Annotated in this window: 58 protein-coding genes and 1 tRNA gene (2 of these 59 running past the window's edge); 40 read left to right on the forward strand and 19 right to left on the reverse strand. The window is 62.0% G+C overall.

Annotation, left to right across the window (positions count from 1 at the left end; all coding sequences use genetic code 11):
- From CF161_RS29440 to araH, 8 genes are all read left to right on the forward strand, one after another.
- Positions 1–298, forward strand: the 3' end of a protein-coding gene (locus tag CF161_RS29440; RefSeq protein WP_020300280.1) for a DUF4823 domain-containing protein. It extends 305 nt beyond the left edge of the window; the window shows 298 of its 603 coding nt (coding positions 306–603); the start codon falls outside the window, past its left edge; its stop codon occupies positions 296–298.
- Positions 299–320: 22 nt separating this feature from the next.
- Complete coding sequence (locus CF161_RS29445; protein WP_020300281.1) at positions 321–884, forward strand: DUF1285 domain-containing protein; 564 nt, start codon at positions 321–323, stop codon at positions 882–884.
- Between the two features lie 148 nt (positions 885–1032).
- The gene (locus tag CF161_RS29450; RefSeq protein WP_020300282.1) at positions 1033–1761 is read left to right on the forward strand and encodes a FadR/GntR family transcriptional regulator; all 729 of its coding nucleotides are present in this window, start codon (positions 1033–1035) and stop codon (positions 1759–1761) included.
- 37 nt (positions 1762–1798) lie between these two features.
- Positions 1799–2674, forward strand: coding sequence for an SMP-30/gluconolactonase/LRE family protein (locus tag CF161_RS29455; protein ID WP_020300283.1), 876 nt, complete (start codon positions 1799–1801; stop codon positions 2672–2674).
- A 272-nt stretch (positions 2675–2946) separates the two neighbouring features.
- Complete coding sequence (locus CF161_RS29460) at positions 2947–3765, forward strand: SDR family oxidoreductase (RefSeq protein WP_043230913.1); 819 nt, start codon at positions 2947–2949, stop codon at positions 3763–3765.
- Between the two features lie 169 nt (positions 3766–3934).
- Positions 3935–4939, forward strand: coding sequence for a substrate-binding domain-containing protein (locus CF161_RS29465; RefSeq protein WP_020300285.1), 1005 nt, complete (start codon positions 3935–3937; stop codon positions 4937–4939).
- Between the two features lie 96 nt (positions 4940–5035).
- Positions 5036–6595, forward strand: a complete 1560-nt coding sequence (gene araG, locus CF161_RS29470; protein WP_043230866.1) for an L-arabinose ABC transporter ATP-binding protein AraG — start codon at positions 5036–5038, stop codon at positions 6593–6595.
- Positions 6592–7560, forward strand: coding sequence for an L-arabinose ABC transporter permease AraH (araH, locus tag CF161_RS29475; RefSeq protein WP_020300287.1), 969 nt, complete (start codon positions 6592–6594; stop codon positions 7558–7560). The genes araG and araH overlap by 4 nt, the downstream gene beginning before the upstream one ends.
- Positions 7561–7633: 73 nt before the next feature.
- On the opposite strand, the gene CF161_RS29480 is transcribed toward araH, so the two are convergent.
- From CF161_RS29480 to CF161_RS29495, 4 genes are all read right to left on the reverse strand, one after another.
- On the reverse strand, positions 7634–7900 hold the full coding sequence (locus CF161_RS29480; protein ID WP_020300288.1) for a hypothetical protein: 267 nt from the start codon (positions 7898–7900) through the stop codon (positions 7634–7636).
- A gap of 47 nt (positions 7901–7947) precedes the next feature.
- Positions 7948–8274 carry a hypothetical protein gene (locus CF161_RS29485; RefSeq protein ID WP_020300289.1) on the reverse strand — a complete coding sequence of 109 codons (327 nt, stop codon included), beginning with the start codon at positions 8272–8274 and terminating at the stop codon, positions 7948–7950.
- A gap of 86 nt (positions 8275–8360) precedes the next feature.
- Positions 8361–9578, reverse strand: a complete 1218-nt coding sequence (locus CF161_RS29490; protein WP_043230870.1) for an MFS transporter — start codon at positions 9576–9578, stop codon at positions 8361–8363.
- A 115-nt stretch (positions 9579–9693) separates the two neighbouring features.
- Positions 9694–10344, reverse strand: coding sequence for an HD domain-containing protein (locus tag CF161_RS29495; protein WP_020300291.1), 651 nt, complete (start codon positions 10342–10344; stop codon positions 9694–9696).
- Positions 10345–10493: 149 nt separating this feature from the next.
- Between CF161_RS29495 and CF161_RS29500 the strand changes: the two genes are divergently transcribed.
- On the forward strand, positions 10494–10973 hold the full coding sequence (locus CF161_RS29500) for a GNAT family N-acetyltransferase (RefSeq protein WP_020300292.1): 480 nt from the start codon (positions 10494–10496) through the stop codon (positions 10971–10973).
- A gap of 222 nt (positions 10974–11195) precedes the next feature.
- On the opposite strand, the gene CF161_RS29505 is transcribed toward CF161_RS29500, so the two are convergent.
- The gene (locus CF161_RS29505; RefSeq protein ID WP_020300293.1) at positions 11196–11639 is read right to left on the reverse strand and encodes a hypothetical protein; all 444 of its coding nucleotides are present in this window, start codon (positions 11637–11639) and stop codon (positions 11196–11198) included.
- 190 nt (positions 11640–11829) lie between these two features.
- Between CF161_RS29505 and CF161_RS29510 the strand changes: the two genes are divergently transcribed.
- The 4 genes from CF161_RS29510 (at position 11830) to CF161_RS29525 (ending at position 15565) form a co-directional block, all read left to right on the forward strand.
- Complete coding sequence (locus tag CF161_RS29510) at positions 11830–12819, forward strand: 2-dehydro-3-deoxygalactonokinase (protein ID WP_020300294.1); 990 nt, start codon at positions 11830–11832, stop codon at positions 12817–12819.
- A gap of 12 nt (positions 12820–12831) precedes the next feature.
- Positions 12832–13452 (forward strand): 2-dehydro-3-deoxy-6-phosphogalactonate aldolase, encoded by a 621-nt coding sequence (locus CF161_RS29515; RefSeq protein WP_020300295.1) that lies wholly within the window; start codon positions 12832–12834, stop codon positions 13450–13452.
- A gap of 48 nt (positions 13453–13500) precedes the next feature.
- On the forward strand, positions 13501–14649 hold the full coding sequence (gene dgoD / locus CF161_RS29520; RefSeq protein ID WP_020300296.1) for a galactonate dehydratase: 1149 nt from the start codon (positions 13501–13503) through the stop codon (positions 14647–14649).
- A gap of 112 nt (positions 14650–14761) precedes the next feature.
- On the forward strand, positions 14762–15565 hold the full coding sequence (locus CF161_RS29525) for an IclR family transcriptional regulator (protein WP_020300297.1): 804 nt from the start codon (positions 14762–14764) through the stop codon (positions 15563–15565).
- Between the two features lies 1 nt (position 15566).
- On the opposite strand, the gene CF161_RS29530 is transcribed toward CF161_RS29525, so the two are convergent.
- Positions 15567–16619 carry an NAD(P)-dependent alcohol dehydrogenase gene (locus CF161_RS29530; protein WP_020300298.1) on the reverse strand — a complete coding sequence of 351 codons (1053 nt, stop codon included), beginning with the start codon at positions 16617–16619 and terminating at the stop codon, positions 15567–15569.
- 221 nt (positions 16620–16840) lie between these two features.
- Between CF161_RS29530 and CF161_RS29535 the strand changes: the two genes are divergently transcribed.
- Positions 16841–17731 (forward strand): AraC family transcriptional regulator, encoded by an 891-nt coding sequence (locus tag CF161_RS29535; protein WP_020300299.1) that lies wholly within the window; start codon positions 16841–16843, stop codon positions 17729–17731.
- Between the two features lie 81 nt (positions 17732–17812).
- Here CF161_RS29535 and CF161_RS29540 read toward each other — a convergent pair whose 3' ends face one another.
- The gene (locus tag CF161_RS29540; protein ID WP_020300300.1) at positions 17813–19477 is read right to left on the reverse strand and encodes an electron transfer flavoprotein-ubiquinone oxidoreductase; all 1665 of its coding nucleotides are present in this window, start codon (positions 19475–19477) and stop codon (positions 17813–17815) included.
- Between the two features lie 546 nt (positions 19478–20023).
- Between CF161_RS29540 and CF161_RS29545 the strand changes: the two genes are divergently transcribed.
- Entirely contained in the window at positions 20024–20773 is a 750-nt protein-coding gene (locus CF161_RS29545; RefSeq protein WP_020300301.1) for an electron transfer flavoprotein subunit beta/FixA family protein, read from the forward strand.
- 2 nt (positions 20774–20775) lie between these two features.
- A complete protein-coding gene (locus tag CF161_RS29550) occupies positions 20776–21705 on the forward strand; it encodes an electron transfer flavoprotein subunit alpha/FixB family protein (RefSeq protein WP_020300302.1) in 930 nt (309 codons plus the stop codon).
- A gap of 85 nt (positions 21706–21790) precedes the next feature.
- Here the strand turns inward: CF161_RS29550 and CF161_RS29555 are convergent, their stop codons facing one another.
- On the reverse strand, positions 21791–23320 hold the full coding sequence (locus CF161_RS29555) for a fused MFS/spermidine synthase (protein ID WP_020300303.1): 1530 nt from the start codon (positions 23318–23320) through the stop codon (positions 21791–21793).
- A 520-nt stretch (positions 23321–23840) separates the two neighbouring features.
- Here CF161_RS29555 and CF161_RS29560 point away from each other — a divergent pair.
- From CF161_RS29560 to CF161_RS29615, 12 genes are all read left to right on the forward strand, one after another.
- The gene (locus CF161_RS29560) at positions 23841–24665 is read left to right on the forward strand and encodes an ABC transporter substrate-binding protein (protein WP_020300304.1); all 825 of its coding nucleotides are present in this window, start codon (positions 23841–23843) and stop codon (positions 24663–24665) included.
- A 9-nt stretch (positions 24666–24674) separates the two neighbouring features.
- Positions 24675–25031: a DUF4398 domain-containing protein gene (locus CF161_RS29565; RefSeq protein WP_020300305.1), complete on the forward strand. Its 357-nt coding sequence runs from the start codon at positions 24675–24677 to the stop codon at positions 25029–25031.
- Entirely contained in the window at positions 25028–25840 is an 813-nt protein-coding gene (locus tag CF161_RS29570; protein ID WP_020300306.1) for an OmpA family protein, read from the forward strand. Before CF161_RS29565 ends, CF161_RS29570 begins: the two co-directional genes overlap by 4 nt.
- Positions 25841–26042: 202 nt before the next feature.
- Positions 26043–27482: a PLP-dependent aminotransferase family protein gene (locus CF161_RS29575; protein WP_020300307.1), complete on the forward strand. Its 1440-nt coding sequence runs from the start codon at positions 26043–26045 to the stop codon at positions 27480–27482.
- A gap of 80 nt (positions 27483–27562) precedes the next feature.
- The gene (locus CF161_RS29580; RefSeq protein ID WP_020300308.1) at positions 27563–28075 is read left to right on the forward strand and encodes a hypothetical protein; all 513 of its coding nucleotides are present in this window, start codon (positions 27563–27565) and stop codon (positions 28073–28075) included.
- A gap of 170 nt (positions 28076–28245) precedes the next feature.
- The gene (locus CF161_RS29585; protein ID WP_020300309.1) at positions 28246–28500 is read left to right on the forward strand and encodes a YkgJ family cysteine cluster protein; all 255 of its coding nucleotides are present in this window, start codon (positions 28246–28248) and stop codon (positions 28498–28500) included.
- A 42-nt stretch (positions 28501–28542) separates the two neighbouring features.
- Complete coding sequence (locus CF161_RS29590; protein WP_020300310.1) at positions 28543–29151, forward strand: START domain-containing protein; 609 nt, start codon at positions 28543–28545, stop codon at positions 29149–29151.
- Between the two features lie 132 nt (positions 29152–29283).
- Complete coding sequence (locus CF161_RS29595; protein ID WP_020300311.1) at positions 29284–29517, forward strand: hypothetical protein; 234 nt, start codon at positions 29284–29286, stop codon at positions 29515–29517.
- 210 nt (positions 29518–29727) lie between these two features.
- A complete protein-coding gene (locus CF161_RS29600; RefSeq protein ID WP_020300312.1) occupies positions 29728–30069 on the forward strand; it encodes a ribonuclease E inhibitor RraB in 342 nt (113 codons plus the stop codon).
- Between the two features lie 440 nt (positions 30070–30509).
- Positions 30510–31919, forward strand: a complete 1410-nt coding sequence (locus CF161_RS29605; protein WP_020300313.1) for a circularly permuted type 2 ATP-grasp protein — start codon at positions 30510–30512, stop codon at positions 31917–31919.
- Between the two features lie 11 nt (positions 31920–31930).
- Positions 31931–32881: an alpha-E domain-containing protein gene (locus CF161_RS29610; protein WP_020300314.1), complete on the forward strand. Its 951-nt coding sequence runs from the start codon at positions 31931–31933 to the stop codon at positions 32879–32881.
- The gene (locus tag CF161_RS29615) at positions 32878–33684 is read left to right on the forward strand and encodes a transglutaminase family protein (RefSeq protein ID WP_020300315.1); all 807 of its coding nucleotides are present in this window, start codon (positions 32878–32880) and stop codon (positions 33682–33684) included. Before CF161_RS29610 ends, CF161_RS29615 begins: the two co-directional genes overlap by 4 nt.
- Before the next feature lie 52 nt (positions 33685–33736).
- Here the strand turns inward: CF161_RS29615 and CF161_RS29620 are convergent, their stop codons facing one another.
- A complete protein-coding gene (locus tag CF161_RS29620; protein ID WP_020300316.1) occupies positions 33737–34543 on the reverse strand; it encodes a cytochrome c in 807 nt (268 codons plus the stop codon).
- Positions 34544–35237: 694 nt separating this feature from the next.
- Here CF161_RS29620 and CF161_RS29625 point away from each other — a divergent pair.
- The 3 genes from CF161_RS29625 to CF161_RS29635 all read left to right on the forward strand — a co-directional run bounded on the left by CF161_RS29625 (position 35238) and on the right by CF161_RS29635 (position 39447).
- Positions 35238–36443 (forward strand): acetyl-CoA C-acetyltransferase, encoded by a 1206-nt coding sequence (locus CF161_RS29625; RefSeq protein ID WP_020300318.1) that lies wholly within the window; start codon positions 35238–35240, stop codon positions 36441–36443.
- Between the two features lie 25 nt (positions 36444–36468).
- Positions 36469–38613, forward strand: coding sequence for a 3-hydroxyacyl-CoA dehydrogenase NAD-binding domain-containing protein (locus CF161_RS29630; protein WP_020300319.1), 2145 nt, complete (start codon positions 36469–36471; stop codon positions 38611–38613).
- A gap of 105 nt (positions 38614–38718) precedes the next feature.
- Positions 38719–39447: an amidotransferase gene (locus tag CF161_RS29635; RefSeq protein WP_020300320.1), complete on the forward strand. Its 729-nt coding sequence runs from the start codon at positions 38719–38721 to the stop codon at positions 39445–39447.
- Between the two features lie 36 nt (positions 39448–39483).
- Here CF161_RS29635 and CF161_RS29640 read toward each other — a convergent pair whose 3' ends face one another.
- The 3 genes from CF161_RS29640 to CF161_RS29650 all read right to left on the reverse strand — a co-directional run bounded on the left by CF161_RS29640 (position 39484) and on the right by CF161_RS29650 (position 42239).
- Positions 39484–40455, reverse strand: a complete 972-nt coding sequence (locus tag CF161_RS29640; RefSeq protein WP_020300321.1) for a magnesium and cobalt transport protein CorA — start codon at positions 40453–40455, stop codon at positions 39484–39486.
- A 157-nt stretch (positions 40456–40612) separates the two neighbouring features.
- Positions 40613–41335, reverse strand: coding sequence for a 1-acylglycerol-3-phosphate O-acyltransferase (locus CF161_RS29645; RefSeq protein ID WP_020300322.1), 723 nt, complete (start codon positions 41333–41335; stop codon positions 40613–40615).
- 214 nt (positions 41336–41549) lie between these two features.
- The gene (locus tag CF161_RS29650; protein WP_020300323.1) at positions 41550–42239 is read right to left on the reverse strand and encodes a crotonase/enoyl-CoA hydratase family protein; all 690 of its coding nucleotides are present in this window, start codon (positions 42237–42239) and stop codon (positions 41550–41552) included.
- A 319-nt stretch (positions 42240–42558) separates the two neighbouring features.
- On the opposite strand from CF161_RS29650, the gene CF161_RS29655 reads away from it, so the two are divergent.
- From CF161_RS29655 to CF161_RS29675, 6 genes are all read left to right on the forward strand, one after another.
- Positions 42559–42648: transfer RNA gene (locus CF161_RS29655), tRNA-Ser, on the forward strand.
- 140 nt (positions 42649–42788) lie between these two features.
- Entirely contained in the window at positions 42789–43328 is a 540-nt protein-coding gene (locus CF161_RS29660) for a hypothetical protein (RefSeq protein ID WP_020300324.1), read from the forward strand.
- A gap of 161 nt (positions 43329–43489) precedes the next feature.
- Complete coding sequence (locus tag CF161_RS29665) at positions 43490–43684, forward strand: hypothetical protein (protein ID WP_020300325.1); 195 nt, start codon at positions 43490–43492, stop codon at positions 43682–43684.
- A 326-nt stretch (positions 43685–44010) separates the two neighbouring features.
- Entirely contained in the window at positions 44011–44388 is a 378-nt protein-coding gene (locus tag CF161_RS29670; protein WP_043230875.1) for a hypothetical protein, read from the forward strand.
- A 110-nt stretch (positions 44389–44498) separates the two neighbouring features.
- A complete protein-coding gene (locus CF161_RS33245) occupies positions 44499–44672 on the forward strand; it encodes a hypothetical protein (RefSeq protein WP_020300327.1) in 174 nt (57 codons plus the stop codon).
- A gap of 192 nt (positions 44673–44864) precedes the next feature.
- Positions 44865–45560, forward strand: coding sequence for an HAD-IA family hydrolase (locus CF161_RS29675; protein WP_020300328.1), 696 nt, complete (start codon positions 44865–44867; stop codon positions 45558–45560).
- An 88-nt stretch (positions 45561–45648) separates the two neighbouring features.
- On the opposite strand, the gene CF161_RS29680 is transcribed toward CF161_RS29675, so the two are convergent.
- Positions 45649–46395: a 3-oxoacyl-ACP reductase family protein gene (locus CF161_RS29680; protein WP_020300329.1), complete on the reverse strand. Its 747-nt coding sequence runs from the start codon at positions 46393–46395 to the stop codon at positions 45649–45651.
- Positions 46396–46520: 125 nt separating this feature from the next.
- On the opposite strand from CF161_RS29680, the gene CF161_RS29685 reads away from it, so the two are divergent.
- The gene (locus tag CF161_RS29685; RefSeq protein ID WP_020300330.1) at positions 46521–47444 is read left to right on the forward strand and encodes a LysR family transcriptional regulator; all 924 of its coding nucleotides are present in this window, start codon (positions 46521–46523) and stop codon (positions 47442–47444) included.
- A 42-nt stretch (positions 47445–47486) separates the two neighbouring features.
- Here CF161_RS29685 and CF161_RS33835 read toward each other — a convergent pair whose 3' ends face one another.
- On the reverse strand, positions 47487–48047 hold the full coding sequence (locus CF161_RS33835; RefSeq protein ID WP_371106560.1) for an aspartate/glutamate racemase family protein: 561 nt from the start codon (positions 48045–48047) through the stop codon (positions 47487–47489).
- Between the two features lie 567 nt (positions 48048–48614).
- Positions 48615–49349, reverse strand: coding sequence for a phosphoadenylyl-sulfate reductase (locus CF161_RS29695; RefSeq protein ID WP_020300332.1), 735 nt, complete (start codon positions 49347–49349; stop codon positions 48615–48617).
- 174 nt (positions 49350–49523) lie between these two features.
- On the opposite strand from CF161_RS29695, the gene thrH reads away from it, so the two are divergent.
- Entirely contained in the window at positions 49524–50141 is a 618-nt protein-coding gene (gene thrH, locus CF161_RS29700; protein WP_020300333.1) for a bifunctional phosphoserine phosphatase/homoserine phosphotransferase ThrH, read from the forward strand.
- A 94-nt stretch (positions 50142–50235) separates the two neighbouring features.
- Here the strand turns inward: thrH and pabB are convergent, their stop codons facing one another.
- From pabB to CF161_RS29720, 4 genes are all read right to left on the reverse strand, one after another.
- On the reverse strand, positions 50236–51579 hold the full coding sequence (gene pabB, locus CF161_RS29705; RefSeq protein WP_020300334.1) for an aminodeoxychorismate synthase component I: 1344 nt from the start codon (positions 51577–51579) through the stop codon (positions 50236–50238).
- Between the two features lie 217 nt (positions 51580–51796).
- Positions 51797–52783, reverse strand: a complete 987-nt coding sequence (locus CF161_RS29710) for an alpha-L-glutamate ligase-like protein (protein WP_020300335.1) — start codon at positions 52781–52783, stop codon at positions 51797–51799.
- A complete protein-coding gene (locus CF161_RS29715) occupies positions 52783–54315 on the reverse strand; it encodes an inactive transglutaminase family protein (RefSeq protein WP_020300336.1) in 1533 nt (510 codons plus the stop codon). The genes CF161_RS29710 and CF161_RS29715 overlap by 1 nt, the downstream gene beginning before the upstream one ends.
- A 5-nt stretch (positions 54316–54320) precedes the next feature.
- The gene (locus CF161_RS29720; RefSeq protein WP_020300337.1) at positions 54321–54857 is read right to left on the reverse strand and encodes an ATP-dependent zinc protease; all 537 of its coding nucleotides are present in this window, start codon (positions 54855–54857) and stop codon (positions 54321–54323) included.
- A gap of 270 nt (positions 54858–55127) precedes the next feature.
- Here CF161_RS29720 and CF161_RS29725 point away from each other — a divergent pair, with 270 nt between their 5' ends.
- Positions 55128–55440 carry the 5' portion of a GntR family transcriptional regulator gene (locus CF161_RS29725; protein WP_020300338.1) on the forward strand. Its footprint extends 383 nt past the window's final position, so 313 of the gene's 696 nt are visible here — the first part of the coding sequence; the start codon lies at positions 55128–55130; the stop codon falls past the right edge of the window.

Here is a 55440-nt window from a genome sequence, read left to right on the forward strand (position 1 = left end):
CATGGCAGAAGCCCGGGAAGTCGGTGCGCACTACCTGCTCTATGCTCGCTTTGCCAAGGCCGATGACCGTATCGGCAACTCCGATGAGTGGTTCGATCAAGAAGCTGTGGACCGCCTGGGTGTCGACACCGGCGTCATCCAGATCATGCTGATCGAGACCAGCACCCAGTATTTGATCGATACTGCACGGATTCGCAGTCGTGGCGGTTTACTGACGTTCCACGACAACAAACCGCAAGACCTGCTCGGTCCGCCGCTTCAGCAATACGCCCGTGGCTTGCTGGGGTTGAGCGACTGAGCAACGCACAAGGAGTACATCGATGAGTGGTCCAGGCAAAGCCAACGACCTGTTGGCGCAAATTCCCAAGTCTGAAAAAGGCTTGCCGCCGGTCCACCTGTGGAACCCCGATTTCTGTGGCGATATCGACATGCGGATCGCCCGCGACGGCACCTGGTACTACCTGGGTACCCCGATCGGGCGCAAACCGATGGTCAAGCTGTTCTCCACTATCATGCTGCGCGAGGGGGATGATTATTTCCTGATCACCCCGGTGGAGAAGGTCGGGATCAAGGTCGACGACGCGCCCTTTGTCGCGGTAACCCTGGAGGTGCAGGGCCAGGGCGAGCACCAGCTGCTGCGCTTTACCACCAACGTCGAGGAGCAGGCCGAAGCCGGTGCCGAGCATCCATTGCGCGTGGTCATTGACCCCGAGACCCAGGAACCGGCGCCGTACGTCCATATCCGCAGCAACCTCGAAGCCCTGATCCATCGCAACGTCTTCTACCAGCTGGTGGAACTGGCGGTGACCCGTGAGCTCGACGGTCAGCGCTGGCTCGGGGTCTGGAGCGGCGGTGTGTTCTTTCCTATCGGCCTCGAGCCCTGACTCCAGGCCCTACCTTCAGTTGATGCCTCGGCAGAACGCTGCCTGAGGTTGACGCCTGCCCGTCGAAAAACCTTTGACAGCCAATCATATGATCAATAGCGTGAGCCGATGCTGCACGGCTCCGTTCTTCTTCGTCACGAGGGTGTCCATGTCCAACAGTTTTCACGCGTCGACGGTCGATTGGCTGGGCTCCTGGATTGCCGCCGGGCATGTTCAGCCCGGGCAGACGATCAAGGTCGAGGCGGACCTGGGCGAGCAGCTCGGGGTCAGTCGCACGGTGATCCGCGAAGCGATCAAGACCCTGGTTGCCAAAGGCTTGCTGGAAGTCGGGCCCAAGGTCGGCACCCGGGTGTTGCCGGTGCGGCGCTGGAACCTGTTCGATCCGCAGGTGGTGGGCTGGCTGTCGCGCAACGGCTTGCCGGAAAACTTCGTCGACGACTTGCTGGATCTGCGTCGCACCATCGAACCCATGGCCGTGCGCTGGGCTTGCGAGCGGGCGTCGGTGCCACAGATCGAGGCCATAACCCTGGCCTACAACGCCCTTGAGCGCGCGGTCGACAGTGGGCTGGATTACAACCTCGCCGATCAGTATTTCCACGAGTGCATCCTGGCCGCCAGCCATAACCAGTTCATCGAGCAAATGTTGCCGGCCCTGGGGGCACTGCTCGCGGTGTGCTTTGAAGTCTCGGCCGCCGACCCCGACGAACTGCGGCGCACCTTGCCCATTCATAAGGACCTGGCCGACGCCATTGCCGCTCGGGATACCGGGCGCAGCGTCTGGGCCTGCATGACCCTGATCGACAATGCGGCCTTGGCGATCAAGCGCTACTACCCGGAGCTGATGGCCGGCAAGGCCGCCAGCGCTGCCGGACGCTGATATCACCTGACCCACCACGATAAGCGCGGGAGGTTGTATGGACTGGAAGGCGGTTACTCCGCATCGGGCCTTGCTGGGCGAAGGGCCATTCTGGGACGGTGCCGAACAGGCCCTGTACTGGGTGGACATTGCCGCCAAGCAGGCGCTGCGCCTCAAGGATGGCGATTTGCGGGTCTGGCACCTGCCGGAACATGTGTCGGCCTTCATTCCTACAGGGCGTGGCGATGCCCTGGTGACCCTGAGCAGCGGTGTCTATCGGCTCGACCTGGATTCCCCGGCCGATGTGCCCGGGCTGCAATTGTTGTGCGTCGCCGACCCCCACCCCGGCAACCGGGCCAACGAAGCGCGTTGCGATGAGCAGGGGCGACTCTGGCTCGGCACCATGCAGAACAACATCGGGCCCGACGGCGAGGACCTGCCCGTGGTGCAGCGCAGCGGCGGCCTGTTCCGGGTCGACGCCAATGCTCAGGTGACGCCGCTGCTCCAGGGGCTGGGGATTCCCAATACCCTGATCTGGAGCGATCAGGGCACCACCCTGCATTTTGCCGACAGCCTGGACGGCTCCCTCAATCGCCATGCCGTCGCGGCTGATGGCGGCCTCGGGCCGGCGCAAGCCTGGCTGGGGCCGCATCCCCGTGGAGGGCCGGATGGCTCGGCACTGGATGCCGAAGGTTGCCTGTGGAACGCCCGTTGGGACGGCAGTTGCCTGCTGCGCCTGACCCCGGATGGCGAGGTGGATCGGGTGATCGAACTGCCGGTCAGTCGGCCCACCAGCTGTGTGTTTGGCGGGAAGGACTTGCAAACCCTGTACGTCACCAGTGCCGCCAGCCCCCAGGCCCATTGGCTGGACGGTGCCGTGCTGGCAGTTCGGGTATCGGTGGCGGGCACGGCATGCACGCGTTTTGCAGGTTAAATCCCTATATATGGGATGTTAAATTATATATTGAGATTTCGTAAGGGCCGGGTTTATAGTCGGCCACAGCTCCACGCACTCACACTAAAAAAATAATACCGGTGACGCGATGCAGAGATCTTCCTACGCACTCCTTTGCGGAGTCGATGTTTCAGGCCATCAAGGCCCGCCGGCGCCTGCCGGTGCGCGGTTCATGCCTTCCCCTGTCGATGCTGGCCGGTCATCCCTGGATGCCCGGCGTTCGTCGTGCCCTGCCACAGGAGTTCCGATTCATGGCTGATGCTCTTTCCTTGCCTCCGGTGCCTGAGCCGCCCCGGGGCGAGCGCTTGAAAAACAAGGTGGTGCTGCTGACTGGCGCAGCCCAGGGAATCGGCGAGGCGATTGTTGCCTGCTTCGCCGCACAGCAGGCAAAGCTGGTGATCAGCGATATCCAGGCGGAAAAGGTCGAGGGCGTGGCGGCCCATTGGCGGGAGCAGGGCGCTGATGTCCAGGCCCTGCGCGCCGATGTGTCGCGGCAAGCGGACCTCGACGCCCTGGCCCGGCGGGCCATCGAACTGCATGGCCGGATCGACGTGCTGGTCAACTGTGCCGGGGTCAACGTGTTCCGCGACCCGCTGCAGATGACCGAGGACGACTGGCGGCGCTGCTTCGCCATCGACCTGGACGGCGCCTGGTACGGCTGCAAGGCGGTGCTGCCGCAGATGATCGAGCAGGGCATCGGCAGCATCATCAACATCGCCTCGACCCACTCCACCCACATCATTCCCGGCTGCTTCCCGTATCCGGTGGCCAAGCACGGCCTGCTGGGGCTGACCCGGGCCCTGGGCATCGAGTACGCGCCCAAGGGCATCCGGGTCAACGCCATCGCCCCGGGTTACATCGAGACCCAACTGAACGTCGATTACTGGAACGGTTTTGCCGATCCCCATGCCGAGCGCCAGCGGGCCCTGGACCTGCACCCGCCGCGGCGCATCGGCCAGCCGATCGAGGTGGCGATGACCGCGGTATTCCTGGCCAGCGATGAAGCGCCGTTCATCAATGCGTCGTGCATCACCATCGATGGCGGGCGATCGGTGCTCTACCACGACTGACGCTGAAGGGTTTCGGGCTGAGAACTTCGCCTGAAGCTCAATGATCATATGATATGACTATTTGCTTGAAGCTGTGACTGCAACGAGATACGCCGCCAGGCTGCGCAAAGCCCCAATCGGGGGTGGCGCCTGGAGGCGGTTGGCTTTCAATAAAAATAAGGAGTGAGCTATGAATCGTCGTCGTGGGATCCGTTCCCTGTGTCGCGCCGCCCTGGCGGTGACCGCAGTCAGCCTGAGCAGCAGCTTGCTGGCGGCCGAAGCGGTAAAAATCGGCTTTCTGGTCAAGCAGGCGGAAGAGCCCTGGTTCCAGACCGAATGGGCCTTTGCGGAAAAGGCCGCCAAGGACAAGGGCTTTACCCTGATCAAAATCGCCGTGCCCGATGGCGAGAAAACCCTCTCGGCCATCGACAGTCTGGCGGCCAATGGCGCCAAGGGTTTTGTCATCTGCCCGCCCGATGTGTCCCTGGGCCCGGCCATCATGGCCAAGGCCAAACTCAACGACCTCAAGGTGATGGCGGTGGACGACCGCTTCGTCGATGCCAACGGCAAGTTCATGGAGGACGTTCCCTACCTGGGGATGGCGGCCTTCGAAGTCGGGCAGAAACAGGGCAACGCCATGGCTGCCGAGGCCAAGAAGCGCGGCTGGGACTGGAAAGACACCTACGCGGTGATCAACACCTTCAACGAGCTGGACACCGGCAAGAAGCGCACTGACGGCTCGGTCAAATCCCTGAAGGACGCCGGCCTGCCGGAGGATCACATCATCTTCTCGGCACTCAAGACCCTCGACGTGCCAGGCAGCATGGACGCCACCAATTCGGCCCTGGTCAAGCTGCCGGGCGCGGCCAAGAACCTGATCATCGGCGGCATGAACGACAACACCGTGCTCGGTGGTGTGCGCGCCACGGAAAGCGCCGGTTTTGCCGCCGCCAACGTGATCGGCATCGGCATCAACGGCACCGACGCCATTGGCGAACTGAAAAAGGCCAACAGCGGCTTCTTCGGTTCGATGCTGCCCAGCCCGCACATCGAGGGCTACAACACCGCGAGCATGATGTTCGAGTGGATCACCACCGGCAAAGAGCCACCCAAGTACACCGCCATGGACGACGTGACCCTGATCACCCGGGACAACTTCAAGCAGGAGCTGGAAAAGATCGGCCTGTGGAACTGAGCGCCGGGCGAGTCGCTGGCGGCCCGGGTCCGGGGCGCTTGAACGGGTGGTAGGCGAGGGCGGCAAGTGCCGCATTCGTCGGATCGAGGAGGGGCTATGCAGGCGCAAACAACTACAGCGCCCGTGACCGTGGGCGGCAGCCTTCGTTTCACGGGCATCGGCAAGCGTTTCCCTGGGGTGCAGGCACTGGCGGATATCAGCTTCGTGGCGCACCCGGGAGCGGTTCACGCCCTGATGGGGGAGAACGGCGCGGGCAAGTCGACGCTGCTGAAAATCCTGGGCGGGGCCTACGCGCCGAGCAGCGGCCACGTGCAGATCGGCGAGCAGGTGCTGAGTTTCAAGTCCACGGCGCAGAGCATTGCCAGTGGGGTCGCGGTGATTCACCAGGAGCTGCACCTGGTGTCGGAAATGACCGTGGCGGAGAACCTGTTTCTCGGTCATCTGCCGTCGCGTTTCGGCTTGGTCAAAGGCGCCGAGTTGCGGCGCAAGGCCCTGGCACTGCTCAAGGGCCTGGCCGATGAGATCGACCCCCAGGACAAGGTCGGGCGGCTGTCCCTGGGCCAGCGGCAATTGGTTGAAATCGCCAAGGCGCTGTCCCGTGGCGCCCATGTGATTGCCTTCGACGAGCCCACCAGCAGCCTGTCTTCCCGGGAAATCGAGCGCCTGATGACAATCATTGCGCGCCTGCGGGACGAGGGCAAAGTGGTGCTCTACGTGTCCCATCGCATGGAAGAGGTGTTCCGCATCTGCAACGCGGTGACGGTGTTCAAGGACGGGCGTTATGTGCGCACTTTCGAGCAGATGAGCGAGCTGAGCCACGACCAGTTGGTGACCTGCATGGTGGGGCGGGACATTCAGGATATTTACGACTACCGCCCGCGGGAGCAGGGCGCGGTGGCACTCAAGGTCGAGGGTCTGCTCGGCCCGGGCTTGCGTGAGCCGGTGAGTTTTGACGTGCGCGAGGGCGAGATCCTCGGCCTGTTCGGCTTGGTGGGTGCCGGCCGTACCGAGTTGCTGCGGTTGCTCAGCGGCCTGGCGCGCAAGAGTGCCGGCAGCCTGGAACTGGCGGGCCGGCCACTGACCCTGGGTTCGCCCCGGGATGCGATTGCGGCGGGGGTGCTGCTGTGCCCCGAGGATCGCAAGAAGGAGGGCATCCTGCCGCTGGCCAGCGTCGCGGAAAACATCAACATCAGCGCCCGTGGCGCGCACTCGACCCTGGGCTGCCTGCTGCGCGGCGACTGGGAGCGGGGCAATGCCGACAGGCAGATCAAGGCGCTGAAGGTGAAGACCCCATCGCCCGGGCAAAAAATCATGTACCTGTCCGGCGGCAATCAACAGAAGGCCATTCTCGGCCGCTGGCTGTCGATGCCGATGAAAGTCCTGCTGCTGGACGAACCGACCCGGGGCATCGATATCGGCGCCAAGGCCGAGATCTACCAGATCATCCACAACCTGGCTGCCAGCGGCATCGCGGTGATCGTGGTGTCCAGCGACCTGATGGAGGTCATGGGCATTTCCGACCGCATCCTGGTGCTCTGCGAAGGCGCGCTACGCGGCGAGTTGCCCCGTGCCCGGGCCAATGAATCCAATCTGTTGCAACTGGCATTGCCAGGCCAGCGCAGCCAAGGCCCTGGCCCCTCCGAGAGGTCTCTATGAGTACGCAAAACACCACCTTGAGTGCACCGCGCAAAGCCCCTGACCTGCGCCGCTTCCTGGATGACTGGGTGATGCTGCTGGCGGCAGTCGCGATCTTCGCCCTGTGCACCTTGCTGATCGACAACTTTCTTTCGCCCTTGAACATGCGTGGCCTGGGGCTGGCGATTTCCACCACCGGGATCGCGGCCTGCACCATGCTCTATTGCCTGGCGTCGGGGCATTTCGACCTTTCGGTCGGCTCGGTCATCGCCTGCGCCGGTGTCGTCGCGGCGGTGGTGATGCGCTCCACCAACAGCGTGTTTCTCGGCGTCAGCGCGGCGCTGCTGATGGGCCTGGTGGTGGGGCTGATCAACGGCATCGTCATCGCCAAGCTGCGGGTCAATGCCCTGATCACCACCTTGGCCACCATGCAGATTGTCCGTGGCCTGGCTTACATTTTTGCCGACGGCAAGGCCGTGGGGGTGTCCCAGGAAAGCTTCTTCGTGTTTGGCAACGGGCAACTGTTCGGGGTGCCGGTGCCCATCCTGATTACCTTGGTGTGCTTCCTGTTCTTCGGCTGGCTGCTCAACTACACCACCTATGGGCGCAACACCATGGCCATCGGCGGCAACCAAGAAGCGGCGTTGCTGGCCGGGGTCAACGTCGACCGCACCAAGATCATCATCTTCGCCGTGCACGGCCTGATCGGTGCCCTGGCCGGGGTGATCCTGGCGTCGCGCATGACCTCGGGCCAGCCGATGATCGGCCAGGGGTTCGAGCTGACGGTGATCTCGGCCTGTGTGCTGGGCGGGGTGTCCCTGAGCGGGGGGATCGGCATGATCCGCCACGTGATCGCCGGGGTGTTGATCCTGGCGATCATCGAGAACGCCATGAACCTGAAGAACATCGACACCTTTTATCAGTACGTGATTCGCGGTTCGATCCTGCTGCTGGCGGTGGTCATCGACCGTTTGAAGCAGCGTTAAGGCCCTGCAGCCCCGCCACTGTCTGCCAGGGTTGCAGGCGATGGCGGGGCAGGGTTCCAGACAGGTTGGTTACTCAGTGCGACGTCGTGCCTTCGAGCTTCTGCGCGGCCTCGACGCCCGACGCGGTGAGCTTGATCGGCAGGTTGAGGGCATGTTCCCCGGCAGTGTTGCAGGTGACGTGGCCTTCCTTGATCAGCCCACGGTCCTGCAGGGCGGCCAGGGCCTGGGCCACGACTTTTTCCCCTCGGTAGTTATCCAGCACCTCCTTGCCCAGGCCACTGGGGTGGGCATGCAGCAGGCGGGTGAGGACTTCTTTCTCAAGGTTTTTATCGACGTTCATGCTGACCTCTTCGTTGGTTGAATACAGGTGTGCGTCGTCTTGCAGGGTTACTGGCTGTTGCCTTCGGAGCCGGAGCCCCCGGTGGTGCTTTTCGAGCCGATGCCGGTCTTGCCGTTGTCGGGCGTGCTGGAGTCCAGGGTGCCTACGCCGCCCTGGCGCCCGGTATCGCTGCCCTGGACCCGCGGGTCGGTGCCGGTGGCGGGCGGCAGCGAGCCTTCGTCCATGGGCGGTGGGTTGATGTTGATCCTGGGCGTGTTTTGGCTGGCTGGGGACTTGGGACCTTCCACCGGGTTGGTGGGGCCGGTGGCGCCGGCAAAGGCTGCTGAAGACAGCAGCCCGGCCAGGGCGAAAGCGGTGAGTTGAGCCTTGATCATGATGTCGCCTCCATTCGTTTCAGAGTCGCTACCTGATATTGGTCAGCCGCTGATTTGCATTGGTGCCTGATGATCGACGAACGGTCTCAGGCGTCTTGCAGGATTTTCTCGCCTTGCCCCCAGCGCCAGAGCAGGCGCCCGGCGCTGATCAGCCAGTTCAGCAGGGCCACTGCCAGAACTGTTAACAGAAGTGTCGGCATGCCCTGTTCGACGATGATCTTGCCCGCCAGCAGGGGGAACCCGAAGACCCCGATAAAGTAAGCGAGGCTGAACAGCAGCAACGCCTGGGAGGTGCTGCCGGCCGGGGCTTCGTTGGCGGCCAGGCCATTGATCACCGAGTAGGTCAGGCCATAGCCGACGCCCAAGACCATGGCCGCCAACAGGTAGCTGACGCTGCTGTCGACCACGAACTGCAACAGCAGCACCGCCAGGACCATCAGCCCGGACAGCAGGCAGGCCGAGCGATAGGCGTCGCGCTTAACCACGATGCCGGCAATCAGCAGGCGGCTGCTGATGGCGGCGCCCATGAAGCCGAGAAAGAACAGCGAGTAATCCAGGGCGCGTGACGCCGCATAACTGGTTTGAAAGCTCGACAAGCCACCGAATACACAGCCGCCCAGGCCCACCATCAGAATCGGAAACAGCGCCCTGGACGACAGCACCCGGGCACTGCTGGCCCAGCTGATTTTTGCCGCGCCGCTGCCCAGGTGGTTGGTCTGCTGCTGCAGGCGGCGACCCAGGAACCAGAAGATGATCACCCCGGCCAGGCTGGCCGCGGCCGCGATCAGGAAGGCCGCTGTCAATGGCCAGCCCAGGGCGCTGGCCGCCCGCCCCAGCAGCGGCCCGGAGCCGATGCCGGTCATCATGCTGCCCGACAGCAGAGCGAAGTATTTGGCGCGCTGGGCGGGTTCCACCAGCATCGCCACGATGATCGGCCCCAGGGTGTAAAACACCCCCCAGCCCAAGCCCAGGATCAGGCCGAACAGGAGCAAGGCATGGCCGAAGCCCGGGGTCAGGGCGAAGCCCAGGCTGGCCACCACCAGCAGGCCGCCGAACAGGGCGATCGAGCGTGCGGCGCCCAACCAGTCCGAGAGGTGCCCGGAGAAGATCACCGCGACAAAGGTGCTGAGCATGGCTGCGGAAATCACGCTGCCGGCGTCGTGCTCGTTACCGCCACGGGCACTGATCAGCAGCGAGAGCAGGAAGGTCGAGCCATAAGACAGCGACAGCAGGTAACTGCCAAGACAGAACAGCCCGAACAATGGGCCTGAAACCATGGGTTGCCGAGTACCGCGAGCAGGCATGAGTGAGCCTCGTCCTTGTTGAAGTGATGCGCGGTTTTCTAACACGGGCCCGGCGGTTGTTTGTTGTGTACCTGCTGGTTTCAGGATTAGCCCACAGCGGAGTAAGCAGGGCGGCTCAGGCGCCGATCTCCTCCAGCAGCTCCTCCATGAAGCGTTGCAGGCGCTGATGCCGAACCTGGGCCAGGTGCGTGCCGGCCGCGGTCTGGAAGCCGCTGGCCAGGTGCAGCAACTTGGTCTGGAAATGGTCCAGGCAAAAGCGTTTGTCATCGTATTCACGATGGGCTGCGTGTGGGTCGAGCGGGTCGTACAGGGCGCTGCCCATGCGCCCGGCAATGTAGAAGGTGCGGGCCACGCCGAGGGCGCCGAGGGAGTCGAGGCGATCGGCGTCCTGCAGGATCTTGGCCTCAAGCGAAAGCGGCTCGATCGCCGCAGAAAAACTGTGGGCCTCGATGGCGTGGACCACTGCGTCGATCGGCGCCTGGGCCCAGTTCAGGCTGGCCAGGATTTTGCCCGCCTGCGCCGCCGCCAGACGCGAGGCCTGGGAGCGCAGGGGCGAGTTCTTTTCCACGGCGACGCAGTCGTGCAACAAGGTCGCGGCCAGCAGTACGCGCAGGTCGCCGCCTTCCTGCTCGGCGATACGCCGGGCATTGCTCCACACCCGCTGCAAATGCGAAAGGTCGTGGGCGCCGTCTTCGGCAGGTTCCAGGGCATGGGGCAGCAATTGGGCGGCGAGGGTGGGCAGGGGGGCAAAAGCCTGGGCGTTCATCTGTGCAACCTGAAGGTGATCGGGCAAGGCCGCCACTGTAGCCGCTGGCGCAGGGTTGTGGGCAAACCCTGTTGCGCCAATAAATGCCCGTGCATGTGTTTCCCCTGTCGATCTACTATGGCCGCCTGATTCCGCCATGAGAGCCACCGATGTCCGTCGATATCCGCCCCGCCGTGCCCAGCGATGCTCCGCAAATCCTCGCGTTCATCACGGAACTCGCCGACTACGAGCGTGCCCGTCATGAAGTGATCGCCAGCGTCACCGACATCCAGCGCAGCCTGTTCAGCGAAGGCGCGACAGCCCACGGCCTGATCTGCCTGCGCGATGGCGTACCGATCGGGTTTGCGGTGTTCTTCTTCAGTTACTCGACCTGGCTTGGCAGCAACAGCCTGTACCTGGAAGACCTCTACATCACCCCCGAGCAGCGTGGTGGCGGGGCGGGCAAGCAGCTGTTGCGGCATCTGGCAAAGATCGCCTGTGACAATGACTGCGGGCGTTTCGAATGGAGCGTGCTGGAGTGGAATGAACCAGCGATCCAGTTCTACAAGTCTCTGGGCGCGCAGCCCCAGGAGGAATGGGTCAAGTACCGCATGGACGGCGACGTGCTGCGGGCCTTTGCCCGGGGCTGAGAGTGCGCTGGCGGGTGGTGGTTTTCACGAATTCGACCAAGGCTGTTCGGCAATGAAAATCGCCAGGCTGCTAAGGCTGGGGTGTGCCTCGTGCGTACCTCGGCAGGTTCTCGACCCTGGCAACGTGATCCTGCGCCAGCAACACCGCGTTGCCGACACCCTGGGCAACACCCGCCGTGTGGGTTCGACCGGCCCGCAACACGGGTGTTCGACCTGGAGTGATCACCGGCTTTCTTCCCAGTCGCCTCCCAGCAAGTCATTCAGGGTCTGGGCCACCGAGGTCTTGAATGCCCCGGCCTGGTGCGCGTCATAGGCGCTCTTCCACACGCTGTAACCCTCGCTGAAATCCGCCAGTTGCTCGGCGTGGCCCACGCGCTGGGTCACGCTCTGCTGCAACGCGCCGGCGCGAAACGGCAGGTGCGGAATGTCGCTGATCTGATTGCCCTTGAGCGGGTTGATCAGGTGAATGCCATCGACCCGGATATGCACCACCTGGCCCAGGTCCGGGTACTGCTCGACTTTGAGGATGGTCAGGGTCGACGCGCTTTCGCCGGGCCGTGTCTGGTACGCCCAGATATCGCCAACCTTGAATGGCTCTGCCGCGCCGAGGGCGCTTCCGGTTAATAGCAGGCCGCCGATGAGCAGCAGTTTTCTGAAGCGTTGCATGGGTCTTCCTTGAAAGGGGCGGGGCTTGTGGGCGGCATTTTAAGGGATTGGGCGGCGGGTGCGAGCAGTCTATCTGTTCCCTATATATGGGATGCAAATTTATATATTGAGATTTTTATCCTGCGGGGTTTATAGTCGCCGCCAGCAGCTCTTACGCACTCACTGCCAATAACAACTCACAGGTGAAGCGATGCAGGCGCAACTGATCGGGCTCGATTGGGGAACCACTTCCCTGCGTGCCTACAAACTCGCGGCAGGCGGCGAAGTGCTGGAGCAGCGCGCGCTGACCTCGGGAATCATGCAACTGCCCAAGGCCGTGCGAATCATCGACGGCCAGGCCTGCAGCAACGGTTTTGAACTGGCCTTCGACGAAGCCTGCGGCGACTGGCTCGACACCGCGCCGCACTTGCCGGTGATCGCCTGTGGCATGGTCGGCAGCGCTCAAGGCTGGCGCGAGGCGAGCTACTGCGAAACCCCGGCGGACGTTGCCCAACTTGGCCGCGCCCTGGTCTCGGTGCGCAGCGTGCGTGGGGTTGAGGTGCACATCGTGCCCGGTGTGATCCAGCGTTCGCGCCTGCCAAACGTCATGCGTGGCGAAGAAACCCAAGTGCTGGGGGCGCTGCACAACCTGCCGCGGCAGGCCACGGATAACCTGCTGATCGGCCTGCCTGGCAGCCATTCGAAATGGGTCGAGGTGGCTGACGGCCGCATCGTGCATTTCGAGACCTTCATGACCGGCGAACTGTTCGCCGTCCTCTGCGAACACAGCATTCTCGGTCGCACCCAACAGCGCGGTGCGGCGTTCGACGGTGCGGCCTTCGACCGCGGGGTCCAGGTGGCGCAGTCCCTGGAGGGGCAGATCGGCCCGCTGTCGACCCTGTTCAGCGCCCGCAGCCTGGGCCTGACGGCTGAACTCGGCGCCAGCGCCCAGCCTGATTATCTGTCGGGGCTGCTGATCGGCCATGAGTTGACGGCCCTGGCCCAGGTGCAGCACCGCCGCCGCAACAGCGCCCACTTGCCCTCGATCCTGTTGATCGGCAATTCCCAACTCTGCGCCCGCTACAGCCGGGCCCTTCCTGCCTGCGGGTTCGCCCGGGTGACCCTGGCCGAGCAGGCCACCGAACGCGGCTTGTGGCTGTTGGCCAAGGCGGCCGGGCTGCTCCCCGGCGTTCAACCATAGAAGAGGTTTGCAATGCTCAAGCAAGCACTGGCACAAAACGGCCTGGTGGCGATCCTTCGGGGCGTGCGCCCAGACGAGGTCCTGGCCATCGGCGAGGTCCTGTACGAGGCGGGTTTTCGGGTGATCGAGGTGCCGCTCAATTCGCCGCAGCCGTTTGACAGTATCCGCAGCCTGCGCAGCCAGTTGCCTCCCGATTGCCTGATTGGCGCCGGCACTGTGCTGGAGCCTGCGCAGGTGGCTCAGGTGCAGGCGGCGGGCGGACAGGTGATCGTCATGCCCCACAGCGACCCCAAGGTCCTGCGCGCAGCCAAGGCCGCCGGGCTGTACCTGGCGCCGGGTGTCGCCACGCCGACCGAGGCCTTTGCCGCACTGGCCGAAGGCGCGGATGTATTGAAGATGTTCCCCGCCGAGCAAATGGGCCCGGCGGTGGTGAAAGCCTGGCTCGCGGTGTTACCGGCCGGCACTGTGCTGTTGCCCGTGGGCGGCATTACCCCGGACAACATGCGGGTGTTTGTCGAGGCCGGGGTCAAGGGCTTCGGCCTCGGCTCGGGGCTGTTCAAGCCCGGGCTGAGCAGCACTGACGTGGCCCATCGGGCCAAGGCCTATGTCGCCGCGTGGCATGCCTTGGCTTAAGCCTTTTCCGGCGCCGTGCGCGCTGCCTCAAACCAGAGAGACAAGCAGATGAAAATCACCAAACTGACCACCTTCATCGTTCCGCCGCGCTGGTGCTTTCTCAAGGTCGAGACCGATCAGGGCGTGACCGGCTGGGGCGAGCCGGTGGTGGAGGGGCGGGCCCACACCGTGGCGGCGGCGGTCGAGGAACTCTCGGACTACCTGATCGGCAAGGACCCACGCAATATCGAAGACATCTGGACCGTGCTCTATCGCGGCGGTTTCTACCGTGGCGGAGCGCTGCACATGAGCGCCCTGGCCGGCATCGATCAGGCGCTGTGGGACATCAAGGGCAAAGACCTCGGGGTTTCGGTCAGTGACCTGCTGGGCGGCCAGGTGCGGGACAAGATCCGCGTCTATTCGTGGATCGGCGGCGACCGCCCGGCCGACACGGCGCAGGCGGCCAGGGAAGCGGTGGCACGGGGCTTTACCGCGGTGAAAATGAACGGCACCCAGGAACTGCAATTTCTCGACAGCCACGACAAGGTCGACCTGGCCCTGGCCAACGTTGCCGCCGTGCGCGATGCGGTGGGGCCCAATGTCGGGATCGGCGTCGACTTCCATGGCCGGGTGCACAAGCCCATGGCCAAGGTGCTGATGAAGGAACTCGACCCCTACAAGCTGATGTTTATCGAAGAGCCGGTGCTCAGCGAAAACTACGAAGCGCTGAAGGAACTGGCGCCCTTGACCAGCACCCCGATCGCCCTCGGCGAGCGCCTGTTTTCGCGCTGGGATTTCAAGCGGGTGCTCAGCGAAGGTTACGTTGACATCATCCAGCCGGACGCCTCTCACGCCGGTGGCATCACCGAGACCCGCAAGATCGCCAACATGGCCGAAGCCTACGACGTCGCCCTGGCGTTGCATTGCCCGTTGGGGCCGATTGCCCTGGCGGCGTGCCTGCAACTGGACGCGGTCTGCTACAACGCGTTTATCCAGGAGCAGAGCCTGGGTATCCATTACAACGAGAGCAACGACCTGCTGGATTACCTCAAGCAGCCGCAGGTGTTCGACTACGACCAGGGCTACGTGAAGATCCCCAACGGCCCCGGCCTGGGCATCGAGATCAACGAGGAATACGTGATCGAGCGCGCGGCCGTCGGTCATCGCTGGCGCAACCCGATCTGGCGCCACGCCGACGGCAGTTTCGCCGAGTGGTAGGCGCGCGTGCGGGCCTCCCTGTGGCGGGTGGCCGGGGTGGCGCGTGGCGAGTTGTGGTCAAGGCGGATGGGCGACCATAATGCCGCCCGTTCTCTCCCTCGGAAGGCTGGATATGCAGGAAGACGCCCCAAAGACCGCCAAGGACGCCGCGCCGACCGGCACCCAGACGCTGCTGCGTGGCTTGGGCGTGGTCCAGGCCGTGGCCAGCGGTGCCCGTGACCTCAAGGAAATCGCCCGGCTGATCGGCACCACCCGCAGCACCACCCACCGCCTGGCCAGTTGCCTGGTAGAAGAGCGCTACCTGCGCGTGGTGCCGCAAGTGGGTTATCTGTTGGGGCCGAAGCTGATCGAATTGGGTTTCCAGGCGCGCGAAGCGCTGCCGCTGGTCAGCCTGGCCACGCCTATCCTGGATGAGTTGTCGGCACTGACCGGCGACACTATTCACCTGGCGATCCGCGAGGACGATGACGTGCTGTACCTGCACAAGAACCCGGGGCGCAATGGCCCGGAGATGCGTTCGCGAGTGGGGCATCGGATGCCGTTGGCCCGTACCGGGATCGGCAAGGCGCTGATGCTCGACGACAGCCAGCAGGACTGGCAGCGCTTGTATCAGATCAGTTTGCCGGTGGGGGGGCGCAATGTGCTCTGGCCGCAGCACGAGGAACCGTCCTGGGAGCAGTTCCAGCAGCGCATGCTGGAGTATGTGAAGGGCGGTTATGCGTTCGACCTGGAAGACAACGAACCCTCGATCCGCTGCGTCGCGGCACCGGTGCGGGATGCCAGCGCACGAATCGTGGCCGGCATCAGTGTCGCCAGTACCGTGCCCTACATGCCGCTGGAGAAAATGGCCGAGCTGATCCCCCTGGTGAAACAGGCGGCCGCCCGGCTTTCTGCGGAGTTGGGCGCGAAGGCCTGAATCAGGCCTTCAGGGTGGCCATGTCGATCACGAAGCGGTACTTCACATCGCCGTTGATCATCCGGGTGTAAGCCTCGTTGATCTGGCGGATGTCGAGCATTTCGATGTCGCAGGTGATGCCGTGCTCGGCGCAGAAATCCAGGACTTCCTGGGTTTCGGCAATCCCGCCGATCAGCGACCCGGCCAGGACTTTACGCCCCAGGACCAGCTTGGCGGCGTTGACGGGCGGGTCCACCGGTTCGATCAGGCCCACCAGGATATGCACGCCGTCAAAGCGCAGGGTATCGAGGTAGGGGTTCAGATCGTGCTGCACCGGAATGGTGTCCAGCAGGAAGTCGAAATGCCCGGCCGCGGCCTTCATCTGCTCGGCGTCGGTGGAGACGATCACATGATCGGCACCCTGGCGCCGGCCTTCCTCGGCCTTGCTCGCGGAGCGGGTGAACAGCGTGACCTCGGCGCCCATGGCCTTGGCGAACTTGATCCCCATATGGCCCAGGCCGCCCATGCCGAGAATGCCGACCTTGTCCCCGGCCTTGACCCCGTAGTGCTTGAGGGGCGAGTAGGTGGTGATGCCGGCGCAGAGGATCGGCGCGGCGCTGGCCAGGTCGAGCGTGGCCGGAATCTTCACCACGAAGTGTTCGCTGACCACGATGCTGTCGGAGTAGCCGCCCATGGTGTTGCTGCCGTCGACCCGGTCCGGGGTGGCGTAGGTCATGGTCGGGCCTTCGAGGCAGTATTGCTCCAGGTCCGATTTGCAGGCGTCGCAATGGCGGCATGAGTCGACCATGCAGCCCACGCCCACCAGGTCGCCGACCTTGTGCGCCGTGACGCTGGCGCCGACGGCGGTGACTTTGCCGACAATCTCGTGGCCCGGCATCAGCGGGTACACGGCAATGCCCCATTCGTTGCGCGCCTGGTGGATATCGGAGTGGCAGACGCCGCAGTAGAGGATTTCAATCGCCACGTCATCGGCACGCGGGCTGCGGCGTTCGAAGGACATGGGGGCGAGGGGAGTGGTGGCCGATTGGGCGGCATAACCGATGGCGGTGTACATAAAAAGACCTCGCAAAAGCAGGAACAGGTGAGGCGGGCCATTCTCCCCATCGAGCCTGGGTGCGGCCATGGCGATTGCTCCGAGTCTTATGCCTAAAGCTCCGGGGGAGCAGTGGAAAGCGGCAAGCGACGAGCTGCAGGCTATAAACTGTGCGCCCACGCTCGCCGCTTGCAGCTCACCGCTTGTGGCTTGCCGCTCCCCATACTCCGAGAAGTGCTCCAATGCTCCTGACCCGCCATCTCGACGCTAACGCCACGCTGGTTTCCCTGATCGAGGGGCTGACGCCCAGCGACGGTTTTTCCCCGACCCACCTGCCCGGCGTACAGGTGTTGCGTGCCAGTTGCGACGTGGCGCGCGGTCCGCAGATCTATGAGCCGAGCCTGATGATCGTGGCCCAGGGCAGCAAGGTCGCGTACCTGGGCCCGCGCACCCTGGAATATGGCGCCGGGCATTACCTGATCCAGGCGATGCCGGTGCCTTTCGAATGCGAGACCTTTGCCCTGCCTGATGCGCCCCTGTACGGCGTGACCGTCGGCATTGATCGGGTGGTGCTCGGGGAGTTGGTGATGGCCATGGGCATTCAGTCCGGGCCACCGCCGGCGGCGCAGACCCTGGAGTCGATGAGCTCGGTGGTCCTGGATGACGCCATGCGTGGCTGCGTCGAGCGGCTGCTGCAATGCCTGCACGATCCGCTGGAGAGCCGGATCCTGGGGCCGGCACGGGTCCGCGAGTTGTTGTTCACGGCCTTGCGCGGGCCCCAGGCCGATGTATTGCGGGCGTTGGTGGAACAGCAGGGGCAGTTTTCCCGGATCGCGACGTCGTTGAGCCATCTGCATGCCCATTACGCCGAGCCGCTGAATATCGAGACCCTGGCCAGTTATGCGCACATGAGCGCCTCGACCTTCCATGAGCACTTCAAGCGCTGCACCTTGCTCTCGCCGGTGCAGTACCTCAAGCGCCTGCGGCTGCTCAAAGCCCAGCAACTGTTGTTGGTGGAAGGCATGGGGGTGGCGCAGGCGGCGCACAGCGTGGGCTATCAGAGCACGTCGCAGTTCAGCCGCGAGTACAAGCGCTACTTCGAACGCAGCCCGGGGGAGGAGCGGGCGGCCTGATCGCCCAGCGGCCCCGGCACGCTTGATTCCCGGGCAACAAAAAGGCCCCCGGATGGGAGCCTTGATGTTCAAGCGGCGGGCTTACATGTTCGGGTAAGTCGGTCCGCCCGCGCCTTCCGGCGTGACCCAGGTGATGTTCTGCGAAGGGTCCTTGATGTCACAGGTCTTGCAGTGCACGCAGTTCTGGGAGTTGATCTGGAAGCGCTTCTCGCCGTCTTCCTTGGTGATCACTTCATACACGCCAGCCGGGCAGTAGCGCTGCGCCGGTTCATCGTAGAGCGGCAGGTTGGTGCCGATCGGGATGCTCGGGTCTTTCAGCTTCAGGTGGCACGGCTGTTCTTCTTCGTGGTTGGTACCGGAGATGAACACCGAGCTCAGTTTGTCGAAGCTGAGTTTGCCGTCGGGTTTGGGGTAGTCGATCTTCTTGCAGTCCTTGGCCAGCTTGAGGCAGGCGTAGTCCGGCTTGGTGTCGTGCAGGGTGAACGGCATTTTGCCGCCGAGGATGTTCTGGTCGAACCAGTTGAAGCCGGCGCCGATGATCGGGCCGAACTTGTGCATCGCCGGGCCGAAGTTGCGGGAGGCGAACAGTTCTTCGTAGAGCCAGCTGTTCTTGAAACTGTCGACGTAGGCGGTCAGTTCATCACCGCCTGCGGATTCGGCGAACAGGCGATCGGCCACGGCGTCGGCGGCGAGCATGCCGGACTTCATGGCGGTGTGGCTGCCTTTGATCTTGGCGAAGTTCAGGGTGCCCAGATCGCAACCGATCAGTGCGCCGCCTTTGAAGACCATCTTCGGCAGCGAGTTCAGGCCACCTTTGCAGATGGCGCGAGCGCCGTAGCTGATGCGCTTGCCGCCTTCCAGGTACTGGGCCAGCACCGGGTGATGCTTGAGGCGCTGGAACTCATCGAATGGCGACAGGAAGGTGTTGCTGTAGGACAGGTCGACGATCAGACCGACCACCACCTGATTGTTTTCCAGGTGATAGAGGAACGAGCCACCGGTGTTCTCGGCGCTCATGATGTCCAGCGGCCAGCCAGCGGTGTGCACCACCAGGCCGGGTTGATGCTTGGCCGGGTCGATTTCCCAAATTTCCTTGAGCCCGATGCCGTAGTGCTGGGCGTCGGCGTCGCTGTCCAGGTTGAAGCGCTGGATCAGTTGCTTGCCGATATGGCCGCGGCAGCCTTCAGCGAAGAGGGTGTACTTGCCACGCAGCTCCATGCCTGGGGTATAGACGCCTTCTTTTGGCTGGCCTTCACGGTCGACGCCGAGGTCACCCGTGATGATCCCGCGGACCACGCCGTTCTCGTCGAACAGCGCTTCCTGGGCGGCGAAGCCTGGGTAGACTTCCACGCCCAGGTTCTCGGCCTGCTGGGCCAGCCAGCGGCACAGGTTGCCCAGGGAGATAATGTAGTTGCCTTCGTTGTGCATGGTCTTGGGCACAAAGAAGTCTGGAACCTTGATGGAACTGTCGGCGCTCTTGAGGACATAAATGTCATCGCGTTTGACCGGGGTGTTCAGCGGTGCGCCGAGCTCTTTCCAGTTCGGGAACAATTCGTTCAGGGCCCGCGGCTCGAATACGGCGCCGGACAGGATATGAGCACCGACCTCGGAGCCTTTTTCGACCACGCAGACGCTTATTTCCTTACCGGCTTCGGCGGCCTTCTGCTTCAATCGGCAGGCGGCGGACAGGCCAGCGGGGCCGGCACCGACGATGACCACGTCGAATTCCATAAATTCGCGTTCCACTAGGCTATCTCCTACTCAAGGCTCAACGGTTTTTTTCTAATTGGAGGTTTGGCGTTGCATCCATTATTTCCTCCTCGACAAGGGGGAGGGGACAATGGATGACCCGCCTTTCTCTCTGGGCGGCGCATTATATCTACACCACTCTCAGCGTCCAATACAAACGTTTGTTTGAATTTGCTGGAAGCCAGGTAAATCCTAGAAGCGCGGCTTATGACTGGCCATTTTGCCGTATTGACCGGAAAAGGCGTTCCGGTCAAGATACGGTCGGTTTTGCGCTCGCCGTAGGCTGACTGTTGGTTTCAAGAGCACCTCTAAAGACAGGGCGAAGGCTGTACAAGGTGACGCAGTGCGCCGCGCAAGCGCGCAGTTTACACGCCGCGATAAAGAATGACTCGTCGGTCACCACTGACGAACGGTCATCATCCCCGTGAGCAAGGTCGCCTGTTCCATGCCAGCGTTTTTAGAGGTGCCCTTGTGCCGATGAGCATCAACCGCCAGGTTCTCGCCTAGGCGACTTTCTTTTCACCGGAGAGTAACGAGGAATCCATGAAGGTTCTTGTAGCTGTCAAACGAGTGGTCGACTATAACGTCAAGGTTCGCGTCAAAGCGGACAACTCCGGCGTAGACCTCGCTAACGTCAAGATGTCGATGAACCCTTTCTGCGAAATCGCAGTGGAAGAAGCCGTACGCCTGAAAGAGAAAGGTGTTGCGACTGAAATCGTCGTCGTCTCCATCGGCCCGTCCACCGCTCAAGAGCAACTGCGCACTGCGCTGGCTCTGGGTGCCGACCGTGCCATCCTCGTCGAATCTGCCGAAGACCTGACTTCCCTGGCGGTTGCCAAGCTGCTCAAGGCGGTTGTCGACAAGGAACAGCCATCGCTGGTGATCCTCGGCAAACAAGCCATCGACAGCGACAACAACCAGACTGGCCAGATGCTCGCTGCATTGAGCGGCTACGGTCAGGGCACCTTCGCCTCGAAAGTCGAAGTCAGTGGCGACAACGTTGCCGTGACTCGCGAAATCGACGGCGGCGCGCAGACTGTTTCGCTGAAACTGCCGGCCATCATCACCACCGACCTGCGTTTGAACGAGCCGCGTTATGCGTCCCTGCCAAACATCATGAAAGCCAAGAAGAAGCCGCTTGAAGTGCTGACTCCGGATGCTTTGGGCGTTTCCACCGCCTCCACCAACAAGACCCTGAAAGTCGAAGCGCCGGCTGCACGCAGCGCAGGTATCAAGGTCAAGTCGGTGGCTGAACTGGTCGAGAAACTGAAAAACGAAGCGAAGGTAATCTAATCATGACTATCTTGGTAATCGCCGAACACGACAACAAAGTGCTGGCTCCGGCCACGCTGAACACCGTGGCTGCCGCCGCTAAAATCGGTGGTGATATCCACGTGCTGGTTGCAGGTCAGGGCGCTGGCGCCGTGGCTGAAGCCGCTGCGAAAATCGCTGGCGTGGCTAAAGTGCTGGTGGCCGACAACGCCGCCTACGCGCACCAGTTGCCGGAAAACGTCGCGCCTCTGGTCGCCGAACTCGGTGCCGGCTACAGCCACATCCTGGCTGCCGCTACCTCCAACGGCAAAAACATCCTGCCGCGGGTTGCCGCCCAACTGGACGTTGACCAGATCTCCGAGATCATCTCCGTAGAAAGCGCTGACACCTTCAAGCGCCCGATCTACGCCGGTAACGCCATCGCTACCGTGCAGTCCACCGCTGCGGTCAAAGTGATCACTGTGCGTGCCACCGGTTTCGATCCGGTCGCCGCTGAAGGTGGCTCGGCTGCCGTTGAAGCCGTTGCCGCTGCTCACGACGCTGGCAAATCCAGCTTCGTCGGTGAAGAACTGGCCAAGTCCGATCGTCCTGAACTGACCGCTGCCAAGATCGTCGTTTCCGGCGGCCGTGGCATGCAGAACGGCGACAACTTCAAGCACCTGTACGCCCTGGCCGACAAGCTGGGCGCTGCTGTCGGCGCTTCCCGCGCTGCGGTCGACGCAGGTTTCGTACCCAACGACATGCAGGTCGGCCAGACCGGCAAGATCGTTGCGCCACAGCTGTACATCGCGGTCGGTATTTCCGGCGCGATCCAGCACTTGGCGGGTATGAAGGATTCCAAAGTGATCGTTGCGATCAACAAGGATGAAGAAGCACCGATCTTCCAGGTGGCTGATTACGGCCTGGTGGCGGACTTGTTCGAAGCGGTACCCGAGTTGGAGAAACTGGTTTAACCCAGCGCCTTGGCTCACAAAAAACCCGACCTGATGGTCGGGTTTTTTTATGCCTGAGAGGTGGCCCGGCAAACGGGGCAGACGCTTAGTAGGTCGAGCCCAAATAGCGTTCCACGGGGGCGAAGCGGTCGCTCAGCGCCGGTACATCGTCGGCCAGCGCCAAGCTGTAACGATTGGCCAGAAGCGGCGCCAGTTGCGGAGCGTCGGCCAGCAGGCGCTCCAAGTCGACGGGTTGCTTGGCTGCCAGCAGGATCACGTTTTGCACTTGCGAAGGATTTTCCGGAGCCCCGCTCAGGAAGGTCGCGGTCGTTCCGAAGACGTCGGCGAAGGCGGCATGAATCGCTCGGTACAGACGCCCGTCATCGCCTTCGACAGCCGAGATCACGTTCATCATGAAGATGCCTTCGTCGCTCAAGGAGCTGGCGATGCTTTGGGCGGCTTCCCGGGTACCTACATGAAACGGCACCGAGGCGCGGGAGTTGAAGACATCCCCCAGAATCAACTCATACCTGGGACCCGTGGCCTTGGCGCTGCGATTGACGAAGCGCCGTGCATCTTCATGGAAGATCGTCAAATTCGGCTGGTTGCTGCGGTCCAGGCCGAGGAAACGTTCTGCGACTTCACTGACGCCGGGATCGAGCTCCACGACATCCAGCTGAAAACTACCCGCGGGCAGAGGGGCGTCGGGCCCCAGCAACCATTTGGGCACTGAGTAACCGCCGCCGCCCAGCATCAGTACCCGCTGGGCAGCGGGCTTGAGCGTGGTACCAATGGCAAAGTACTTGGCGTACTCCAGAGCAGGTTCTGCTGGCGCGTCGACGAACATCATGGATTGGGTGCGGTTCTCGTCGGTGATCATCACCCGCACGGTGCGCCGGCTCGAGTTCTGCACGCCTTCCTTGATCTGGATGCTGTTGTAGGGCGTTTCCTGAAAATAGATCAGGCCATCGGCGGTCACCAACGAGCTGATCTTGGCACCGAACACCCCACCGATGCCCGCAATCAACCCCAGCGTGACCAGCACCGGAACCTGGGCCTTGCCACCGGCGAGCAGCGCGCTGGCCGCCATGACCAGGGCGATGCCGTAGATGATGGTTGGGCTGGAAACCCAGGCAATCAGCACAAAGCCGCCAAGGAAGGTGCCAATGATGCTGCCCACGGTGGAGATCGCATTCAAGGTGCCGACGGTGGCGCCTGCGGTATCGACATCCGACAGTGCCAGGCGCGTGACGTAGGGAGAAATCATCCCGCAGAACACCGCCGGCAGTGCGAACAGCAGGCTGGCGGCCAGAATGGCCGAGGTGTGCAGGCTTTCCAGTTGCGTCACCCATTGCAGAATCAGGGTGTGGGACAGTGCTGTCAGCAGAATGGTCAGCGCCGCGCCCAGCAGCAGCCAGGCCAGCACCCGTTGGGAAACCGTGCGATCGGCCAGGCGGCCGCCCAGCCAGTAACCGACGCTCAGGCTGGCCAGAATGATGCCGATCAGGCTGGTCCAGACCACGATGCTGGTGCCCAGAAACGGCGCGAGCATGCGCGCGCCGACCATTTCCAGCACCATCACGCAGGCGCCGCTGATAAACGCGATCAGTGAAAGACGAGTTATCGAGATGTTCATGCACATTCCTTATTTACGGATTCTCTGGTTCCTGGCACGGAGGAACCTCCATTGGATCGGGCTCGTGCCAGGGAACAATGCTGCCCTTGAGCGCAGGCCGTGGCGGCTGAGTGGAGTGCTTGAACACCTGGCAGTGTCGGTCAGCCAGACAGAGGTGCGCTGTGGCAGGGGCTGGGCCCGCCGATCCGAAACGCGCCGCATTATTGGGAGGGGGTCCTGACAGGGTCAACCTGCTTTCGCCTGGGGCCTGGCTTTTGAGACTGGTCCCATGCAGAGCGTGGAGGTGGGGCACAAAAGGCCGATGGGTTTTGCCGCCCGCCGGCCAAAGTAAATCGGGTAGCATGGGCGCCCGTTCGATCTGCACGTGGTCACTTTCGAAGCAGATCAGGCTGGGGAGCGTCATCTAGATAGAGGCTGGGCGCGCAGGCCAGACCTTGATCCAGAGCGCGCTCTTGGTTGTGCCTTCCCCAAAGTTCGGTGAAGCACTTTTTATTGGAGTTGACTGCGGGAGAGTTTCGTCATGGATCTGCGCCGCTTGAGTGGGTGCCTGGTTGTGCTGGGTTTGCTGGGGGTGCCCGGATGGACGATGGCCGCCGGTAAGTGCGAGCGCCTGGTGGCAACCGGAAGCCCCGATGCACCGCCTTACCTGTGGCGCGACCCGCAGGACCCCAAGCACCTGATCGGCGCCAGTGCCGACCTGCTGCAACACGTCGCGGGGGAGTTGGGTGTCAAGGTTGAACTGCTGTACGCCGGCAAGCGCTCCGAGGCCCTGGCTGAGGTACGCAGCGGGCGCATGGACCTGTTGGCCGACGCGCCGCTGACCCTGAGCGAACTGGAGTCGCTGGATTACATCCACCCGCCTTTGGTGCAAAACGATTACCTGGTGTGGACGCGCAAGGATTCGGCGCGGGTTTTTAACCAGTTGGCCGACTTGCACGGGCATCGCGGGGCTGTCTCGGAAAAGGCTCGGCTGACCCAGCCATTCGAAGCCCTCGCCAAAGAGCAGTTGAGCCTGCGCCGCACGCCGAACCTGACCCAAGCGTTGCAGACCCTGTTGCTGGGGGAGGTCGAGTACGTGCTCGCGGGGCGCTACTCGGGCATGGCCTTGGTGCAGTCCCTGGGGATGACCAATGACCTGGTAGCCTCTGCTCAAGCAATTGATAAACCAGGGCTTTTTTTGGCGGTCTCGCACAATTCGGCCTGCAATGACCCCTGGTTGCGCGGACAGTTGGCGAAAAAGATGACAGAATTGCCCGCGTCCGGCCTGACCGAGGCCTTGCTGCAGCGCAATCTTGAGCGCTGGAAAGCCCAGTTACAGCAACCCGCCGGCACCTCAAAACAGTAGGGATTTTGTGTGAGTATTCGACCTCTTTTCGCTGCCATGGCCCTTGTGGCCCTGGCGGGTTGTGCAACCGATCCGGCGCCCATTGAACAGATGCGCCTGACTGAACAGGCCCTGGAACAGGCCAAGGCCGTTGGTGCCACGGTGGACGATGTGCCGGAATTGAAACTCGCCGAGGACAAGTTCAAGCGCGCTCAAGGCAATATGCAGGACGAGTCGTACAAACACGCCCGCATGCGTGCCGAACAGGCCGAGCTTGACGCGCGCCTGGCCGAGGCGCGGGTCCTGACCCTGAAAAGCCAGGAGCAATTGAACGTTCTGCAAAGTCGCATCACTCGCCTGCGCAAGCAACTGGGAGATGCCCAATGAACCTGATCACCCGAGTATTCAGCGGTGCCCTGGTGGTGGCCTGTGCGGGCTTGTATGGCTGTGCCGGCCAGCAAAGCGAAGAGGTCTTGCAGCAGGCCAATAACGACTTCCAGAAGGTCAAGGAAGACTCCAATGTCCTGCGCATCGCCCCCAAGGACGTGATTCGTGCCGGTGAATCCCTGGCGCGGGCCGATCGCCTGTCCAGCTACTGGGGCAGCGGTTCCGACGTGGTGCATTACGCCTACCTCAGCCGCCGCTACAGTGAAATTGCCCGTGAGCACACCGAGCAAATGCTGAACAAGGAACGGGCGGCCAAGCTCGAGTTGGAGCGTCAGCGCCTGCAATTGGAACTGCGTGAAGCCAAGCTGCTGAGCGTGCAACAGCAGGGCAAGTGGCTGGAGGAGCAGATCATCAGCCTGGCCACCACCCAGACCGACCGTGGTCTGGTGATGACCCTGGGCGATGTGTTGTTCGACACCGGTGAAGCGGAGCTGAAAAGCTCGGCCAATCGTACGGTGCTCAAAGTGGTGCAGTTCCTGCAGCTCAACCCCAAGCGGGTAGTGCGGATCGAGGGCTACACCGACAACACCGGCGACAAGCAAAGCAACCTGCAATTGTCCCGCGACCGGGCGCAAGCCGTGGCAGATATGCTGGTGGACCTGGGTATCGACGAAAAACGCATCAAGGTCGAAGGTTATGGCGACGATTACCCGGTAGAGGCCAACGCTTCTGAGCGCGGACGGGCGCAGAACCGTCGAGTGGAAATTGTGTTTTCCGACGAGAAAGGCCAGCTCGGCGCCGCCCGCTAAGGGCTGGGCGACACCAGAACCCGGTTACCTCAAGGTGCCGGGTTTTTTTGTACCTGCCGAAAGGCTCACAAAAAACCGTACAGTTTTTGCTGACACTGCGGTGTATCGTCGACTATTGTGGCAACTGTCCCCGTACACTTCCAAACTGTTCCGGTAGTGTTTCACACAAGAATAAAATGCCCGTGAAATCGAGTGCTGCGTCATGACCAATCTCTTGCTGTATCAACGTATCGCTCAGCAACTGGCTGAGGATATTCGTCGGGGTGTGTACCAGCCCGGTGAGCGCGTACCTTCGGTGCGCAAGATGAGCTCGCAGCTCAATGTCAGCCACGCCACGGTGTTGCAGGCGTATGCCAACCTCGAGGATCAGGGGCTGATCCGCGCCCGGCCGCAGTCCGGTTATTACGTGCACCAGACTCCGGCCCTGACCGCGCCGACCCCGGACATCGCCCGGGTCGAACGCCCGGGACTGGTCACCCGCAGCAGCATCATTCAACAGGTGTTGGTGGAGTCGCGCCGTGAAGGAGTGTTTCCGCTCGGCGCAGCGGTGCCCAGTGTCGATTACCTGCCGGTGCGCGCCCTGCATCAGCAGTTGGCCAAGGTCACCCGATTTCATAGCCCACGGGCGTTCAGCTACATGTTCAGCCCGGGTTTCGAACCGCTGCGCCGCCAGGTGGCCATTCGCATGCGCGATGCCGGTGTGGTGGTGGACCCTTCCGAAGTGGTGATCACCCACGGGTGTGTCGATGCCTTGCAGATGTCGTTGCGGGTGCTGACCCGGCCCGGCGACCTGATTGCCGCGGAGTCGCCCACCTACTACGGCCTGTTGCAACTGGCCGATCTGCTGGGGCTCAAGGTTATCGAGATCCCCAGTGACCCGGCGACAGGCATGAGCCTGGAGGCCTTGCAACTGGCGGCCAACCAGTGGTCGATCAAGGCCCTGGTGCTGACGACGCGCCTGAGTAACCCGCTGGGTGGGACCATGCCTGAAGAGCGGCAGAAACAATTGCTGCGCCTGGCTTCGGATTTTGACATTCAGGTGGTCGAGGACGATATCTACGGCGAACTGATGTTCGAAGTAGGGCGTACCAAGGCCCTCAAGGCCTATGACCGCCTGGACCGGGTGATCTACTGCTCGAGCTTTTCCAAGACCCTGTCACCGGGGGTGCGCATCGGCTGGATGATCGCGGGCAAGTATCAGCAGGAGATCCAGCGGCTGCAGACATTCAGCACCCATTCGGCGTGCAGCGTGACGCAGATGGGGGTGGCGGCGTACCTGGAAAACGGTGGTTATGATCGCCATCTGCGTTATATCCGTCAGGAGTACCGCAAGAATCTCAGTGCCTTCCAGTTGGCGGTGCAGCAGTATTTCCCCGAGGGCACGCAGATTACCCGGCCTACAGGCGGGTTCATTCTCTGGGTCAGCCTGCCGGGGCGAGTCAACACGCAAGAGTTGCACGTGCGTGCGTTGCAGCAGGGGATCAGTATTGCGCCAGGGCTGATCTTCAGTAATACGGAACAATTCAACCACTGCATCCGTCTTAATTGCGGTACGCCATGGAATCGCGAGGCCGAGCGAGCGTTGATGACGCTGGGCATGTTGGCCAGTCAATTATGTCAGGAGACCGCTGGCGGTTTTTGAGGGGCGCCGGTTGCAACGCTTGTCATGAAGCTGTCGACAAGCGAGCATATGGCACCTTTCACTGCCCCCCTTTTTTGTCTATGAAAGCTTTTTATCCTGCTGCCTGCCTGTTGATTTGCCTGTCGACGGCCTTGGGCGCCGGCCCGCTGCTGGCGGCGCCGACGCAGGATGCAAGTGCCCGGAGCGCGGCGTCCGAACCGAAAAAATCGGCGGCCAATACGCCTTCTGCGAGCAAAAAAACTACGGCTGCCAAGCCCGCGGCCAAGACCAAAAAAACGGCCAAGACCAAAAAGCGTGCGCCTATTGCTTCCAAATCCAAGTCCGCGCGTGAGATTGCCAAGACCCCGTTGCCGTCAGCAAAGCTGGACTTGAGCCTGCCACCGGAAATGGTCAAGCACCTGCAGCCCATCGGCACGGTAGCCATGCCCAAGCGCGAACCCTTGCTGCCGCAAATGTTTGGTGAGAAGCCCAAGGAAAGCAGCCCGTTTCAGCTCAACGGCCGCTTGTTGAGCAACGAAATGCAGTTGCAGTTGCGCAATGAAGAGCGGCGTGACGTCGAGGGCGCGGCCCTGGATTTCGAGTTCAAGCAATAAATTCCTTCCCCGTGTGTGACCGCTGACAACGACACTTTGTCGGAGACTGGTCAGTCACACAGCTTTCAGCGCAAAAACCGTTCTTAGAGTAATTTTAAACGGCTGTTTTAGCGGTTACTCTTGCTGTGCGTCATTTTCAATACTTTGCTCATCGCGAGGAGCGTTTCACCATGAACTGCCGTGAAGGATGTGGCGCTTGCTGCATTGCCCCTTCCATCAGCACGCCAATTCCGGGGATGCCCCAGGGCAAGCCTGCCGGAGAACGATGCGTGCATCTGTCGGTCGAACATTTGTGTGCGCTGTTTGGCCTGCCCGAGCGGCCGGCCGTGTGTGGGGCGTTTCATGCGGATATCGAAGTCTGTGGCGACAGCCGTGAGCAAGCCATCAAGTTGATTGGCTGGTGGGAACAAATGACGGCGGCTTGAGTGTTTTCAATGAACGGAACTTCAACAATAAGGAATAAGACAATGGGTTCGCTGCAACGAATGGCTGCGCTCTGTGGTTTGACAGTGTTACTGGCGGCAACGGCTCAGGCCGAAGATTGGCAAACGGCCAAGGATCAGGACGGGATCAAGGTCTCCCTGAGCGAAGTGGCCGGTTCCAAATACAAGGCTTACCGCGGCGTGACCGTGATCAAAGCCTCGATGGCCAAACTGCAAAGCCTGCAGGAAGACGTGGCGGGCGCCTGCAGCTGGATCCACGAGTGCAAATCGCAAAAGCTGCTCAAGCACGAAGGTAACCAGAGCTGGACCTACACCCAGTTCAACACGCCATGGCCGGTCACGGCTCGTGACTCAGTGCTGCATATCACCACCACCGAAGGCGCTGACGGTAGCCTGACGCGCAAGCTTGAAGGCGTACCGACCTACATTCCCGAAGAGAAGGGGTTTGTTCGTGTGGCCCAGGTCGAGGGCTTCTGGAAAATGGTGCCCAAAGGTGCCGACCAGATTGAGGTCACCTACCAGGTGCACACCGAGCCTGGCGGCAGCGTGCCGTCCTGGCTGGCCAACAAGTTCGTGGTCGATGCGCCGTTCAATACCCTCAAGGCGCTGAAAGAGCGCGCCGAGAAGCCTTGAGCGTCACCCGGTCTCACGCCAAAGGCCGCCTTCGGGCGGTCTTTTTTATGCGCAACAGCGGTGGAACGATTTCCCGGGCGTCAGGGTCGAGATGTTGTAGGCCCACCCACGGGCTTTATCGAGGAGGCACTGATGCAAAAGTGGCAAATCACTTTCGTAGACGATCATGGTGTCCAGTCAGTGGAACAGTTCGACTGTGAACAGCAGCCCAGCATGGAGCAGGCGGCACGCATGATTCGCGCAAAGCTGTTGCCGGTTTCGGCCGAGCTGGATCTCAATGATCTGGAGGGGCGTACCGACGACCCGACAGTCAAAAGTCTGAAAGAGCAGAACAGCATTCAAATCCTCGGCATTAGTGCGATTTAATCACCCACCCGCTTGATCCTTAACCAGACCTTGGCAGCGCCCGGTTCTTGGCGCTACTCTGCAAACGAGATCAGCGAATGAATCGCTAAGGTCTGGTCTTGTCAGCTACATGCTTGTGTCCTGGCGGTGCTGTTTGCCGCAACGTCTGCAGCCTTGAGGTGCAGACAGGGAGTACGGAAAGTCTATCCATTGGTTCCAGGAGGACGTTTCATGAGCACAGCCTATCAAGAAGACATCAGCACCAGCGTGTTGCGCCGCATGAAAGAAGGCGGCTTCGACTTTTCACGATTCCATCCCATCGAGTTCTACGCCATTTTCCCGGATGAGGAGCGGGCGCGCAGGGCGGCAGGACATTTTCGCGGTGAATCCTTGAATGCCCAGATCAGCGTGCGCGACGATGGCGCGTGGTACCTGGAGCTGAGCAAGGTGATGTACGCCACCTACGGCGGCATCGGCGACTTCGAGCAGGACTTTGAGGCGGTGGTCGAGCCTCTGGGCGGCATCATCGAAGGTTGGGGCGTGAAGCAGGAGGTTCGAGGGTTACTCGTATAGCGCATATGAATAGCGTCAACACAGCATCGGCTGACCTTCGGGTTGGCCGATTTGGTTTCTGCAAGGCAAAAAAAGGCCACCTGCAAGGGGTGGCCAAAAGGGAAGAGCGGTGTGGGCAAAGCCGTTGGGGTGGTGAGCACCCATCAGCGGCGGCGCCCTGAAGCTTAAGGCATCGACTTCGTCACGCCGGGTTACGAAGTTTTGCGCGATGCACGGATTATCCAGCGCCTTGCCCGGGCAGTGAAATCAACTCTGACTATGCTGGTGATAGCCACAGCCATTGCCTCGTATTGGAGCGGGGACGATCAAGTTGGGGCGTTTGCTGCACGGCAATGGTGCGGCGTGACCGATGAGTTAATCCAACTGATTGAAATCAAAGCGTTTATGCCAGTGGCACGGGCCTTGCGATGCTTAGATGTCCGGGTGACAAGGAGTACGGCATGATCCGCACCTATTTTGATGAAATGTACGATGCTGGCGGTCAGGTTCGCCCACACTACCGGGAATTTGCCCGTTGGCTTGCCGAAACCCCTGACGAGCTTCTGGCACAGCGGCGACGCGAGGCCGACCTGCTGTTTCACCGCGCCGGCATCACCTTCACGCTCTATGGCGACGAGCAGGGCACCGAGCGCCTGATTCCGTTCGACACCATTCCCCGCAGCATTCCGGCCAGTGAGTGGCGGATCGTCGAGCGCGGCTGCATCCAGCGGGTCAAGGCACTGAACATGTTCCTGGCCGATCTTTACCACGACCAGCGGATCATCAAGGCCGGGATCATTCCTGCCGAACAGGTGCTGGCCAACGAGCAATACCAGTTGGCGATGCAGGGGCTGGATCTGCACCGCGATATCTACTCGCATATTTCCGGGGTCGACCTGGTGCGCGACGGCGACGGCACCTATTACGTGCTCGAAGACAACCTGCGGACCCCCAGCGGCGTGAGCTACATGCTCGAAGACCGCAAGATGATGATGCGTCTGTTCCCCGAGCTGTTCGCCGCCCAGCGCATCGCGCCAATCGACCATTACCCGAACCTGTTGCTCGACACCCTGAAAAGCTCCAGCCCGCTGGATGACCCGAGTGTCGTGGTGCTGACGCCCGGGCGCTTCAACAGCGCCTTCTTCGAACATGCGTTCCTGGCGCGGGAAATGGGCGTGGAGCTGGTGGAAGGCGCCGACCTGTTCGTCCGTGACGATAGAGTCTTCATGCGCACCACCGACGGTCCCAAGGCAGTGGATGTGATCTACCGCCGCCTGGATGACGCCTTCCTCGATCCGCTGGCCTTCAACCCGGACTCGATGCTCGGCGTGCCGGGCCTGCTGTCTGCCTATCGCTCGGGCAATGTCGTGCTGGCCAACGCCATCGGCACCGGGGTGGCCGACGACAAGTCGGTGTATCCCTTTGTCACCGACATGATCCGCTTCTATCTGGATGAAGAGCCGATCCTGAAGAACGTGCCGACCTGGCAGTGCCGCAAGCCCGATGAGTTGTCCCATGTGCTGGCTCATCTGCCGGAACTGGTGGTCAAGGAAACCCAGGGCTCCGGGGGTTACGGCATGTTGGTGGGGCCGGCGGCTACCGCAGCGGAAATCGAGACCTTCCGCGCGCGGATCAAGGCCAAGCCCCACGCCTATATCGCGCAACCCACCTTGTCGTTGTCCACGTGCCCGACCTTTGTCGAAAACGGCATTGCACCGCGGCACATCGACCTGCGTCCGTTTGTCCTGTCTGGCCGTGAAACCCGTGTCGTGCCCGGTGGTCTTACCCGTGTGGCGCTGCGTGAAGGCTCCCTGGTGGTGAACTCCTCTCAGGGCGGTGGCACCAAGGACACCTGGGTGGTCGAGGATTAAGGAAGCTTGCCATGTTGAGTAGAACCGCCTCGGACCTGTATTGGATGTCGCGTTATCTGGAGCGGGCGGAAAACCTCGCGCGGATGCTCGACGTCAGTTATTCACTGTCATTGATGCCCCAGGACGGTCGCGGCGACGGCTTGCACGAACTCGCCATGCCGCTGCTGATTACCGGCACCCTGGATGACTACCTGGAGCGCCACGGCGAACTGCACGCCGAATGCCTGTTGCATTTCTTCGCCCTGGACGCCGCCAACCCGGCCAGCATCTACAGCTGCCTGGGCTCGGCCCGTGCCAGCGCCCATGCGGTGCGTGGGCGGATCACCGCCGATATGTGGGAAAACATCAACGCCACCTGGCTGGAGATTCGCGGCATTGCCGAACAGGGCCTGAGCCGTTACGGCATGAGCCGGTTCTGCGAGTGGATCAAGGAGCGCTCGCACCTGTTTCGAGGCGCCACCTACGGCACCATCATGCGCAACGATTCCTTTCGCTTCATTCGCCTGGGCACCTTTATCGAACGCGCCGACAACACCTTGCGCCTGCTCGACGCGCGCTACGAGATGGCCGGCGACCAGGCCGACGCCGTCAGCGACGGCACGGCCCATGCCTATTACCAGTGGAGCGCCCTGCTGCGCGCCTTGTCGTCGTTCGAGGCCTACACCGAGATCTACCGCGATGCGCCCGGCGCCCGGCAGGTGGCCGAGCTGCTGCTGTTGCGCGCCGACGTACCGCGCTCCCTGCGCGCCTGCACCGAAGAGATCGACCAGATCCTCGCCAGCCTGCCGGGAACCAACGGCCGGCCAGCGCAGCGCCTGGCGGCCGAAATGGATGCGCGCCTGCGCTACACCGGCATCAACGAAATCCTCGAAGAAGGCCTGCACGCCTGGCTGACCGAGTTCATCCCGCTGGTGCGCCAGTTGGGCAATGCCATTCACAGTTCCTACCTGGAGGCTGTATGAGACTCTCCATCAGTCACGAAACCGCCTATCACTATGAAAACCAGGTGCGAGCCAGCATCCAGTACCTGCGCCTGACGCCCCACGACAGCGAGCGCCAGCACGTGCTCAGTTGGCAGCTTGATCTGCCGCGCCCGGTGCGCGCACAACTGGATCCCTTCGGCAACATTCTGCATGTGCTGACCCTGGACGAGCCTCATGAGGCGATCATCATCGGCGCGCGCGGGCAGGTGGATATCGACGAGTTGCGCGAGGCCGAGCATGAGAGCCAGTCGCCGCTGCCGTTCCTGCGCTTTACCCGGCTCACCGAAGCCGACCAGGCCCTGCGTGCCTTTGCCGAGAAACAATGCCGCAAGCGTCGTGATCGCAGCGGGCTGATCGACCTGATGCACGCACTGAACCAGTACATGACCTATGCGCCGGGTTCTACTGCAGTGGACACCAGTGCGGCCCAGGCCTTTGCCGGGCGCTCCGGCGTCTGCCAGGACCACACCCATGCGTTTCTTGCCTGCGCTCGCAGCCTCGGGGTGCCAGCGCGGTACGTATCGGGTTACCTGTACAGCGAGAACAGCGAGCACCTGGCCAGCCACGCCTGGGCCGAAGCCTGGCTGGATGACGCCTGGTACAGCTTTGACGTGACCAACGAGCTGGCGCGCCCCGAACGCCACTTGAAACTGGCGGTGGGCCTGGACTACCTGGATGCCTGCCCGGTGCGAGGCATGCGCCGCGGCGGCGGTGGCGAACAGATGCACGCCAAGGTGCTGGTTGCACCGACCCCGCCGGTGATCCTGGTACAGCAGCAGTAGTTGCACGCCGGGGGCCCAGGGGGGCTGTCAGGCGTTCATCTGGCAGCAGCCTTCAAGGCTGCTGTTTACGCCCGGCCATATGTTTCAGATACCCGAGCAGCAACTCCAGCTCCGTGTCCGGCAGGACGCTGCTGGAGAATCCCGGCATCTTCGCCTGGGGCCAGCGGCGCAAGCTTTGCGGGTCGCGGATGTAGCGCTTGAGAAAGGCTTCACCAAAGTACTCGGTGGGGCTGTAGGGGATGTTCAGGTCGGGGCCGAACTGCGAGTCGCCCGCAGCATTGAGGCGATGGCAGGCCATGCAGTTCTTCTGGAATAACGCAAACCCCTGGTTCACCGGGTCATCGCTCGCCAGGGCCGGGTCTGGCCGCAAGGCTGGGAAACGCTCGGCAACCGGCGCCAGGCGCTTGATGCTGGCCAGCTCGAACGGCCATTGCTCCGGGCTGATGTGCCCGGCCTGGGGGTTGGTCCAGACGAGGTAGAACGGCCCTGCACTGGGTTTGCCTTGAGCCAGTTTCGGCCAGGGCCTGGACGGGTCCTCGATGGCCAGCCAGGCCCGGGCGCCGTTGCGATTGAGCAGGGGCGCGGCAGAGAGTTCGGCGGCGAACCCGTCCAGGGCCACTGCCTGCAAGTGATCGTCGGCCTTGACCCCTTCCAGCAGCGCCTCCAGTGGTACGGCGCGATAACTCATGTCGCGTTTGTAGGAGACGTCGTCGCTGATGGTGATGGTCTGCACTTCAGGGTGTGCCAGCAGCTCCGCGGTCTGCCAGGTGCGGCTGCCTGCGCCCAGCTCCAGGACCAGTTGCGCTGCCTGCAATGGCGTGCACAGGAGCAGGGCGCTCCAGAGGATAAGAGGTTTCAATTGATCGCCGTTCTATTGCTGAAAATAAGTGCCCGGGCGCTCCGCAAGAAGCCTGCCTGATGATGGGCAGCGGCGCGGCCAGAGGCTAGCTCAGCGGCGCTGCGTCAGGAAGGTTGGCACACAACTTCGCACCCCGAAAGAGCATCGGCGCGCAATGTGTTGCATGGCGGTGGAACGACCACGCTGCCTAGCCGATCACTTTGGTGAGGTTGGGCAAGATCAAGAGCAAGGTGGTAGCGAAAAGAATGAGCCCGGCTTGACGTACTTTCGAATGCTTGAACATGGCTGTGTGCCTTTTGTTGTTATTCCTGAACATCTGATGCATGCGCCTGTCGACTTCACGATGACCCGACCATGTGTCCCTTTTCTTACACGTGCCCGGGAAATCCCCGGCTGCAACGATTTATTGCCTTCTGTTTCTACCTTAGGGGCCTTGTAACACTTGGCTTAGATCCAATTCATATCAAGTTGTCATTTAAAACTTGCCAAAGGTTATGAGGCCTATTGCCAGCTGCGTCGACGCCCGTTGGCTAGACAGTTCCCCGTGGTTGTCGGTGGCATCTATTAGCTCGCTACCGTTCGTCTGAGCGTGTGGGTCAAGGCCGCTGAGCGCATCGGTCATTGAATCCGGCGCCGCCCGGCCTAAGGTGAGGGCTCTGCCTTTTTCTCTCCCGTACAGCGGTTCGAGGACGTCATGACTGAAGCTTTGATATTCGACGCGTTACGCACGCCCCGTGGCAAAGGCAAGGCCGATGGCGCCTTGTACAGCGTCAAGCCGGTGAACCTGCTGGCCGGGTTGCTCAATGCGCTGCAGCGGCGCACCGCGCTCGATACCAGCCAGGTGGATGACATCGTCCTCGGGTGTGTCACGCCGGTGGGCGACCAGGGTGCCGACATTGCCAAGACCGCAGCCCTGGTGGCGAATTGGGACATCAGCGTGGCCGGGGTGCAGATCAACCGGTTTTGCGCGTCGGGCCTGGAGGCGGTCAACCTGGGGGCGATGAAGGTGCGTTCCGGTTTCGAGGACCTGGTGGTGGTCGGCGGTGTCGAGTCCATGTCCCGGGTGCCCATGGGCAGCGACGGCGGGGCCTGGGTCCTGGACCCGCAGACCAACCTGCACAGTCATTTCACTCCCCAGGGTATCGGCGCCGACCTGATCGCGACCCTGGAAGGCTTCAGCCGGCAAGACGTCGATACCTTCGCCCTGCAGTCCCAGCAAAAGGCCGCGCGGGCGAGGGCGGATGGGTCTTTCGACAAGTCCCTGGTGCCGGTCCGGGACCAGAACGGCATCCTTCTGCTGGAGCAGGATGAGTTCATCCGCGGCGACTCGACCCTCGAAGGCCTGGGCAAGCTCAAGCCGAGCTTCGAGATGATGGGGCAAATGGGTTTTGACGCCACCGCCTTGCGCGTCTACAGCCATGTCGAGCGCATCAACCATGTGCACACGCCGGGCAACAGTTCGGGGATCGTCGATGGCGCGGCCTTGATGCTGATCGGCTCCGAAGCCAAGGGCCGGGACCTGGGGCTGACGCCTCGGGCGCGGATCGTTGCCACTGCGGTCACCAGCACCGATCCGACCATCATGCTCACCGGGCCAGCCCCGGCCACTCGCAAAGCCTTGGCCAAGGCGGGTTTGCGCATCGAGGACATTGACCTGTTCGAAGTCAACGAAGCGTTTGCCTCGGTGGTGTTGAAATTCATCAAGGACATGGCCATCGACCCGGCCAAGGTCAACGTCAATGGCGGTTCGATCGCCATGGGCCACCCGCTGGGCGCCACCGGTTGCGCGATCCTCGGCACCCTGCTCGATGAGCTGGAAGCCCGGCACCAGCGTTATGGCCTGGCGACGCTGTGCGTCGGCGGCGGCATGGGTATCGCCACCATCATCGAACGCCTCTGAGCCCCGACTTCAAGGAAACCTCGTCATGACCGATGCCATCCGTTACGAAAAAGGCCAGGACCAGATTGTGGTGCTGACCATCGATATGCCGGGCCAGAGCGCCAACACCATGAACGCGCAATACCGCGCGGCGATGGCCGCCAGCGTGGCGCGCCTGCAGGCCGAGGGCGACAGCCTGGCCGGAGTGATCATTACTTCGGCGAAAAAGACCTTCTTCGCCGGCGGTGACCTCAACGAACTGATCAAGGTAGGCAAGCCCGAGGCCAAGGCTTTCTACGACATGGTGCTGAGCCTCAAGGCGCAGCTGCGAGCCCTGGAAACCCTGGGCAAGCCGGTGGTCGCGGCGATCAACGGCGCGGCCCTGGGCGGCGGATGGGAGATTTGCCTGGCCTGTCACCACCGCATTGCGCTGGATGATCAGGCGCTGCAGATCGGCCTGCCGGAAGTGACCCTCGGCCTGTTGCCGGGCGGTGGCGGCGTGGTGCGCATGGTCCGCATGCTGGGCCTGGAAAAGGCTTTGCCCTACCTGCTTGAGGGCAAGAAAGTACGGCCGCAGCAAGCGTTGCAGGCTGGGCTGATCGATGAGCTGGCAAGCGACCGTGAGCAGATGCTGGCCAAGGCCCGGGCCTGGATCCTGGCCAACCCCTCGGTCAAGCAGCGCTGGGATGTGGCGGGTTACCAGATCCCCGGAGGCACGCCATCGAACCCCAAGGTCGCGCAGATGCTGGCCATTGCCCCCTCGATTTTGCGCAGCAAGACCCATGGCTGCATGCCGGCGCCGGAGAAGATCCTGTGCGCAGCGGTGGAGGGCGCCCAGGTCGATTTCGACACCGCGCATTTGATCGAGACCCGCTATTTCACCGAGCTGACCACCGGCCAGGTGGCGAAGAACATGATTGGCACCTTCTGGTTCGGGCTCAATCAGATCAACGCCGGCGGTTCGCGCCCGCAAGGCATTGCGCCCCATGTGACGCACAAGGTCGGGGTGCTGGGCGCCGGGATGATGGGCGCGGGAATCGCCTACGTCAGCGCCCTGGCAGGTATCCAGGTGGTGCTCAAGGACATCGACCTGGCGGCGGCAGAGAAGGGCAAGGCGCACTCGGCGGCCTTGCTCGAGAAAAAGGTCGCCCGCGGGCAGCTGAGCGCGTTGCAGCGTGACGCGATACTGGCGCGAATCAGCCCCACCGGGCAGGACGCCGATCTGGCGGGCTGCGACCTGATCATCGAGGCAGTCTTCGAGGACCGCGAACTCAAGGCCAGGGTGTCTTCGGCGGCGCAGCGAGTGGTCGGCGCGGAGGCGGTGATCGCCTCCAACACCTCCACCTTGCCCATCAGCGGCCTGGCCAGCGCGGTGCCGAACCCGGACAAGTTCATCGGCCTGCACTTCTTCAGCCCGGTGGACAAAATGCCCTTGGTTGAAATCATCAAGGGGGCTCGCACCAGCGACGAAACCCTGGCCCGAGGTTTTGATTTCGTACTGCAAATCAAGAAAACCCCGATAGTGGTCAACGACAGTCGCGGATTTTTTACTTCGCGGGTATTCGGTACCTTCACCAATGAGGGCATCGCCATGCTGGGCGAAGGTGTCGCCGCAGCGATGATCGAAACCGAGGCGCGCAAGGCCGGCATGCCCATTGGTCCGTTGGCTATTTCCGACGAAGTTTCGCTGAGCCTGATGAGCCATATTCGCCAGCAGACCACCCAGGACCTGCAGGCCGAAGGCAATCCGCCCATCGAGCACCCGGCCTTTGCCGTGATCGATCTGCTGCTCAACGAATACAAGCGCCCCGGCAAGGCGGCGGGCGGCGGTTTCTACGATTACCCGGCGGGGGCGCCGAAACACCTGTGGCCGGAGCTCAAGTTGCGCCTGGAAAAAGCCGAGGGGCAGATTTCAGCGCAGGACGTGCGCGACCGGTTGCTGTTCATCCAGGCCATCGAGACCGTGCGTTGCCTGGAAGAGGGCGTGCTGCACTCGACGGCGGATGCCAACGTCGGTTCGATTTTCGGCATCGGTTTCGCCGCCTGGACCGGCGGTGCCCTGCAGTTCATCAACCAGTACGGCTTGCGGGATTTCATTGCCCGCAGTGACTACCTGGCGGAGCAATACGGCCAGCGTTTCGCACCACCGGCCCTGCTTCTGGAAAAGGCCGCCCAGGGCCAATGCTTCTGACCCTGAACGGCGTGCAGTGAACCGTTCCGGGGCTTGCCTTGACCCAGTGTTTCAAGGCAGGCTCTGGGCTGTTCATTATTCCCATCATCGTGTCAGGTATTTTTTATGTCGCTACGCATCTGCATTCTGGAAACCGACATCCTGCGTCCCGAACTGGTCGATCAATATCAGGGTTACGGGCAGATGTTTCAGCGCCTGTTTTCACAGCAACCGATCCCTGCCGAATTCACCGTCTACAACGTGATGCAGGGCGATTACCCGAGTGATGACCAGAGCTTCGATGCGTACCTGGTCACTGGCAGCAAGGCCGACTCCTTCGGCACCGATCCCTGGATTCAAACCCTCAAGACTTACCTGTTGGCGCGCTACGAGCGCGGCGACAAGCTGCTGGGCATCTGCTTCGGCCATCAACTGCTGGCGCTGCTGCTGGGCGGCAAGAGCGAGCGGGCGATCCAGGGCTGGGGCGTGGGCACCCACAACTACAAGCTGGCCGCCAAGGCCCCCTGGATGAGCCCGCTGGTGGAAGAACTGACCCTGCTGATCAGTCACCAGGACCAGGTCACCGCCTTGCCGGAAAACGCCACGGTGATCGCCTCCAGCGACTTCTGTCCGTTCGCCGCCTATCACATCAATGATCAGGTGCTGTGCTTCCAGGGGCACCCGGAGTTCATCCACGACTACTCCCGAGCGTTGCTGGAGATTCGCCAGCAGCACCTGGGCGAGCAGATCTACCAGAAAGGCGTGGCCAGCCTCGACCACGCCCACCACGGCGCCACGGTCGCGGAATGGATGATGCGCTTTGTGGCCCACACCCCTGAGGCCAAGTCGGCCTGAAGCGGCTCAGCCCGGTTCCTGCAATAGGGGCCGGGTCTACAGCCACCCCGAGCGCTTGAAGCTGGCCCACAGGCTGACGCAACCGACACTGATGAACCCCAGCACGCCGAAGTAGCCGTAATGCCAGCTCAGCTCCGGCATGTTCTGGAAGTTCATGCCGTAGATCCCCGCCACTGCGGTCGGAAACGCCAGAATCGCCGCCCAGGCCGCGAACTTGCGCTGCACCACGCTTTGCCGCGAGGCCTCCAGCAGCACGCCGATTTCGATGGTCTGGCTGGCGATGTCGCGCAGGGTCGACAAGTCTTCCATTTGCCGCGTGACGTGAATTTGCACGTCGCGAAAGTACGGCCGCATGTTCTTGTCGATAAACGGGAAGCTGAGCTTTTGCAGCTCCTCGCTGATCTCCACCATCGGCGCCACGTGCCGCCGCAGACGCAGGACGTCGCGGCGCAGGCCGTGAAGGTTCTGGATATCGCGTTCGTTCAATGAGTCGCACAGGACATTGCGTTCCAGTTCGTCGATCTCGGCGTGGATCGCTTCACTGACCGGCTGGTAGTTCTCGGTGACGAAATCCAGCAGGGCGTAGAGCACGAAGTCTTCGCCGTGCTCCAGCAGCAGCGGCCGTGCTTCGCAGCGCTGGCGAACGTAGCCGTAGGATTTGGAGTGACCGTTGCGGGCGGTGATGATGTAGCCGTTGCCGGCAAAGATGTGGGTTTCGATGAACTCCAGCTTGCCGGCCTCGCGCACCGGAGAATAAGTGACGATAAACAGCGCGTCGCCGAAGGTTTCCAGCTTCGGCCGGCTGTGTTTTTCCAGGGCGTCCTCAATGGCCAGTTCATGCAGGTTGAACTGGCGTTGCAGGTTGGCCAGTTCGTGAGCATTGGGTTCTTCCAGGCCGATCCAGACAAAGTGACCGGGTTTGGCCGCCCAGGCGGCACCTTCGTCGAGGGTGATATCAGTGACTTTCTTACCGGCGCTGTAAACGGCAGCAGCAACAACTCTACCCATAGTTCTTGTTCGCTTCTTCTTATCAACATGATCGAGACAGACCGGCATCAGCTTAGCCTGCAATACCTGATCAGAGTCAGCAGAATCGGCGGAGTTCGTCGTTAATAAAAAGCCCGCACGAGGCGGGCCATTCAGGACAAAAGAGGGGGCGCCAGCATCAGCCGGCTTGCAGTTGGCGGTCCATCGCAGCGATGCATTCGCGCATCTGTTCACGGCACTGTGCAATCAACAACGGCATGTCATCCATGCTCAAGCCGGCAGTGGGAATGGCGGGCAGCGAGCGGATCAGGATCTTGCCGCTGCGCCAGCGACTCAGCTTCATCTGTTTGATATAGCTGCTGACACACACCGGCACGATGGGCACGCCGGCCGCTATCGCCATCTGGAACGCGCCTTTCTTGAACGGCAGCAGGTCTTCACCGAAGTTGCGCGTGCCCTCGGGGAACACCCAGATCGAGGTGTCTTCGTGCTGCAAGGTATGGGTGGTGGTCAGCATCGAGCGCCGGGCCTTTTGCGCATTGCCACGGTCAATCAGCACATTGCCCGCCAGCCAGAACAGTTGGCCGAACAAAGGCACCCACTTCAGGCTCTTCTTGCCGATGCACACAGTACGGCGCGGCACCACGTTGCCAAACACAAACAGGTCGTAGTTGGACTGGTGGTTGGCAATGATCACGCAGCTGTTTGGCTTGTCCATCAGCGAGCCGACGTCAGCCTTGACCCGCAGGCGCAGGATGCACATCGCCGGCCAGGCATAAAGGCGCGCGCAGAGGCGGCTGTTGTCCGGGTTGAACGGGCGGCATAGGCCAATCAGTACGCCAAGCACCCCCGCAGCCATAAAGTGCAGCCCCATCAACAACATACGAAACAAATACAGCATCTACGGGCCCACCTGGGACAAAAGGTGGCGCAGTGTACGGATGTGCACTGATTTCGGCAATTGCTGCCATTCACTGAAGATGGCCGATGTTTAAGCGCATGTTTCCAGCAGAAGGGCTCAGCTGCGGTTTAGAGCGGTTGCCGCAGGTGGCCCGGCTCGGGCATGAAAAAGCCCGACACTGAGGTCGGGCTTTTGCCGGGCAAATTTCGGGGCGTCAGCCCAGGTGCTCCTGATCTTGAATGATGGCGTTGTCCAGGGTGTCCAGCAGGGCCTTGCGTACCTTCAGCTTGGTGTTCTTGTGAGCGGTCATGTTGATCTTCTTCAACTGACGTGCAACTTCCAGCGCGGCACCGGTCAGCTCATCGGGGCTTACCACCTTGTCGAGGAAGCCTGCGTCCACCGCGCTTTGCGGGTTGAACATCTCGCCGTTGATCACCGAGCGGTGGAACGCCGACCGGCGCAGGCGATCACGGGCCAGTTCGATACCGGCGTGGTGCATGGTCATGCCGATCTGCACCTCGTTGAGGCCGATGCTGAACGGGCCGTCGACGCCAATCCGGTAATCGGCCGACAACAGAATGAATGCGCCCTTGGCCACCGCGTGCCCTGGGCAGGCGACGATCACCGGAAACGGGTGCGACAGCAGGCGCCGCGCCAGGGTCGAACCCGAAGTCACCAGGCTCACGGCCTCCTTGGGACCGGCCGTCATGACCTTCAAGTCATAGCCGCCCGACAGAATGCCCGGCTGGCCGGTGATGATTACCACGGCACGGTCGGCGACCGCACGGTCCAGCGCGGCATTGAAAGCGACAATCACGTCCGGGGAAATGGCATTGACCTTGCCATTGCTCAAGGTCAGGGTCGCGATACCGTCTTCGAGATGGTAAGAAATCAACTCACTCATGACGCAATTCCTTGTATTGAAGTGGGGCAGACGTTACCCACCACCGTAGGTCAGGTAAAGCGCTGTGACTGACTGATGAGTCAGCCTTTCAGCGCTCGACAAGCCTAGCCGGCCACGCAGGCCGTGCATCATCCCTTCTATATAGAAGGGCGCCAGGCCAGAGATTGGCCGGTTTGCCATGGCTCAATCCCGGTCCCGAGCCCGGCAAACTGCAGAAATGCCTTAAGCGCATGAAAATTCTCAAAAAAACCTTTGCCATCGGAAAAGCTTTCGACTACATTAGCGCGCCTCGACAGACTGAATCAGTTTGACGAGACACGGTTGGGTGTCCGAGAGGCTTAAGGAGCACGCCTGGAAAGTGTGTATACAGGAAACTGTATCGAGGGTTCGAATCCCTCCTCAACCGCCATATTCGATGTACACAAAACCCCTGGTTTCCTTGAGAAGCCAGGGGTTTTGTGGTTTCTGGCATCTGAAAAATCACCCGCCTGCGACATTGATGACCTCGGCGGCTGGGCGACTGTCGGTTTGGGCAAGGGAGTCCTGAAGATGGGGAGGCGGATTTACATCAGCGGCGCATCCGGTGCCGGCGTCAGCACCCTGGGGGCCGCGTTGGCGGCGAGGCTTGGGGTGGCGCATGTGGATGTCGATGACTACTACTGGTACCCGACTGAGCCACCCTTTGTGCAGGCGCGCCCTGTGTTGGAGCGTGTGAGTCTGCTGCGTGGGGTTGTGGCCGAGGGTGACTGGGTGCTTTCCGGCTCTCTGGATGGCTGGGGCGACGAGGTGATTCAAGGCGTTGACCGGGTGGTGTTCGTCGACACGCCGACGGCGTTGCGCATTGAGCGGATCAAGGCGCGGGAATTGCAGTGTCGCGGCGAGCGCATCCTTCCGGGCGGCGACATGCATGAGAAGCACCTGGCGTTCCTCGCCTGGGCCGAAAGCTATGAGTCGGGCAGCCGGGCCGGGCGCAATCGACCGCGACATGAGCGCTGGCTCGGGCAGTTGCGCCTGCCCTGGCTGAGGGTCGACGGTGCGCTGCCGACCGAGTTGCTGTTGCGGCAGGTCCTGGCAACGATTGAAGGTTGAGTGGCCTGCGACAAAAGCCCGCGGCCGTTCGTCGGTGCGTTGTGACTCTGAACGGGCAGGTCTGTAAATGACCGTCTAGTCTGAAGCGCCGTGATGGTCAGTATTTCCAAGGCAATCAGGTGCTTGCCGGTGCTGGCTGGTTGTTGATAGGAGCTGGGCGTATGAGTGTTCCTTATATCGAGGACAACGGGGATGAGTTCCCCATCAACAATCTGGTGCGCTGCGGTCAGGCAGCGTTTGATGTGGACACGGGGGAATCGCTGGCCAAGGTTGTGGCGGGCAAGAGCCCGTTGCGTGCTCCGTTGAAGGTCGGTGGAGCGAAGTTTTTCCCCAAGGCGCTGCCGTTGCGCAAATGACTTGAGTGTTGATTGATTGAGCCCCGCCAGCCAGCGGGGCTTTTTATTGGACGAGGTGGGGAGGGGGGGCGTTCGGGTTGAATCTTGTGGGGCCGGGCGGCGGTGTTTTTTTCACATAATCTTCACATCCGGGGCAGTAGGCTCAGCTCATCCGTTAGAAAGCAATCCATTGGCCCGTTACCCCAGCGGGCTTTTTTTTGCCTGTCTTAAAACTCTTTGTGTATAAGCTGTCCAACTCACGCGATATCAGGCGTGGGGCGCTCTGTCGTGCGCCCCATTGCGCTGTGCACGTGGGTCTTCGATCTTCTTTTTTTGAGGTTTATGTCATGCGTTTAACACTGCCTGCTCTGGTTGTAGGGCTTCTGGTCGCTCAAGGTGCAATGGCTGGCGACGGCACTGCGGCGATTGGCGGCGGCCTGGGTGGCGTCTTGGGTAATGTGGTCGGCCAGCAGATGGGCGGCAGCACTGGTGCGGCGATTGGCGCCGGTGTAGCGGGTGCGGCCGGCAGTGCCGTGGGTGCGCGCAAGGGCAGCCGGGTCCAGGCTGCGGTAGGCGGCGGTATCGGTTCGGCGGGCGGTTCGGTGATCGGCAGCAAGCTGGGCGGCAGCACCGGTTCGAATATCGGTGCTGGCCTGGGTGGCGCAGCCGGTGGCGCGCTGGGCAGCAGCATGGGTAACAAGGGTCACAAGCACAAACACCGTTGAGCATCAGCGGTCGTTGAAAAGCCCGGCAACTTGCCGGGCTTTTTTATGGTTGAACGTTTTGCGGTTTTTCGATTCGAAATTTTACCTCCCCCGCGAAAATCGAGACTGCCATGACCCCCGAAACTGCAGGCAAGGAAGAGAAAGGCCCGAGCGGGCTGCCGTTTATCAACGATCCGGGCAACGAAGATCCGGGTTCGCTGATGGATGATGCGCAGGTGCCACTCAACGACGCCGACGAAGCGCTGGATGAGGACGAAGAGCTGGATCCGGACGACAGTTACTGAGATTCGCCCCGCCCTTGGCTTTGAGCCTCCTGTCGCGCCGCTCTGCGTGGCGCTTTTTCACCGTGCCCGAGAATTACTGCCCGTTGCCCCTGGCCCGTGCCCGCCGCTATGCTGCTGAACCCATTAATCGAGCAAAAAACTGGGCGTACCTGAGCCGCTCCCCGGATGTTTTTTGTTAACGGAGCAGACGCGATGAATGCACGGTTGAATGAATTGGGCCCGATCAAGGCCGTTATTTTCGATATGGATGGGTTGTTGCTGGACACCGAGGGCATCTACACCGAGGTCACCCAGCTGATTGCCGATCGCTACGGTCGCACGTTCGACTGGAGCATCAAACAGAACATCATTGGTCGTGGCGCCGGTGACCTGGCGCGTTATGTGGTCGAAGCGCTGGAGCTGCCGATCAGCGCCGAGGAGTTCCTGGTCATCCGCGAACCGCTGATGCGCGAGCGTTTCCCCCGTGCCCTGGCCATGCCGGGCGCCCGCGAGCTGGTGCAGCATCTGAAGGCGCACAAGGTGCCGATTGCCGTGGGCACCAGTTCTTCACGCCAGTCCTTCGGCCAGAAAACCACGTTGCATACGGACTGGTTCGCCCTGTTCGACACCGTGGTCACTGCCGATGATCCCGAGGTCGGCGCGGCCAAGCCGGCGCCGGATATCTTCCTCACCGCCGCTCGGCGACTGGGGGTGGCGCCGGAGGATTGCCTGGTGTTCGAGGATTCGCCGTTTGGCGTGACCGCCGCCAAGGCCGCCGGCATGACCGCGATTGCGGTGCCGGACCCGGCCATGGCTGATGAGCGTTATGCCCATGCCGATGCCATTATCCGTTCGCTGAAAGCCTTCCAGCCCGGCGCCTGCGGCTTGCCTGCGCTGCAATGGGCGTGACACCGATCAACGCCCCTTGACCGCGTGACAGCAAAACGCCGGACAACCTGATGACAGGGTTGCCCGGCGTTTTTGTGTGGCCGGTGGATCAGGCGCCGAAACCACCGTCGATGGTCAGGCTGGCCCCGGTGATGTAGGCCGCTTCAGGGCCGGCCAGGTAGGCGACGAAACTGGCGATCTCTTCGACCTTGCCGTAGCGGCCGACCGCCATGTAGCCCATCAGGGATTCGGCAAAATCGCTGTCGGCCGGGTTCATGTCGGTGTCTACCGGGCCGGGTTGCACGTTATTGATGGTGATGCCTCGCGGGCCCAGGTCGCGGGCCAGGCCTTTGGTCAGGCCCACCAGCGCGGCCTTGCTCATGGCATACGGGCCGCCACCGGCGAAGGGCATGCGATCGGCGTTGGTGCTGCCGATGTTGATGATGCGCCCGCCCTGGCCCATGTGGCGGGCGGCTTCCTGGGTGGCGATAAACACGCTGCGCACGTTGATCGCCAGGGTCTGGTCGAAGTCTTCGAGTTTGAAATCCTCCAGGGGCGCAACCGCCAGCACGCCGGCGTTGTTGACCAGGATGTCCAGGCGGCCAAAGGTCTCGACGGTGTGGTTGACGGCCTGGCGAATGGCGGCTGCATCGGCGCTGTCGGCCTTGATCGCCAGGGCCTTGCCGCCGCTGGCAATGATTGCGTTCTGCAGCTCTTCAGCCTTGGCGGTCGAGCTGACGTAGGTGAAGGCAACCACTGCGCCTTCGGCGGCCAGGCGTTTGACGATGGCGCCGCCGATGCCGCGGGAACCGCCCTGGATCAGGGCCACTTTGCCGTTGAGGGATGAGGTGTTCATGTCGTTCTCCTGAAGTTCAAGGCGGGTTGCCTTGTGAATGGAGCCGAGTATCGACCGCTGATTAGAAGCTGTGTAGCGGGTAATTCCTCTACTCTGTGTAAACCAAAAGTTTAGAGTCGCCGCTAATGGAAGCTTTCAGCAGCATCGAATGTTTTGTCCGCAGTGCCGAAGTCGGGAGTTTTGCCGAAGCTGCACGGCGGCTGGGCCTGACCCCGGCCGCGGTCGGCAAGAGTGTAGCCAAGCTGGAAGGCCGGCTTGGGGTCAGGTTGTTCCAGCGCAGCACCCGACGCCTGACGCTGACCGAAGCCGGACGCCTGTTTCTTGCCGAGGTCAGCGACAGCCTGCAGACCATCCAGAATGCCGTGAGTACCCTGGCCAATGCCCAGGGGCGTCCGGCCGGTACGCTCAAGGTCAGCGTGGGCACGGTCTTTGGCTGTCTGTACATCGTGCCGATGCTGGGGGCGTTTCTGCAGCGTTACCCGGAAATCCACCCGGACTGGCATTTTGATAACCGGCAGGTGGATCTGATCGGCCAGGGCTTCGATGCCGCCATCGGCGGTGGCTTCGAGTTGCCCCAGGGGGTCGTCGCGCGCAAATTGTCACCGGCCCATCGTGTGCTGGTGGCCAGTGCGGATTACCTGCAAGGCTGCGCAGCCATTGAACAGCCCGAGGACCTACACCATTGCCGGGGGATCCTGATTCGCTCGCCACAGACCGGACGAATTCGCACCTGGCAACTGACCGGCCGTGCCGGAGCCATGCAGCCGCTGGAGCTCAAGGCCTGCATGACCATGAGCGACTCCCAGGCGGCGTGCATCGCGGCCGCCCAGGGGCTGGGGGTGGCGCTGGTCAGCATGCCGTTTGCCGTCAACTACCTGCGTTCCGGAGCCTTGCAGCGGGTGTTGCCGGACTGGTACGTGGATGACGGCTTTACCTCGATCTATTACGCCGAGCACAAGCTGCTGCCGGGCAAGACCCGGGCCTTTGTCGACTTTGTGCTCGAACAGTTCGCCGAGCAGGGGCTGGCGCAGGCATTCAGCGCGCTGTGATGGCCGGGCCCGAAGCCGGGTCCGGCCCAAGCGCCGTGCTACTCAGCGCCCGAAGCGCAACGGCCAGCCGACAAAGGTCTTGGGGCGCGGCGTGGCGTAGGTGCGCACCTTGGAGGTGGACAGCCCGAGGCGCACCAGGGACTCGGCAATGGTCACCGCCGCCGTTACCCCATCCACCACGGGCACGCCGGTGCGCTGGCGAATCTGCTCATCGAGGCCGGCCATGCCGCCGCAGCCCAGGCAGATGACCTCGGCCTTGTCGTCGCTGACCGCCAGCTCCGCCTGACGCACGATGGCCTGCACCGCGCGCTGTGGGTCCTGTTCCAGCTCCAGTACCGCCAGGCCGCTGGCCCGCACCGAGGCGCAACGGTCATAGAGGCCGATGGCGAAGGAGTAGTTGGCGATGTTGTGCACATCGTTGGTCCACAGGGCAAAGATGCTGTAGCGACCCCAGCGCCGGCCTTCGATTCTGGTGGGCGCCAGGTCTTTGTTGTGCAGGCGCGGGCTCAGGGCCGGCAATGTTCCAGGGGACGGATCGGTGTAGGTCGAGGGGCGCGAGGAGGGCAGTTCGAGTGCGATGTTGTTAGAGGTATTTGTACGCATTCCGGCAGGCTCCTGACTGCGTGGCCCGCGATGACTGTGCTTGAGCTCAGGCTCGACAATCTTCGTCGCAAGGCCCCGTCAATCACTGGGTTCGGGGCATCTGCAGCCTGACTCGCTGGACAGGCTTGCGGATATAAAGTGTATGTATGTTTTGTAATAATTGTATACAAGGTATGTGTTCACTTAAGACAATACTGTGCCGGATATTTATCTATATCGCAGAGTTTTAATTTCCTTTTTATCTCCACTATTTATAACTTTATGAATTTGCAAAGTTATAAGTTGATCGATTGAACAGCTATTTATTTTTATATACCGTCATACAACCCTCAGCCTTATTTTTAATAACGCGTTGGGTGTAACTTTTATGGGCTGTATATCGGAAAGTGCATACAGGAATGACACTGATGGTGACATTAAGTGTGTACAGGATTTGGCTGTGTGCAGCCCGCAACATGACCGGCATTACGGGCGGTCGCGGCGGCTAGAGAGGAGGGAGGGGTGTTGCGCAGGGTGGACGGCCGGCGCGCTCGCCGGCTCTTTTCAGGGCCGGCGCCGCCGTGTGAATCAGGCCTTGCTGATGATATTGCCGGCGTGCAGGCCGCACTCTTTTTGCGTGGCTTCTTCCCACCACCAGCGGCCTTCGCGCTCGTGCTGGTTGGGCAGTACCGGGCGGGTGCAGGGTTCACAGCCGATGCTGATAAAGCCGCGCTCGTGCAGGCTGTTGTAGGGCAGTTCGAGCATGCGGATGTAACCCCAGACTTCTTCACTGCTCATCTGGGCCAGGGGGTTGAACTTGTACAGCGGGCGTTCCGGGGTCGAGAACGCGCCGTCGAGTTCCAGTGCCGCCACCTGGCTGCGGGTGCCCGGGCTCTGGTCGCGGCGCTGGCCGGTGGCCCAGGCGCTGACGGTGGACAGTTTGCGCCGCAGGGGTTCGATCTTGCGGATGCCGCAGCATTCGCCGTGGCCGTCCTTGTAGAAGCTGAACAGGCCCTTTTCCTTGACGAAGGGTTCGAGCTTGCTGTGGTCCGGCGAAATCAGTTCGATCTCGATCTTGTAGTGCTCACGCACCTGATCGATGAAGCGATAGGTCTCCGGGTGCAGGCGCCCGGTGTCGAGGCTGAAGACTTTGACGTTCTTGTTGAGTTTCCAGGCCATGTCCACCAGCACCACGTCTTCGGCGCCGCTGAAGGAGATCCACAGGTCATCGCCGAAATGGGCAAATGCCAGTTTGAGGATGTCCTGGGGGGACTTGTTGGCATAGGTCGCAGCGAGTTCAGCGACGTCGAACGGTTGGCTCATCAGGGCGTTTTCCTACAGGTCGGTGGCGCTGTGCGCTCTATAGGGGGGCGATCTTAACAAAAACCGGCCGGCCCTGGCGCGCTCCTCTGCGTTGCACCTCTCAGAGCGAATCGCTAGAGTTCGCCAGTCCTTTTGCTCGCTCAACTCAATAACCAATACAAATCGGAGTGTCTTGTGGAAATTGCCTGTCTCGATCTGGAAGGTGTGCTGGTCCCGGAAATCTGGATCGCCTTTGCCGAAAAAACCGGGATTGAATCCCTCAAGGCAACCACGCGGGATATTCCCGATTACGACGTGTTGATGAAGCAGCGCCTGCGAATTCTCGACGAGCACGGCCTGAAGCTGTCCGACATCCAGGAAGTGATCGCCACCCTCAAGCCGCTCGACGGCGCAGTGGAGTTCGTCAACTGGCTGCGCGAGCGGTTCCAGGTGGTGATTCTCTCCGACACCTTTTACGAGTTTTCCCAGCCGTTGATGCGCCAGCTGGGCTTCCCGACGCTGCTCTGCCACCGCCTGATCACGGATGACACAGGGCGGGTCAGCAGTTATCAACTGCGCCAGAAAGACCCCAAGCGCCAATCGGTGCTGGCGTTCAAGAGCCTGTACTACCGGGTGATTGCCGCAGGCGATTCGTACAACGACACCACCATGCTGGGCGAGGCGGATGCGGGAATTCTGTTCCATGCGCCGGACAATGTGATCCGCGAGTTCCCGCAATTCCCGGCCGTGCACACCTTTGCCGAGTTGAAGCAGGAATTCATCAAGGCCTCGAATCGGGCGCTGAGTCTGTAATCGCCGAGGGAATTCCGGCCAGCGCAGCCTGCGCTGGCCATCTCTGGCAACATTTATCCACCGGACACCCCGCTGCGCCCAGCGGCTACCGGATTCAAAGGTTTTGCAGGGTTTCCAGCAGGACTCGGACCTTGGTGATGGACTCCTGGTATTCCTCCTCGCAATCCGAATCGGCGACTATTCCGCCGCCGCCCCAGCAGCACACCTGCCCGTCCTTGACCAGCAGGCTGCGGATGGCGATCGAGCTGTCCATTTCACCGCGTACGTCCAGGTACAGCAATGAGCCGCAATACAGGCCGCGCCGGGTCGGTTCCAGCTCGTCGATGATCTGCATCGAGCGGATCTTCGGCGCGCCGGTGATCGAGCCGCCCGGGAAGCTGCCAGCAATCAGGTCCAGGACATCTTTGCCCGCGGCCAGCTCACCGGTAACGCTGCTCACCAGGTGATGCACATTGGGGTAGCTCTCGAGGCTGAACAGCTCCGGGACGCGCACCGAGCCGAGCCGGCAGGTGCGTCCCAGGTCATTGCGCAGCAGGTCGACGATCATCAGGTTTTCCGCGCGGTCCTTGGGGCTGGCCAGCAGTTCGGCGGCGTTGGCCGCATCTTCGCTGGCGTCCTGGCTGCGTGGCCGGGTGCCTTTGATCGGGCGGGTCTCGACCTGGCCCTGGCTGACTTTGACAAAGCGCTCCGGCGACAGGCTGAGCACCGCGCCGCCATCGGGCAGGCGCTGAAAACCCGAGAACGGCGTCGGGCAGGCCAGGCGCAGCGCGCGGTAAGCGCTCCAGGGGTCGCCCTGGCATCCGGCGCGAAAGCGTTGGGCAAAGTTGACCTGGTAACAATCGCCGGCCTGGATGTACTGCTGGATACGCTGGAACGCCTGGCGGTAGTCCTCGGCGCTGAGGTCGGCGGTCATGGTGCTGGTCAGGCTGAAGCGGTCCACGGCAGGGGCCGGCGCCTGGCTGAACAGGTCGATCAGGCGTTGGCGCTGGTCGTCGCCGAGGCTGGGGTGGAACACCAGTTGGCTGCTGGCTTGCTGGTGGTCGCTGATCAGGGCCCAGGGGTACAGGCCCAGGCGCGCGTCCGGCAGATGCAGGTCGTCTGCGGCCTGGCTGGGCAGGCGCTCCAGGCGCCGGCCGAAGTCGTAGCTGAGGTAGCCGATCAAGCCGCCGGCGAAGGGCAGTTGGCAGGAGGCAGGCAGGTCGGCCGGGCCCAGTTGCTGGAGGCTGCTGCGCAGGCGTTGTAGGAACTGGGCCCCGCTTTCGGCGGCCTGCACCGTCAACTCGGCCAGGGGCCAGGCGCTGAGCAGGTCGTAGCGGCCGCGCGCGGCACTCGGGCGGCCGCTGTCGAGCAGCACGGCCCCCGGGGCATGCTGAATCGCTGCAAAGTAGGCGGCAGGGTCGGCGCGGTAGGGCAGTGGGTGTACGGAGCAGGTTGGCATGCGGGGCAGATCAGTCATCGAAGCGCGGCTGGCGATTGTAGTCCTCTGCCAGGGTTGCTCCTAGAGGGATGTCGGCGATTGCGGCGTTCGTGGCGTATTCGGCGTGCGGTGGTTTAAGGCAGGGGTGAGGTTTTGCGCTGCCTTTGCCGGCCAGCGTCCGAACCCAGCTCAAGCCTTCGGCAGCGGCTACAGGAAAGCTGTAGCCGCGGCGACAGGCTTAGCCTTCGACCGGCGGAATATGGCCGAACAGCTCCTGGGCGAATTTCACCCGGTCTTCGACGCTTTCTTCGATGCCGCGTGCCTTCAGCTCTTCCAGGCGCGCCTCGACCGCATGGGTGCGCAGGGTCAGGCCGCAGTCGTTGGCGATCTGGATGTTGAGGCCGGGGCGGGCGTTGAGCTCGAGGATCAGCGGGCCTTTTTCCTGGTCCAGGACCATGTCCACGCCGATGTAGCCCAGGCCGCAGAGTTCGTAGCAGCCCGCCGCGAGCTTCATGAAGCCGTCCCAGTACGGCAGTTGCACGCCGTCCACCGCGTTGGTGGTGTCCGGGTGCTTGGTGATGATGTTGTTCAGCCAGGTGCCGCGCAGGGTCAGGCCGGTGGCCAGGTCGACACCGACGCCGATGGCGCCCTGGTGCAGGTTGGCCTTGCCCCCGGACTGGCGGGTCGGCAGGCGCAGCATGGCCATCACCGGGTAGCCCATGAGCACGATGATGCGGATGTCCGGCACGCCCTCGTAGCTGATGCTCTTGAAGATCTGGTCCGGGGTCACCCGGTATTCGATCAGTGCGCGGTCGCGGTGGCCGCCCAGGGAATACAGGCCGGTGAGGATGCTGGAGATATGGTGCTCGATCTCCTCGTGGCTGATGATCTTGCCCGACACCGTGCGATAACGGCCTTCGAAGCGGTCGGCAATCACGATGATGCCGTCACCGCCGGCGCCCTGGGCCGGCTTGATCACGAAGTCGCTGCGCCCGGCGATGATTTCGTCGAGCTTGTCGATTTCCTTCTCGGTGGAGATCACCCCGTACAGCTCCGGCACATGGATGCCGGCCTTGATTGCCCGTTCCTTGGTGATGATCTTGTCATCCACGATCGGGTACAGGCTGCGCTTGTTGTACTTGAGCACGTAATCGGCGTTACGCCGATTGATGCCCATGATTCCCCGCGCTTCCAGGGCTTTCCAGGTCTTCCACAGGCCGAACATCAGGAGTCAGCCTTGACGAATGCTTTGAAGCGCACGAGCTCGGTCAGGCGGTAGCCGCGATAGCGACCCATGGCCAGCATGAAGCCCACCAGGATCAGCAGGATCGCCGGGAAGGTGAAGACGAAGTACGTAAGCTCCGGCACGCTCATGATCAGGTGCGCCAGGGAGGCGGCGAACAGCGTGCCGATCGCCACTTTCATGGCATGGCCGCCACCGCGTTCTTCCCAGGTGATCGACAGGCGCTCGATGGTCATGGTCAGGATCACCATCGGGAACAGCGCCACCGACAGCCCGCGTTCCAGGCCCAGTTTGTGGCTGAACAGGCTGATGGCGGCGATCAGCACCACCACGAACGTCAGCACCACCGACAGCCGCGGCAGCATCTGCAACTTCAGGTGTTCGAGGTAGGAGCGCAGTGACAGCCCGAGCGCCGTGATCACCGTAAACAGCACGATGCCAAAGCCCAGCTGGGTCTCGCGGAAGGCCAGGGCGATCAGGACCGGAGTGAAGGTGCCCAGGGTCTGCAGGCCGATCAGGTTGCGCAGGATCAGGATCACCAGCACGCCAATCGGGATCATCACCATGATCATGAACGTCTGCTGGGTCTGCAGCGGCAGGCCGTACAGCGAATACTCGAGGAAGTTGGCGTCGGTGTTCTCGTCGGTCAGCTTGGCCAGGCGAATGGCGTTCATTTCGCTGTTGTTGAGGCTGAAGGTGACGTTGGCTTTCTTGCCGCCATCGACGGTGATCAGGTTGTCGTCGCCGGTCCACCACAGCAGGCGGTCGGTGGGCAGGCCTTGTTCACCGGTTTCCGGGTTGAAGTACAGCCAATCGTTGCCATTGAAGCTGCGCAGCCACAGCTCCGGGGTCTGCGGCTGGTCGGCCACCAGGCGGATGGTGTGCACCTTCTCGATCGGCACGTGGGCGATGGACAGCAGCAGTTCGACGATCTTGGCCTTGTGCGGGGTGGACGGGTCACCGGCCAGCAGCAGTTTCACGTTGTCGTCGTTGAGGTTGTTGACCCGCTTGATGGCTTCGCCGATGAAGGTCTCGACGTCGGCCGAGTGCTGGCGAATAGGCGCGAGCAGGGCTTCGGCGGCGATCTTTTCCGGGCCTTCGACGGCAATGCTGTCACGGAAGGTCGGGCCTTTGACCTTGGCTTTCTCGCCGGTGTAGCGCTTGGTCAGCACCAGGCGGTAGTACAGGGTCTGGTTGCCCTTGGCCCGACGCGCCGACCAGGTGACCTTGCGGTTGCCGTCGACGCGGTTCACCGCGACCCCGTAATTGTTGGAGATAAAGCTTTCGTTGAGGCTGACGTAATCGCGGCTCAGGGGCGGCACGAACATCTGGATCTTGATCGGGTCCTTGGCGTTGGCGACAAACTCGACCTTGGCGTCGATGTTCCACAGGTCGTCGGTGGCGTCTTCGGTCACCGGAATACCGAGCACGAAAATCTGGTAGGCCGTGATCGAGATACCCAACACCACCAGGATGGCGATCAGGACTTTCAGATGAAGGGTAAGAGAGCGCATTGGAATTACTCTGCGGTTTGAACGTCGATGGCGCAGGCGGGTTTGCCAGCAGCGTATTTAAGACTGGGGTCGACCAGCGCGTCGAAGCGTTTCAGGGCTTCGGAGCCGATCAGCAGCGGGTATTGGAATGCACTGCGGTCGGTCAAGTTCACTTCTATGCTGCGCAGGGCCGTGCCCATGCACACATCGAGGGTAATGACCGGGCGCGAGGTGTATTTCTTGTCGTCTTCGGGATCGATGTCGCCGGCGCGGCGCTTGATCTTGCTGACCCGGGCCAGCGGCCGTTCGATCGGGTGGGAATGGGCGGCATCGATGGCCAGGTAGAAACGCACCCAGGACTCGCCATTGCGCTTGAAGCGTTTGATGTCGCGGGCGCTGAGGGAGGCGGTCTTGGCCCCGGTGTCGAGCTTGGCCGCGACTTCCAGGTCGATACCGGCCAGCCTTGCGTATTCATTGAGACCGTATACGGTCTTTTCGGCGGCAGCGCTCACGCCGGGCAGGCACAAGAGGCAGAGCAATAGGGAAAAGGCCTTGAGTCTCATAAATCCTGATGTGTCGCATGGGTTCTTCAGTTCAAGGCGACTGGCATTGCTGCGCAAACTCCCTCGTGTGCCTGCCATATAAAGATGACAGGCAAATGCGGGCGGCATTCTAGCACGCTGGTTTTATGGCGCCAGCGCCGGGGGCGGGCCATTTGAGTTGTTTTGGTGCAAAGGGTTATTAGACGATTGTCGACAATGTCTATTTTTCCTTTGACTGTAATGGGGTAATTGGCTAGTTTTTGTCACATTGATTTCAAAGGTGTCGACAATATGCTGGATCAACTCGATCCCCCGGTTCTGGTTCAGGACGATTCCGAGACCTTGTCCGAGAACGTTTTCCGGCGCATCCAGGCGGCAATCGTCAAGGGTGAGATCGCCCCCGGCAGCAAGATCTCCGAACCCGAGCTGGCGCGCACCTACGGCATCAGCCGTGGCCCACTGCGTGAAGCCATCCATCGCCTCGAAGGGCAGCGCCTGCTGGTGCGGGTGCCCCATGTCGGCGCGCGGGTGGTGTCCCTGAGCCACGCCGAGCTGATAGAACTCTACGAAATCCGCGAATCCCTGGAAGGCATGGCCTGCCGCC

It is taken from the genome of Pseudomonas sp. CF161 (assembly GCF_000416215.1).
Lineage (GTDB): Bacteria > Pseudomonadota > Gammaproteobacteria > Pseudomonadales > Pseudomonadaceae > Aquipseudomonas.

Bases quoted from the DNA above. Each gene is read 5' to 3' on its own strand.
- CF161_RS29445 (WP_020300281.1), top strand. From the start codon at position 321: ATGAGTGGTCCAGGCAAAGCCAACGACCTGTTGGCGCAAATTCCCAAG.
- CF161_RS29450 (WP_020300282.1), top strand. From the start codon at position 1,033: ATGTCCAACAGTTTTCACGCGTCGACGGTCGATTGGCTGGGCTCCTGG.
- CF161_RS29455 (WP_020300283.1), top strand. From the start codon at position 1,799: ATGGACTGGAAGGCGGTTACTCCGCATCGGGCCTTGCTGGGCGAAGGG.
- CF161_RS29460 (WP_043230913.1), top strand. From the start codon at position 2,947: ATGGCTGATGCTCTTTCCTTGCCTCCGGTGCCTGAGCCGCCCCGGGGC.
- CF161_RS29465 (WP_020300285.1), top strand. From the start codon at position 3,935: ATGAATCGTCGTCGTGGGATCCGTTCCCTGTGTCGCGCCGCCCTGGCG.
- araG (WP_043230866.1), top strand. From the start codon at position 5,036: ATGCAGGCGCAAACAACTACAGCGCCCGTGACCGTGGGCGGCAGCCTT.
- araH (WP_020300287.1), top strand. From the start codon at position 6,592: ATGAGTACGCAAAACACCACCTTGAGTGCACCGCGCAAAGCCCCTGAC.
- CF161_RS29480 (WP_020300288.1), bottom strand. From the start codon at position 7,900: ATGAACGTCGATAAAAACCTTGAGAAAGAAGTCCTCACCCGCCTGCTG.
- CF161_RS29485 (WP_020300289.1), bottom strand. From the start codon at position 8,274: ATGATCAAGGCTCAACTCACCGCTTTCGCCCTGGCCGGGCTGCTGTCT.
- CF161_RS29490 (WP_043230870.1), bottom strand. From the start codon at position 9,578: ATGCCTGCTCGCGGTACTCGGCAACCCATGGTTTCAGGCCCATTGTTC.
- CF161_RS29495 (WP_020300291.1), bottom strand. From the start codon at position 10,344: ATGAACGCCCAGGCTTTTGCCCCCCTGCCCACCCTCGCCGCCCAATTG.
- CF161_RS29500 (WP_020300292.1), top strand. From the start codon at position 10,494: ATGTCCGTCGATATCCGCCCCGCCGTGCCCAGCGATGCTCCGCAAATC.
- CF161_RS29505 (WP_020300293.1), bottom strand. From the start codon at position 11,639: ATGCAACGCTTCAGAAAACTGCTGCTCATCGGCGGCCTGCTATTAACC.
- CF161_RS29510 (WP_020300294.1), top strand. From the start codon at position 11,830: ATGCAGGCGCAACTGATCGGGCTCGATTGGGGAACCACTTCCCTGCGT.
- CF161_RS29515 (WP_020300295.1), top strand. From the start codon at position 12,832: ATGCTCAAGCAAGCACTGGCACAAAACGGCCTGGTGGCGATCCTTCGG.
- dgoD (WP_020300296.1), top strand. From the start codon at position 13,501: ATGAAAATCACCAAACTGACCACCTTCATCGTTCCGCCGCGCTGGTGC.
- CF161_RS29525 (WP_020300297.1), top strand. From the start codon at position 14,762: ATGCAGGAAGACGCCCCAAAGACCGCCAAGGACGCCGCGCCGACCGGC.
- CF161_RS29530 (WP_020300298.1), bottom strand. From the start codon at position 16,619: ATGTACACCGCCATCGGTTATGCCGCCCAATCGGCCACCACTCCCCTC.
- CF161_RS29535 (WP_020300299.1), top strand. From the start codon at position 16,841: ATGCTCCTGACCCGCCATCTCGACGCTAACGCCACGCTGGTTTCCCTG.
- CF161_RS29545 (WP_020300301.1), top strand. From the start codon at position 20,024: ATGAAGGTTCTTGTAGCTGTCAAACGAGTGGTCGACTATAACGTCAAG.
- CF161_RS29550 (WP_020300302.1), top strand. From the start codon at position 20,776: ATGACTATCTTGGTAATCGCCGAACACGACAACAAAGTGCTGGCTCCG.
- CF161_RS29555 (WP_020300303.1), bottom strand. From the start codon at position 23,320: ATGAACATCTCGATAACTCGTCTTTCACTGATCGCGTTTATCAGCGGC.
- CF161_RS29560 (WP_020300304.1), top strand. From the start codon at position 23,841: ATGGATCTGCGCCGCTTGAGTGGGTGCCTGGTTGTGCTGGGTTTGCTG.
- CF161_RS29570 (WP_020300306.1), top strand. From the start codon at position 25,028: ATGAACCTGATCACCCGAGTATTCAGCGGTGCCCTGGTGGTGGCCTGT.
- CF161_RS29575 (WP_020300307.1), top strand. From the start codon at position 26,043: ATGACCAATCTCTTGCTGTATCAACGTATCGCTCAGCAACTGGCTGAG.
- CF161_RS29580 (WP_020300308.1), top strand. From the start codon at position 27,563: ATGAAAGCTTTTTATCCTGCTGCCTGCCTGTTGATTTGCCTGTCGACG.
- CF161_RS29585 (WP_020300309.1), top strand. From the start codon at position 28,246: ATGAACTGCCGTGAAGGATGTGGCGCTTGCTGCATTGCCCCTTCCATC.
- CF161_RS29590 (WP_020300310.1), top strand. From the start codon at position 28,543: ATGGGTTCGCTGCAACGAATGGCTGCGCTCTGTGGTTTGACAGTGTTA.
- CF161_RS29595 (WP_020300311.1), top strand. From the start codon at position 29,284: ATGCAAAAGTGGCAAATCACTTTCGTAGACGATCATGGTGTCCAGTCA.
- CF161_RS29600 (WP_020300312.1), top strand. From the start codon at position 29,728: ATGAGCACAGCCTATCAAGAAGACATCAGCACCAGCGTGTTGCGCCGC.
- CF161_RS29605 (WP_020300313.1), top strand. From the start codon at position 30,510: ATGATCCGCACCTATTTTGATGAAATGTACGATGCTGGCGGTCAGGTT.
- CF161_RS29610 (WP_020300314.1), top strand. From the start codon at position 31,931: ATGTTGAGTAGAACCGCCTCGGACCTGTATTGGATGTCGCGTTATCTG.
- CF161_RS29615 (WP_020300315.1), top strand. From the start codon at position 32,878: ATGAGACTCTCCATCAGTCACGAAACCGCCTATCACTATGAAAACCAG.
- CF161_RS29625 (WP_020300318.1), top strand. From the start codon at position 35,238: ATGACTGAAGCTTTGATATTCGACGCGTTACGCACGCCCCGTGGCAAA.
- CF161_RS29630 (WP_020300319.1), top strand. From the start codon at position 36,469: ATGACCGATGCCATCCGTTACGAAAAAGGCCAGGACCAGATTGTGGTG.
- CF161_RS29635 (WP_020300320.1), top strand. From the start codon at position 38,719: ATGTCGCTACGCATCTGCATTCTGGAAACCGACATCCTGCGTCCCGAA.
- CF161_RS29640 (WP_020300321.1), bottom strand. From the start codon at position 40,455: ATGGGTAGAGTTGTTGCTGCTGCCGTTTACAGCGCCGGTAAGAAAGTC.
- CF161_RS29645 (WP_020300322.1), bottom strand. From the start codon at position 41,335: ATGCTGTATTTGTTTCGTATGTTGTTGATGGGGCTGCACTTTATGGCT.
- CF161_RS29650 (WP_020300323.1), bottom strand. From the start codon at position 42,239: ATGAGTGAGTTGATTTCTTACCATCTCGAAGACGGTATCGCGACCCTG.
- CF161_RS29660 (WP_020300324.1), top strand. From the start codon at position 42,789: ATGGGGAGGCGGATTTACATCAGCGGCGCATCCGGTGCCGGCGTCAGC.
- CF161_RS29665 (WP_020300325.1), top strand. From the start codon at position 43,490: ATGAGTGTTCCTTATATCGAGGACAACGGGGATGAGTTCCCCATCAAC.
- CF161_RS29670 (WP_043230875.1), top strand. From the start codon at position 44,011: ATGCGTTTAACACTGCCTGCTCTGGTTGTAGGGCTTCTGGTCGCTCAA.
- CF161_RS33245 (WP_020300327.1), top strand. From the start codon at position 44,499: ATGACCCCCGAAACTGCAGGCAAGGAAGAGAAAGGCCCGAGCGGGCTG.
- CF161_RS29675 (WP_020300328.1), top strand. From the start codon at position 44,865: ATGAATGCACGGTTGAATGAATTGGGCCCGATCAAGGCCGTTATTTTC.
- CF161_RS29680 (WP_020300329.1), bottom strand. From the start codon at position 46,395: ATGAACACCTCATCCCTCAACGGCAAAGTGGCCCTGATCCAGGGCGGT.
- CF161_RS29685 (WP_020300330.1), top strand. From the start codon at position 46,521: ATGGAAGCTTTCAGCAGCATCGAATGTTTTGTCCGCAGTGCCGAAGTC.
- CF161_RS33835 (WP_371106560.1), bottom strand. From the start codon at position 48,047: ATGCGTACAAATACCTCTAACAACATCGCACTCGAACTGCCCTCCTCG.
- CF161_RS29695 (WP_020300332.1), bottom strand. From the start codon at position 49,349: ATGAGCCAACCGTTCGACGTCGCTGAACTCGCTGCGACCTATGCCAAC.
- pabB (WP_020300334.1), bottom strand. From the start codon at position 51,579: ATGCCAACCTGCTCCGTACACCCACTGCCCTACCGCGCCGACCCTGCC.
- CF161_RS29710 (WP_020300335.1), bottom strand. From the start codon at position 52,783: ATGTTCGGCCTGTGGAAGACCTGGAAAGCCCTGGAAGCGCGGGGAATC.
- CF161_RS29715 (WP_020300336.1), bottom strand. From the start codon at position 54,315: ATGCGCTCTCTTACCCTTCATCTGAAAGTCCTGATCGCCATCCTGGTG.
- CF161_RS29720 (WP_020300337.1), bottom strand. From the start codon at position 54,857: ATGAGACTCAAGGCCTTTTCCCTATTGCTCTGCCTCTTGTGCCTGCCC.